This window comes from Pseudoalteromonas ostreae, from assembly GCF_018069805.1.
Lineage (GTDB): Bacteria > Pseudomonadota > Gammaproteobacteria > Enterobacterales > Alteromonadaceae > Pseudoalteromonas > Pseudoalteromonas ostreae.
This window is the reverse complement of record NZ_JAGPYN010000022.1, coordinates 1-57671: the sequence shown is the minus strand read 5'-3', so window position 1 is coordinate 57671 and position 57671 is coordinate 1. Positions and strand designations below refer to the sequence as shown.

The 57671-nt window shown below is 41.0% G+C and carries 34 protein-coding genes; 20 read left to right on the top strand and 14 right to left on the bottom strand.

From position 1 onward, the window contains the following. Positions 1-306: 306 nt before the first annotated feature. From J7338_RS16300 to J7338_RS16280, 5 genes are all read right to left on the bottom strand, one after another. Positions 307-756, bottom strand: coding sequence for a GyrI-like domain-containing protein (locus tag J7338_RS16300; RefSeq protein ID WP_210798025.1), 450 nt, complete (start codon positions 754-756; stop codon positions 307-309). A 342-nt stretch (positions 757-1098) separates the two neighbouring features. Then, entirely contained in the window at positions 1099-1833 is a 735-nt protein-coding gene (locus tag J7338_RS16295; RefSeq protein WP_210798024.1) for a HugZ family pyridoxamine 5'-phosphate oxidase, read from the bottom strand. Then, the gene (locus tag J7338_RS16290; RefSeq protein WP_228733012.1) at positions 1830-2621 is read right to left on the bottom strand and encodes a heme ABC transporter ATP-binding protein; all 792 of its coding nucleotides are present in this window, start codon (positions 2619-2621) and stop codon (positions 1830-1832) included. Before J7338_RS16290 ends, J7338_RS16295 begins: the two co-directional genes overlap by 4 nt. After that, positions 2621-3667, bottom strand: a complete 1047-nt coding sequence (locus tag J7338_RS16285) for a FecCD family ABC transporter permease (RefSeq protein WP_210798023.1) — start codon at positions 3665-3667, stop codon at positions 2621-2623. Before J7338_RS16285 ends, J7338_RS16290 begins: the two co-directional genes overlap by 1 nt. Beyond that, positions 3664-4473 carry a heme/hemin ABC transporter substrate-binding protein gene (locus tag J7338_RS16280; protein WP_210798022.1) on the bottom strand — a complete coding sequence of 270 codons (810 nt, stop codon included), beginning with the start codon at positions 4471-4473 and terminating at the stop codon, positions 3664-3666. The genes J7338_RS16285 and J7338_RS16280 overlap by 4 nt, the downstream gene beginning before the upstream one ends. Positions 4474-4615: 142 nt before the next feature. On the opposite strand from J7338_RS16280, the gene J7338_RS16275 reads away from it, so the two are divergent. From J7338_RS16275 to J7338_RS16250, 6 genes are all read left to right on the top strand, one after another. Then, on the top strand, positions 4616-6697 hold the full coding sequence (locus tag J7338_RS16275; protein ID WP_210798021.1) for a TonB-dependent hemoglobin/transferrin/lactoferrin family receptor: 2082 nt from the start codon (positions 4616-4618) through the stop codon (positions 6695-6697). 214 nt (positions 6698-6911) lie between these two features. Beyond that, positions 6912-7388, top strand: a complete 477-nt coding sequence (locus J7338_RS16270) for a MarR family winged helix-turn-helix transcriptional regulator (RefSeq protein WP_210798020.1) — start codon at positions 6912-6914, stop codon at positions 7386-7388. A gap of 3 nt (positions 7389-7391) precedes the next feature. Beyond that, positions 7392-8453, top strand: coding sequence for an HlyD family secretion protein (locus tag J7338_RS16265; protein ID WP_210798019.1), 1062 nt, complete (start codon positions 7392-7394; stop codon positions 8451-8453). 12 nt (positions 8454-8465) lie between these two features. Beyond that, a complete protein-coding gene (locus tag J7338_RS16260) occupies positions 8466-9509 on the top strand; it encodes a DUF2955 domain-containing protein (RefSeq protein ID WP_210798018.1) in 1044 nt (347 codons plus the stop codon). Positions 9510-9941: 432 nt separating this feature from the next. Further along, positions 9942-10646, top strand: coding sequence for a hypothetical protein (locus tag J7338_RS16255; RefSeq protein ID WP_210798017.1), 705 nt, complete (start codon positions 9942-9944; stop codon positions 10644-10646). Positions 10647-10704: 58 nt separating this feature from the next. Then, entirely contained in the window at positions 10705-11448 is a 744-nt protein-coding gene (locus J7338_RS16250) for a zinc-dependent metalloprotease family protein (RefSeq protein WP_210798016.1), read from the top strand. A gap of 111 nt (positions 11449-11559) precedes the next feature. On the opposite strand, the gene J7338_RS16245 is transcribed toward J7338_RS16250, so the two are convergent. Further along, positions 11560-12771: an alkaline phosphatase family protein gene (locus tag J7338_RS16245; protein ID WP_210798015.1), complete on the bottom strand. Its 1212-nt coding sequence runs from the start codon at positions 12769-12771 to the stop codon at positions 11560-11562. 195 nt (positions 12772-12966) lie between these two features. Between J7338_RS16245 and dgt the strand changes: the two genes are divergently transcribed. Next, positions 12967-14430: a dGTPase gene (gene dgt / locus J7338_RS16240; RefSeq protein WP_210798014.1), complete on the top strand. Its 1464-nt coding sequence runs from the start codon at positions 12967-12969 to the stop codon at positions 14428-14430. 157 nt (positions 14431-14587) lie between these two features. Further along, entirely contained in the window at positions 14588-15718 is a 1131-nt protein-coding gene (locus J7338_RS16235; RefSeq protein WP_210798013.1) for a hypothetical protein, read from the top strand. 96 nt (positions 15719-15814) lie between these two features. On the opposite strand, the gene J7338_RS16230 is transcribed toward J7338_RS16235, so the two are convergent. From J7338_RS16230 to J7338_RS16210, 5 genes are all read right to left on the bottom strand, one after another. Beyond that, positions 15815-16474 (bottom strand): hypothetical protein, encoded by a 660-nt coding sequence (locus tag J7338_RS16230; protein WP_210798012.1) that lies wholly within the window; start codon positions 16472-16474, stop codon positions 15815-15817. 236 nt (positions 16475-16710) lie between these two features. Next, positions 16711-17376: a class I SAM-dependent methyltransferase gene (locus tag J7338_RS16225; RefSeq protein WP_210798011.1), complete on the bottom strand. Its 666-nt coding sequence runs from the start codon at positions 17374-17376 to the stop codon at positions 16711-16713. A 9-nt stretch (positions 17377-17385) separates the two neighbouring features. Next, positions 17386-21027 carry an AAA family ATPase gene (locus J7338_RS16220; RefSeq protein ID WP_210798010.1) on the bottom strand — a complete coding sequence of 1214 codons (3642 nt, stop codon included), beginning with the start codon at positions 21025-21027 and terminating at the stop codon, positions 17386-17388. After that, entirely contained in the window at positions 21024-22268 is a 1245-nt protein-coding gene (locus tag J7338_RS16215; RefSeq protein ID WP_210798009.1) for an exonuclease SbcCD subunit D C-terminal domain-containing protein, read from the bottom strand. The genes J7338_RS16220 and J7338_RS16215 overlap by 4 nt, the downstream gene beginning before the upstream one ends. Before the next feature lie 76 nt (positions 22269-22344). Then, on the bottom strand, positions 22345-22584 hold the full coding sequence (locus J7338_RS16210; RefSeq protein WP_210798008.1) for a hypothetical protein: 240 nt from the start codon (positions 22582-22584) through the stop codon (positions 22345-22347). Between the two features lie 676 nt (positions 22585-23260). Between J7338_RS16210 and J7338_RS16205 the strand changes: the two genes are divergently transcribed. From J7338_RS16205 to J7338_RS16190, 4 genes are all read left to right on the top strand, one after another. Continuing rightward, on the top strand, positions 23261-25702 hold the full coding sequence (locus tag J7338_RS16205) for a M1 family metallopeptidase (protein WP_210798007.1): 2442 nt from the start codon (positions 23261-23263) through the stop codon (positions 25700-25702). Next, positions 25702-26220 carry a DUF6702 family protein gene (locus tag J7338_RS16200; RefSeq protein ID WP_210798006.1) on the top strand — a complete coding sequence of 173 codons (519 nt, stop codon included), beginning with the start codon at positions 25702-25704 and terminating at the stop codon, positions 26218-26220. The genes J7338_RS16205 and J7338_RS16200 overlap by 1 nt, the downstream gene beginning before the upstream one ends. Before the next feature lie 161 nt (positions 26221-26381). Next, a complete protein-coding gene (locus tag J7338_RS16195; protein WP_210798005.1) occupies positions 26382-27017 on the top strand; it encodes an HAD family hydrolase in 636 nt (211 codons plus the stop codon). A gap of 167 nt (positions 27018-27184) precedes the next feature. Next, complete coding sequence (locus J7338_RS16190) at positions 27185-27910, top strand: YebC/PmpR family DNA-binding transcriptional regulator (RefSeq protein WP_210798004.1); 726 nt, start codon at positions 27185-27187, stop codon at positions 27908-27910. Positions 27911-28117: 207 nt separating this feature from the next. On the opposite strand, the gene J7338_RS16185 is transcribed toward J7338_RS16190, so the two are convergent. Beyond that, positions 28118-30295, bottom strand: a complete 2178-nt coding sequence (locus tag J7338_RS16185; protein ID WP_210798003.1) for a malate synthase G — start codon at positions 30293-30295, stop codon at positions 28118-28120. A gap of 256 nt (positions 30296-30551) precedes the next feature. On the opposite strand from J7338_RS16185, the gene J7338_RS16180 reads away from it, so the two are divergent. Next, positions 30552-32153: an isocitrate lyase gene (locus J7338_RS16180; protein WP_210798002.1), complete on the top strand. Its 1602-nt coding sequence runs from the start codon at positions 30552-30554 to the stop codon at positions 32151-32153. A gap of 590 nt (positions 32154-32743) precedes the next feature. Here the strand turns inward: J7338_RS16180 and J7338_RS16175 are convergent. Both J7338_RS16175 and J7338_RS16170 read right to left on the bottom strand, forming a co-directional pair. Further along, positions 32744-34771, bottom strand: coding sequence for a S9 family peptidase (locus tag J7338_RS16175; RefSeq protein ID WP_210798001.1), 2028 nt, complete (start codon positions 34769-34771; stop codon positions 32744-32746). Between the two features lie 95 nt (positions 34772-34866). Continuing rightward, on the bottom strand, positions 34867-35376 hold the full coding sequence (locus tag J7338_RS16170) for an RNA polymerase sigma factor (protein WP_210798000.1): 510 nt from the start codon (positions 35374-35376) through the stop codon (positions 34867-34869). 197 nt (positions 35377-35573) lie between these two features. On the opposite strand from J7338_RS16170, the gene J7338_RS16165 reads away from it, so the two are divergent. From J7338_RS16165 to J7338_RS16135, 7 genes are all read left to right on the top strand, one after another. After that, a complete protein-coding gene (locus J7338_RS16165) occupies positions 35574-38006 on the top strand; it encodes a penicillin acylase family protein (protein ID WP_210797999.1) in 2433 nt (810 codons plus the stop codon). A 59-nt stretch (positions 38007-38065) separates the two neighbouring features. Continuing rightward, a complete protein-coding gene (locus J7338_RS16160) occupies positions 38066-38296 on the top strand; it encodes an MbtH family protein (RefSeq protein ID WP_210797998.1) in 231 nt (76 codons plus the stop codon). A gap of 25 nt (positions 38297-38321) precedes the next feature. Continuing rightward, positions 38322-43544 (top strand): non-ribosomal peptide synthetase, encoded by a 5223-nt coding sequence (locus J7338_RS16155; protein WP_210797997.1) that lies wholly within the window; start codon positions 38322-38324, stop codon positions 43542-43544. A gap of 2 nt (positions 43545-43546) precedes the next feature. Beyond that, entirely contained in the window at positions 43547-47977 is a 4431-nt protein-coding gene (locus tag J7338_RS16150) for a type I polyketide synthase (RefSeq protein WP_210797996.1), read from the top strand. Positions 47978-48093: 116 nt separating this feature from the next. After that, positions 48094-48945, top strand: coding sequence for a formyltransferase family protein (locus J7338_RS16145; RefSeq protein ID WP_210797995.1), 852 nt, complete (start codon positions 48094-48096; stop codon positions 48943-48945). A gap of 247 nt (positions 48946-49192) precedes the next feature. After that, complete coding sequence (locus J7338_RS16140; protein ID WP_210797994.1) at positions 49193-51274, top strand: TonB-dependent receptor; 2082 nt, start codon at positions 49193-49195, stop codon at positions 51272-51274. 182 nt (positions 51275-51456) lie between these two features. Beyond that, positions 51457-57671, top strand: a 6215-nt coding sequence (locus J7338_RS16135; protein ID WP_210797993.1) for a non-ribosomal peptide synthetase, incomplete at its 3' end; no start/stop codon positions are given.

The following is a 57671-nucleotide window of genomic DNA, read 5'->3' as shown; positions in this document are numbered from 1 at the left end:
CCGACGCAGAGCAGGATAACAGTAACTTAAACCATATAACAAGCTTTATTTACTTTTCTTTTTTAAAGCCAGGTTAATTTTGTGAACATATATTGATTAAATAAGAACAGTCGTAGCCATGCTTACCGTCTCTGCATTCGCTTTGTTAAAGTGAGCTTGGTGTGGAGTGTAGACTTATTTTTAGTGGGATTAAATTTAGTTGAATGAGATAATATCTTTAATTGGGGAAGTGCGAAATCCCACACTCCCACACGAAAAAGGAAAGAAGGAACTCCGTGCTCATTTGAATAGCGACAGGCTCCTTATTTATTCAGCAATTGCGATCGCTATTTCGACTTCAGTTAGGGTCTTATAGTATTCATAGTCGCTGATATAAGTACGAGTGTAACGACAATCATCTGAGCTAAAGTATTGCCAAATTTCACCCCATAAATCAATTATAGCGTCGGGCATTTCGCCTTCGCCACTAAAGACTAAATAACTCCCTGCGTGCGTTGTAACTGTTACTGAATCACGAAGGTTAGTTGATTGCTCATCGCTACAGGCAATGACATCAAAATCACCGGTCACATCGCTCTCGTAGTTAGTGTAAACCCCATAGACTTTACTGTCTTTTGTCAGTTTTGAGGTGTATTTTTCGCCAAATTTTTGCCAAAGCTCAGCTATCTTTGCTGTGCCAGCATTCATTTCATTGGCATTGCATGTTCTTACTTTTAAGCCGGTTAAGGTCTTACATGTTAGCTGTTTTACTTCCATTGAGACTATCCTTTAGCATTAATACTCTGTATTAACTTAGCAGAAAAAGCATTAAGTATTTAATAAATACGCTATGTAAGAGCAGGTTATTTTTTATTAGTGATTAAACCTTTGCTGCAATGACTTCATTTTTTTGCAAATAATAACAACCCAGCGTTGTGCATCGAGGTTTACAGCCACAGTTATGAGCTTATTTATAGCGCAGGTGCATACTAAATTAATTGGCCTCAATGTTAAATTGTAACAGCCGCAGCTTAGTTACTGCGGCTTCTGATGCCGAAAATGCACTACTGGGTTAGTAGTGCTAAGCGTTATAACCACACATGTGATTTATTAGTTTTCTTATGCTGACTCTTCTATGCTATTGCGAGCATGTGTGGTTAAGGCAACAAGCGCTTTTCGCACCGCTTGTGGTGTCTCGCACACGTTTTCAAAGCTAATAAAATAATTACGTTGTTGGCTTTGAATATAAAACCCCTGTGGCAGTATGCCACTCATAACCGGTGCATTATCTGATACGCAATAATGCTGAGCTAATATTAGAGCCATTGCATTTTGATGATCTTCATTCATGTGGGTGATCATGCTTTGTTCTTGATCTTCGTCCCAGCTTTTAGCAGCGCTTTGCCACTCATCTTTTTCAAGCCAAAATATTTTCCCAAAGCCGCCAATAAAGCGAACTCGCACAACATCTAATTGCCATAACTTAAAGTCGTGGGCGTTCCGATAACTGTCAGCTTCTGGGTATAACGCTATGTATTTGTTAAGCAGTATTTCGGCCTGAGGGCCCGCAACTTCACAACCATCGCCCACCAGTGTGACTCGGCCATGCTCGTTTTGGTCGCCACGGTCTGCGGCATCAAAAATAGTTAAGCTCATACGAGAATCGTGCTTTAAGTTTTTAGTGTGTTGGGCTATATCGCTAATAAAAAAGTAGATGCGGCCTTGCTCATCACACATATAAGGGGTTACCGAACCAAACGGATAACCTCTTAAGTTGTAAGAAATAGTCGACATAACACCAGCATGGGTTTTAAAAACCAGCTTTTGTGCATCGGTTAATGCTTGCTCTCTCATGAAAACTCCTGACGTTGAGAAAAAACCATGGGTGCATTGTTATATGGATGAGAATTAACATGCAGTTCCATGGCATACATTTGTTGTAAATTAGATTCTGTAAGTACTGTGTTTATTGGCCCACTATCGAGTACTTTTTGATCGTGTAATAAAATAGCGTCGGTTGCGTAAAGGCTGGCCAAATTTAAATCGTGAATGGCTATAATGGCACTGTTGCCCTGCTCTACAAATGCTTTAACACAACTCAATAGAGCATGTTGATGGCGCATATCTAGTGCTGATGTAGGTTCATCAAGCAGCATCAATTTAGGCTTGGTATGAGTAGAAAAAGCATCTAATTGAGCCAAAGTACGCGCCATATGAACGCGCTGTTGCTCACCGCCTGAAAGCTTACTGACACGGCGGGATAAGTACTGGGTTAAGTCCATGAGTGCGGCATACTTGTGGACTTTTTCAGCTTGCATTTTAACAGACTCGGCATAGGGGTAGCGTCCCATTGCAATGAGCTCAAATACACTAAAATCAAAGCCAACAAGATTGCTTTGCATCATTACTGCTCGTTGAGTGGCTAAGTGTGCTTGAGACAATGTACTCAGAGGATAATTGTTAAACCGTACTTCGCCTTTAAAGTCATAATGCCCGGCTAAAGCATGCAGCAGTGTTGATTTTCCTGCGCCATTTTCACCTATCAGCGCGACTAGTTGAGTTTTTGCTATGTGCCCACTTATGTTTTTTAAAACACTGTGATTGCCAAAACCAACACTTAGGTTATTAAAAGTAATCATCATTACCCTCGCTTAGTTTTAATGATCAGATAAATAAACAAAGGTGCGCCAAGTAGCGCGGTAATAATACCAATGGGTAACTCTGCAGGCATAACAACTAAACGTGCTAACCAGTCAGAAAGCAGCAGCACAACAACGCCTAATAACATGCACAGCGGTAACATTTTACGTAAATGTGGGCCAACCATTAAACGGGCAATGTGTGGCACAACTAAGCCAACAAAACCTATCAAGCCAGTAAGTGCTACAACGGCACCAACACCTAATGCCACGAGTATAATTACATACAGTTTAAGCTTGTCTGTGTTGACACCTAAATACTGTGCTTGAGACTCGCCAATCAATAGTAAGTTCATCGGTTCTTTGAGTCGCCACAGACCAAGCATACTCAGTAGCAATAATGGTGTTGCTTGAGTTATGGCATCCCAATTAGCACCACCTAATGAGCCCATCGTCCAGTAGTTAATTAATCTAAGCGCACTATCGTCAGCGAAATAGCTTAATAAGCCAATAACAGCAAAGGATAAAGAATTGATCGCAACTCCCACTAAAATTAGTGTGGTGATATTGACCTGCCTATGCTGCTTAGCAATTAAATACACTAAAGAGGTCACTAACAATGCCCCTAAAAATGCGGCATAAGGTAAATAGTATTGAGCATTAAAATTAAACTTGGCGCTAAATGCTATAAAGGCGACCGCGACCATGGCAGCGCCTGCGCTAATACCAATAATTGATGGATCAGCCAAAGGATTACGACACAAAGCTTGCGTTGCAGCGCCAGTTTGGGCAAGCACTAAGCCAACCAATACAGCTAGTACAAATCGAGGTAGACGTATTTGCGTGACCACATTGATTTGCAGCGCATCAAATTGATTAAAATACTCTGGGGCAATCCATGCGATGGCTAAACGCCAATCCCAGCCTGCGGGGCCATATCCGATGCTCAGTAGTGCTAGAGCAAAAATACACACAGTAATTAGCAGCATCCACTTTTGGTTTGCAGTTATAGAAACAGGCTTAAAACGGCTCAAAGTTAATGTGTTCATAAGGTCGCTTTATAGTCGCTTAATTCTTTAATACCCGTGGCTATGCGCGGCGACATTCCCAGTGATAGCAGGCTATCCATCACCAATAATCGGCACTGCTTTGCAGCTGTTAATAAGCGCAGTGTTGGTTGATTACAAAAAGCCTCTTTACCGCCAAGGCTATAAACAACATGGGCTGGTGCGATTAAAAAATCGGGCTGTTTTACGGCAAGTACTTCGTTATTTATTACTTTAAAACCTTTGTGCGTAGCGCCTAAATTAGTGACTCCAGCATAATCAAGTAATAAGTCAGCAACCGTGTCAGTGCCCGCAGCAACAAGCCCGCGCTCATTAGCTGAGAGTAAAAATAAAGCGCTGTGTGTTTCGTTGCTCGCTTTTGGAGGCAATGAATTTTTTATTTGGGCTACGAGCACTTGGGCTTTGTAGTTTGCATTTAAGTCTTTACCAAGGCGTTTAACAAGATTTAGTAAGTCATTAATTGAGTTGGGTTTTTTATAGTGGATAAGCTCTACACCAGTGGCTTCTATTTGTGCAAGCGCTTGTGCTCGTCCTGCTCCTTCAAGTGCTAAGAGTTTAGTTGGGCGCACCGAAAGTACACCTTCTGCGGCTAAATCACGGTAATAACCAATTTGGTCGAGCTGTGTCGCTTGTTTTGGATATAGGCTCGATTGATCCACCGCGACAAGGGTATTTTGCTTATCTAAGGCAAAAATAATTTCAGTTAATGTACCGCCAGCACTCACTATACGCTCCTGCGCGCTTAGGGGGTGAGCAGTCAATAAAATCAATATAAAAAGGTATCTCATAAAAAACTCCAATTATTATTTTCGATTATTATACTCAACTAAATGCAAATGAAAATGATTATCATAAATAATTGATCTTGTTTTTAGTTAGTTGTAACATCCCTTTCCTACTAAATAACAACAATTATCATTTGGAGTTAATGTGAATTTTCCTTCTTTTCAACTTACTGCTTTAGCAACGTTACTACTTGGTTCGGGCTCTGCCATTGCCGAGGAGACAATTGGTGAGCATATTGTTGTCAGCGGTTCTCGGTTTGAACAAAAACTTGAAGACGTAACAGGCTCTGTAACTGTGATTACAGAGCAAGACATAGAACGTAAATTGGCTGTTGATTTACAAACAATGTTTCGTTATGACCCCAGTATATCAAGCACGGGCAGTGGCTCTGCTGCTCAAACGCTTTCAATTAGAGGAGTCGGTGGTAACCGCGTGGTGTTTATTAAAGATGGCCGTCGAACTAACGATGGTTATGCTGGCGGAGACGGCTATTTGGTTGGTCGTAGCTACTTTGATGTCGCTGGAATAAAGCAAGTTGAAGTCGCCAAGGGAGCCGCGTCTTCATTGTATGGCTCAGATGCACTGGGTGGTATTGTGGTGATCACCACTAAAGATCCGAGCGATTATTTATTAAACGAAAATAGTTTTGCTCAAGTGGCGCTTGGATATCAAGGTCAGAGTAATCAAATGTCGGTAGATATTACTGCGGCTAAAAATTTGGGAGATTTAGGTGTTAGTGCCGTTTATAGCCACCGAGATAGCGAAGAAGTACAAAACTTTACTGAAAACCTACCTGGTTATGATGCTAAATCAGATTCGTTATTGGTTAAACTAGAGCAGCAACTTGATGAAAAGCGCACGTTAAAATACACCTTAGATTATTTTAATCAAACTACTGAACAAGTAATCACCAAAGCGAGCCAAGAAACTAAAGACGAAAATACTAATTGGTCGCTAGCACTGGATTACCACTCAAAAGCGGCCACAGCAGCGTTTGATCAATGGCATTGGCAAGTATCGTTTAGTCGTTATGAGCAGCAAAGTGATCAAATTAGTGCTACAGCAGCGCATACCGATTACAACGACTATGGCTTTGAACAAGATATTTTAGGGTTAAGGGCTGTATTTAATAAAAAAATAGCCTTACAAGATGCGACCCACAATTTTGTTTATGGTGCAGACGTAGATATATACGATACAACACGTCCACGTTATAAAACACGCTTATTGGCTGATGGAACAGTCGATTTTACAGATCAAAAACAAAAAGCTTTTCCTGGCGCTGATACCTCTTTAGTGGGCGTTTTTATGCAAGACAATATTAAATTTGCAAATAGCGCGTGGTCTTTGATTGCAGGTGTACGCTTTGATTATTATTCATTAGCAGCTAAACATGATGATCTTTATAGCGATGCTGAGCTTGATGACATTACCGAATCTGCGTTTTCACCAAAACTTGGGATGATTTATCAAGTTAATGATAATTTATCTTGGTATGGGCAATATGTACGTGGTTTTAAAATTCCCCCGCATGATCAAGCGTATCAAAGCCATGGTGTTGAACCATTTTATCAAATATTACCAAACGCAGATTTAGCACCCGAAAGCAGCGACTCATATGAGCTTGGCATGCGCTTTTCTGGTAATGATATCAACGTTACTTTAAGCGCATTTTACGCCGCTTATGATGACTTTATTGATGTTGCAATTGCAGGTGTTGAGCCAACGTTCATACCGAATGTAAACAAAACTTTTTACCAATACCAAAATATTAGTGAAACACAGATCAGCGGTGTTGAAGCGAGCGTGTTGATGCATGTAAGCGATAATGTTTTACTCGAAGCAAATGTTGCATATGTTGAAGGCGAAAACAAAGAAACAAACGAGCCGTTAACTAGTATCAGTCCATTAAACGGTTCAATACAGTTAACAACAGCACTTGGCGATATTGATTGGACCGCAGCATGGCGCTTTGCTAAATCACAGTCTGATGTAGTGCGAGATGCAAGTGGTGATAAAACAACGCAAGGATATGGTTACGGTATTGTGGATTTATACGCAAGTTATGAATGGCAAACATGGCAGCTAAATATTGGTGTAATTAACCTGCTAGATAAAAAATATGTACCCTTTGAACTGATTGCAGGGCAATCTCAGGGGGCTGATTTTAGCCAATATACCCAGCCCGGACGTAACTTTTCTGCCCGCGTAAGTGCAGCGTTTTAATTTTATTACTTATTACTTATTACTTATTATTTATTACTTATTATTCATTGCGCCCTGCCTAGATAATATTAAATAAGTCGTGGCTTTAAAGTCAATAAAGACTGTAAAGGGGGTTAACAGTTACTAAAATATCAGCTTAGAAGTCGTAGTGATATTTACTTAGCATGCTAAGTAATGTTAAACTAGTTAGCATGCTAACTAAATAGGTACTATTATGACTTCATCACTTCCTTTTCATGAAACGTTAGATTTAAGTTTATGCGGTAGTATGGGGCGCGTTTTTCGACTGTGTCGCGATGCCGTTACTCTTGCTGTTGAGCCTTTAGGGTTAACACAATCACGTTGGACTGCGATGATCCACATCCATCATTTAAAACAAGGTGTCACACAACAGGAATTGGCTAGCAGTTTGGGAATTGAAATGCCTTCACTAACGCGAACAGTTAAGCAGTTAGAGCAACAAGCGATTATTGTCCGTCGCGTTGACATCGATGATAAACGTAGTCGTAAAATCTATTTTACGGAGCAAGGACTTCTATTATTAGATGCGCTTAGAGACATTATGGCTGAGGTTAAAACACAACTTTATGCAGAACTTACAACGCAGCAGCTTGATACTATGGCCCATGGTTTAGTGCAAATGGAAGCCAATGCTCGACGTTGTATTAGCTATTTTTCTGGAGATAAATAATTCATGACACCTGATCAAAAATTTGCCCGCTATGTAAAAATATCATTAGTTGGGTTTATTTTACTGTTCGCTTACTTTGTCGTTGCTGATATGTTTTTACCGGTTACTCCGCAAGCGCGTGTATATCATCCTGTAGTGCAAGTAACGCCACAAGTGAGTGGCCATGTAAACCAAGTATTGGTGAATAATAATCAAGCTATTAAAACGGGTGAAGCGCTATTTCTAATAGAAGCGGCCCCTTTTAAATTAGCACTAGAACAAGCACAACTAGCTTATGCAGATGCGCAGTTGCAAAATCAGCGCTTAGATAGCAGTGTTAAAGCGATACAGGCCCAGCTAGCGGCTGGTAATGCCAAGCTGCATGAGCAACAGTTGTTATTTGATCGCAGTGAATCATTATTGCAAAAACGCTCTATTTCGGAGCAAGAGTACGAAAAAATTAGCGCTAATTACCAATCAAGCAAAGCGAATGTGACAGCTATTGAAGCACAGTTAACCGAGGCAAAACTGGCGCGAGGACAATTAGGCGAAGACAACCTAGCATTACGCCACGCCCAAAACCAACTGGCACAAGCGAGGCTAAACTTGTCTTACAGCACCGTTACAGCTGATGCTGATGGTAAAGTCGCAAACTTGCAAGTAAGCACAGGGACATTTGCTAATAAAGGTCAACCGATGTTAGCGATTGTGGCTAATAAAGCTGATTTAGTGGCTGATTTTCGTGAAAAGTCGTTAATTAATATCAAAGTGGGTAGCAAAGCAAAAGTAACATTTGATGCTTTGCCTGGCCAAATATTTGTAGCTACAGTGAGCTCGTTTGAAGCTGGCGTAAGTAAAGGGCAGCTCAATGCTAATGGCTTATTGAGCAGTACTGAAAGTAGTAATCGCTGGGTTCGTGATGCGCAGCGCCAACGTGTTCACATTGATTTAGAACAAGCACAGCTATTAAGTAAATTACCTAGTGGCGCGCGTGCAACAGTGCAGCTGTTGCCTGAGTCAACAATCGGGCAATGGTTTGCTGCCATGCAAATTCGCTTTATCAGTTTACTGCATTACATTTACTAATAAGGCTTTATTATGTCAGCATCAGTCCCTGTTAAATTAGATCAAAATGGCCTTCGGCAAGCGTTGCGTATTGCTGGCGGCAGCGCACTGGGGTTTAGTTTATGTAAATTAATGAATTGGCCAAATGGTATTTTCTTCACCGTTTATCCTATGTTGTTATTAGGATTAGTGCCGATTTTAAATGCACATATCATTCGTCAGTTTTTTGCCAGCGCAGCATTTAGTGGGTTGTTTGTATTAATAATACAGGGGTTATTTTCTCATTTACCTGTGGCGATGACCTTGCTGTGCTTTTTAGCGTTTGCATTTTTGTTTTATCAAATGAGCTGCGGTGCTAACTTTTTGTTTGGTGCTTTAAGTGTCGTTAGTTTATCTATTCAACTGCACTTTTCAAGTTATGTAGGTAATGGCATAAGTATTTATCCGTTGATCATCAGTAATGGTTTAGCGGTTGTTGTGACAGTGTTAGCGGCGGTATTAATGCACTTTGTATTTCCTGATGTTGCACCACGCCAAGGTCGGGTGATGCCAACAAAAGCTAGAGAGAGTATTCGTCATGAGGTACTGTTATGCGCTACGGTAGCTACACTGTCGTTTGTGATTTTTCAGCTGTTTGATTTACAAGATTCAATTTCAGCACAAGCAGCATCAATCTTAATTTTGTTTCCATTGTGCTGGAAAGCCGCTGGTATGGCCGGCTGGCAACGAGCAGTTGGCACATTAATTGGCTGTAATTTGGCGTTAGTATCGCAGTTGCTTTTGTATAATCACACCGACATTTTGATTTTTCCGGCGCTGACCTTGTGGATTTCGACCTTTATATTTAGCCGTTATCATATTTTAGGTGGTGGTATACCTGGTGTTGGATTTGGGGTTATTACCACGTTTGGCATTTTATTTGGTCAGTCTCTCGGACCTGGGCAAGACTTGATTTACAGTGCGCTTTATCGGTTTTCGTCTGTATCGGTTGCGATAATCGTGAGTTTATGTGCGGTGTATATTATGCATCATATTCTTAATCGGTTTGGTGTGACGCGTCATCATACTTTCGACTAATATAATAACCGTCTTAGTCAGTTCCTTATGCACTAGGGCGGTTATTACTTTGTTATACTAAGTATGTTTAAATAATGATCACTTTGGGCATGGGGTTATTGCGAGTGTTATTTTCGCAGGATCAACCGTAAAGTCAGCGTGCCTATCAATATCCTCAAAATGGCGAATAATTGCAGGTGTTTTTTTATTGCAATAAAGTTTGCAACTTAACAGTGTTAATTGATAATTAAATGTTAACTTAAAGTGTTGTGTTTTTAGGGGGGAAGTTATTTTTGAATAGCTTTTATATGCTGAAATCATTAACTACAAGATTAGTATGGTAAATATTTGAAGTGCCGTTTTTATTTTCGGTAACAAATTTGTGCTTGCGATTTTATTTACTTTGATGTAATAATAACAATATATTAACTTTTAATTCTAAAAGAGAGACAAATGAAAAGGGCTATTGCATTTATTATTGTTGTTCCGATCAGCGCTTTTTTACTATATGAGTTTGTTATCTACAAAGAAAGCAATCTAACCCATTCGATTTCTACAAGTGACGCTCAATTATCAGGTATAGCGCCTAAGAAACTAGCCGCTAAAGTATCAGCTGATATGTCGTTGCCGAGAGTGTCAGCTACGCAACAAGCCGAAGTAGATCAAACATATGATGAATTTGATGCTGTTAATCGCCTCTCAGATAAAGCAGAGCAAGTTCTCAGTGCCTCAGGGTTTTTGCCTACAGATTTACATAATGAGGCTTATATAGAGTTTGATTTAGTTACGCTGAAAAAATTAAAACAAGGTGATAATTTTGATCTAGCTATTCCGCAAACCGCTGAAACTTTTAGCGCTGAGGTGACCAATATTATTGCAGCAAGCAATGGTGATAAAAGTATTTTTGGCCGAGTGCTTGGTGCTGATGGGCGATTTCATACCACAGTAATGACTATTGGCGAAGACGCTATATATGGTCAATTAACTGCACCAAGTGGTAATTATGTATTTGAAAGTAAAGGGCAATATGGTTGGCTTGCAGCAAAGCGAGATCTTTACAAAAATCATATAGAAGATCAAATAACTAAACAACCAACTCCTCAACCAAGTAATGATGAAGATCCATTTGCACCAAAACCTGCGAATAATAATTTATAAAAATTTAGCAAAAAAAAAATTTTTATAAGGCAATAAACACAAGCAAAAAGGAACTAATATGAATAAACGACTAACTACCTTAGCTGCATTTTGTGCATTAGCTATGACAGCAACTAGCCAAGCCGCGACAATCGACATTGCGATTTTATATACAGATCAAGCGGCGGCTGCCACTGCAAACATTAATACTAAAATTAACCAGTATATTGCCTTTAGTAATCAGGTTTATAGTCAAAATGGTATTGATATTGCGCTGCGTTTAGTAGGTAGCGAAAACTTAGGTAATCATGCGATTACACCTTCAAGTAGCTGGTTAAACTCAGTCACTAACAGTAGTTATATTCAAGGCTTACGTAATAGCTGGGGGGCTGATATGGTCGCGGTACTTGGCACTGGTCAAAGTGCGGGCAGTAACTTAATTTCGTGTGGTATTGCATGGGTTGGTAATGGCAGTAATGGTAATTTATACAGCTCGTCAAACAACAGTATGTACAGTATTACAGCGGTAGATTGTGGAGCAACAACCTTTGTACATGAATTAGGCCACAATCAAGGCTTAGCACACTCTCGTAAGCAAGGTGATACATCAGGTGGTGTTTATGTTGATGGTATGGGCCATGGCGTACAAAATCAGTTTGCCAGTATTATGGCGTACCCTCATGTATTTGGTAGTGCCACGCAATACGATTACTTTTCTAACCCGAACTGGAGTGTTAATGGTATTCCTTACGGTGTAACAGGTGAGTCGTTTGCATGGCGTACAGTAAATGCCACTAAAGACAGTATTGCTAACTTTAAATAGCGTTTATTTTTAGTGAACATTTTTTCCCTTTTGAGCGCATTTGCGCTCTTTTTATTATTTAATTAAACCAAACCTAATTATGATAGATTTATTACCCAAAGATCAGCTTAGTTAGTTTAAAGCTGGCCAAAGTGTTGCACCATCGCCATCGATTGCATTGAGCACTTTAATTCCCAATACTTTGGCAATAAGTGGATATATATCTAAATTATTTACTTCATCGATTACCAATGAGTTTTTAAATGCCGGGCCATTGGCAATAAAGGTTGCCGCCATATCTTCGCTATACGCATAGCCATGGGTACCTAAATAGCTTACTTTATCGGTATCAGCAAAGCTTCTTGGTGCTGTGGTTTGTAAAATAATATCACCAGTTCGGCCATTGTTAGCATAGTGATAAAGCTTACGTTGTTCATCACTTAGCACGGTATAGCGCCCTTTTGCTGCTTTCGTTAAGTGTTGTTTATATGCTGTGATCTCAGCTTTTGTCGTGCCTTTATTAGCATAGAGCAATACTCTCGGTCCGGTATTTTTAACCATAAACTTGTCGTCTTTCGGTAAGCTGCTGATAGCAATACTTTGGTTTGGCTCAACGGTACTCATACCATGGTCGGAGACAATCACTAAGTTAACATTTTGCTCTAGTTCATTAAGGCGTTGCTGTAATTGTCCCATTAATGCATCTACTTCTTTTACCGCTTGCTTGGTTTGCTCCGCATCAGGCCCATATTCATGGCCCATACTATCTACCAGTGAAAAATAACTAACAACTAATTGCGGACGCTGTGCTGCTGGCAATGTTAGCCATTGAATAATTTGATCAATACGATTTTGATAATCACTGTGTTTTGAATAATGGTAAAAGTAATCCGGCAGCATGCCATTAAATCGCGCATCTGATTCGGGCCAAAAATAAGCGGCTGATTTTAATCCCTGCATCGACGCTAAATTCCACAGTGGAATGCCGTTGAACCATGTGCTGTCGTCTTTCCCTTTTCCCATGCTATAGCATTCATTTCTTTGTGTATCGCAAAAGCGGTTATCTACAACGCCATGATTAATTGGCAATAAACCAGTAATAATAGATATATGATTAGGAAACGTTTTAGTCGGATATACTGGGCGCATTTTAGTAGCGCGAACTCCCGATTTTGCTATTGAGGCTAAATTTTTAGCTCCGTGTTTTTCGATGTAGTCCCAGCGGAATCCATCAAGAGAAACAAGTACTACGGTATTACTTACAGAGTTTTTATCGTCTTTAGCGTGACTAAAAGAGTTATAAGTGAGTAATGCTAATAACAGAAAACTTAAAATAGGCTTCATTATATTACTACCTTTGTTGGGCATTATTGGTAATCAGAAAATAAGTTACGTTGTACTTGTGTTCAATATGCAGTGTAGCGCTATTGTATGATCGTGATAATTGTTAGTAGATAAATTTATGCGCGAACAGCAGTCATGGATATTAATTTTGTAAACAAGCTGTTAGATTAAAAGTAGACAATAAAAGGAGCGTCTATGATCGATTTCAGCAAAAAAATAACGTCAGCGCGTGAGCTGCGCTCAACCCCTAATTTACAGATGGCGTTAGAAAGCGATCGTGGCCGTATCATCAATAGTGCTGCAATTCGCCGCTTACAACAAAAAACGCAAGTGTTTCCGTTGGAGCGCAATGCTGCGGTACGCTCGCGGTTAACTCACTCCCTCGAAGTACAACAAGTTGGGCGTTTTATAGTGCAACGCATCTTTGCGAATTTAACGGCCAAACAACAAGCTGAATATGGCCTAACAGGGCTTGAGAGGCCGCTAGAAAGTCTGGTTGAAATGGCCTGCTTGATGCACGATATAGGTAATCCACCGTTTGGTCATTTTGGTGAAGCAGCGATTAACCATTGGTTTAACGCAAATTTAGCAACGCTTACCCCACAGCGCTGCGCCGATCCACACACGGGAATTGGCTTAATATTTAAACATTTAGCACAAGATATTTGTAATTTTGAAGGTAATGCGCAAGGTATTCGTATTGTACACTCGTTGTTATCACTTAATTTAACCTATAGTCAAACGGCTGGTATTTTAAAATACACGCGTCCGGCAAATATGGCCAAAGAAGATATACCACGAACTAAAAATTATTTGATGAAAAAAGTAGGCTTTTACTACAGTGAAAAAAACTTTGTTGAAAGATTGCAAAAAGAGCTATTCATAGAGCCACAATGCCGACACCCCGCCAGTTATATAATGGAAGCGGCTGATGATATTTCATATTGCTTAGCTGATATTGAAGATGCCGTGGAAAAGGGCATCATTACTGTTGAATTATTATGCGATAAACTCAAACAGCACTATCAAAAAATGTTAACTAATCTTACTATTGATGGTGCAGAACATCAGCAGGTGGTTGAAAAAGCAGTAAACTATGCCTTTGATAAGGCCACTCAGCAGCCTTATAACTTTAATAGCGAATTCTTTATTTATTTACGGGTAACTCTACTTCATCCGCTGGTTAATTATGCCGCCAAACGTTTTATAGATAATATTGCAGCGGTTTATCATGGTGATTTTAATCAAGCTTTGTTAGAAGATCGCAGTCATTTACACGCTATAACCAGCACTTTGAAACAAGTGGCATTTGAGTATGTGTTTTCACATAAGGAAGTCGGTAAACTTGAATTGCAGGGCTATCGTATTATTAATGGATTACTTGATTGTTATAAGCCATTACTGCTGCTAAGTCATGATGACTTTAAACGGGTGATCAAAGGGGATAGTCGCTTTTTAATTGAAACACGGTTGCTTAAAAAGCTTTCGAAAAAGCATTTAAACAGCTATTTACAAGCTATTGAAACAATGCAAGCAGAGCCCGATCATGTACTCGCTTATGAGTTTTATTATCGCTGTCGATTTATTCAAGATTTTATCAGCGGCATGACAGATCAATTTGCTTACGATGAATACCGTACCTTGATGGTAATAGAGTGACTTATTAAACGAAGCTAGATAAATTGCTGTAGTACTATTAAACTTAAATTATTGTGTTATTTTGCTTAATAGAACTATGGTTACTTATTTATTTCGGCTAAGCCTTTTTATCTTACTTACTTGCAGTTTCAATAGCTTTGCTAAATACAGTGAAGCTATGTGCATTTTATATAAACAACAAATGCAACAATACAGCGATAATACTAGTAGCCGTAGTTATCGAAATGCAGCAAAAGATTATAAAAACAACTGCAGTAACCCACCTCCAGCCACTCAAGCGCAACCAGTACCTGTAGTGGTTGCGCCAGAAACTCACGATGACGATAAAGTAAAATCTGTTTTAGAGACGCAAAGCTCGACTGTAAACCCCCTTGACAGTAATCCGTCAGTAGCCAAAAGTGACCCTGTAGAAGTTCAAAGGGAGGCGTCTGTAATTGTCGAAAATGTCGAAAATGTCGAAAGTACGCAAGTTGAGCAAAATAGTAACGCAGTAATTACAGTCGAGCAGCCGCTTGGGCAAAACAATGATGTAGTTGACGTTACACCTGAAGCAGTAATAACAAGCGAACCTGTAACGATAAAGGTAACAGCCCCAGAGCTAGTGCGTACTGAGCCGGTTTCGTTATTAATGCCAAGTTTATTGTTGTTAGTGGTTTTATTATTAGCTGCAATGTTGCTGCTGCGCTTACGGGCTAATAAAAAAGCAGCAGTTGAAACAGCGCCGATAATCCCTATAGCTGATGAAGCTTCAAGTACTGAAGCGGCTGTATCAAAACTAGGCTCAGTACGGGTTGGGGCCGCTGTAAGCGAACCTACAGTTACCCCAAAAAAAGCAGTTATAGCAGAGCAAGCAGTGATTGCAACTTCACAAACTGAAGTGATAAATTCAGACGATGTGAATGTAAAAGTTGAGCTAACGCAGCGGCTTTTTAAAAATGAGCATGATTTTAAAGAACCAGAAGTGCGTATTTTTGATCCTGATGCGCCATTACCTGGTCAAAAGCCACAACAGCTTAAAGAAGCAATACAGCCTGCGACACTAAATGCTGAAGCTGATCTTGCAACTAATTTAGAACCACAACAAACGACTACAGCAGTGCTTAATAGCGAAGCTGTAGCAGATTCAGCTCAGAGCATAGTTAACCCATTTGCTAATTTATCACTTGACCCCAGTTGGGATCCAAATTCAAAAGAAAAACCGACGATAGCTCCGAAAAAAACAGTACCAAAATCAGCCAAATTAATAGCAGCACAAGAGCGCGCAAAACAGTTAAAGACTGACGATTAATTTATCAATAGTCGCTGGAAATAGATTAATTACCCAAAGCCCAGACAATTTTGATCTTAACTCCCTTTACTGCTCGTAATAATCTATTTAGGGCTGTTATTCCCTGCCATAAATCGCTTTGTTTGCATAGCTCAATATTACTATCCGCTTTACTTTTTTAGCTTGTCGCCAACTAAAAAATAAAATCGCAACGGTAATAAACAAACAAATACACACAATCCCCATTAATGAAGATGCATGTTGTAATAAGCTTGTTTGAGTGAGTGACTTTACGTTTTGGGTAGCTAAACTAATTGATTGCATACCTTTTTTTGGTAGGGTAATTTCATAGATATGGTCATTAGGCTGTACTTCTGCACGTTGTAAGTTGCCAGCTGTTTGCCAATATAACTCAAACTGTTGGCGTTTTCCTCGTTGATGCTCAGTACACCATTGTGCATTAATGATGGCGTTTTTTTGAGTTTTGCAGCGCGCTGGTAATTTATAAAAATTGCGCCATGCGGTCTGTTTTGCCGTGTTATTATATGAATGTAGATAAAAGCCAGCAGTTATTGGCGGTTCAATAATGTTCGCTAAACTGTGTTTATTGATTGATGCTGTAATGTTTTCTCTGCGATTACAAAAATCAGCTAACCGAGTGAATAGTGTTGTGTCGGGTTGTTCTAATTGCGGTTGTCTTAAAGGAGAGTAAACTGCAGTTGCACTACATAGCGGGCTTAAACTGAGGGAGATTAACATAAAAATCCATTTTTTCATTAGTTACGTCCTGTAAAAGATGAATGTATAGCCTACCATTATTTTTTGTTATTGCAAACTTTATAGGTACAGATAAATAAGATGATAACCGCTAAAAGCGCATACTTAGCTTAAAAATCGTTGTTAGTTATAAATATTAAAACCGTAAACCAGTGTTGGGTAAACGGTTTTAAAAATTCCTTAATGCATGTCTAAGTAGTAATAGAGCATTGTGAAAGGTAAATTATTCGTTTCGTTTAGCGTTTTTGTGCCACATAACCACTAAAACCAAGTGTTTTAAAATACAACTTGCCACTATTGAAGCCTGTTTCATCAAGTAAATCGGCAAGGCGAATTCTATCCAGTGGGAAAAACTCATGCTCAAAATTATGCTGCATGCGCTCTACCCCTGTTTCCGTTAAGCCTAATTGTTTGCTGAGTATCAATTGGGCATCACGCTCAAACAGTGTTTCTGGACGCATTAAATCGGCTAAATATAATTGCCCATGCACTTTTAGCTGTGTGCTAATTGCTTGCAACATGGCTTTTTTATCGCCGTTATCTGCCACAAAGTGCATCACCAATAAGCATAATGCGGCATCCGCTTGCTGTTTCAGCTCAGATGGCGAGCCTAAGTGAAAAGTAACCCGCTCACTGATCCCAAGTTCAATAAATCGTTGCTTTGCTATATCGAGCATGTCCTGCGAGATATCTTGGGCAGTGAAATGCCATTTAGGCTGCAGGGCTGCAAGTTGTGCTATTTCTTTACCTGTACCAGCGCCTACCACCAAAATATGCGCTTCACCGCCGAGCGTTGCTTGTAGTTGCGCTGCGGTGCTGCTGTGCAGCAATTCATACCCCGGTACTAAACGAGGGATGCGAGAATCATACTGCGTTGCTTCGTCTTGTGTAAATGTTGGCATTACTATTCCTTAAATAATTGTAACAGTCGAATAGCCACCAGGTTTCTTGGCGACATGAACTTGGGTAGCAACCCGTTCTGTCATTTGAGATACATGGGAGATCACGCCCACTTTGCGCCCCTGCGCTTGTAATGAATCAAGTGCATCCATGGCAATGCTTAATGTTTCACTGTCTAACGTACCAAAGCCTTCGTCAATAAACAAAGAGTTAATACTTACTTTATTGGATGACAAAGATGCAAGGCCCAGCGCAAGTGCCAACGAAACTAAAAACGACTCGCCGCCGGATAAGGTATTAACTGAACGTTGCTCATCGGCCATGTCCTTATCAACAATGGCGATATCCAAGGTTTGCTCAATAGCAGTCAGTTCATAGCGTTTGTTTAACGTTCGCAAGTGGCTGTTTGCATAGTGTAATAATATTTTTAGCGTTTGCGTTTGTGCTAAGTTACGCATGGTTTTACCCGTTGCATCACCCAAGACTTTATTAAGTACATGCCATTGCTCGACGTGTTTTTGTAAGGTTGCCAATTCAGTTTGTTTGCCTTGCAGCGCCTGACGGTTTTGATTGTGCTGCTCAAGTACAGTATTGGTTGCAAGCTGTGCTTTGTGCTGCGCAGCTTGCTGATCGTTTAAATTGGCTAACTGTTGAATAAGCTCAGCATGGCTTTGCTTAGGTTTATCGCTGTTTTGATGCTGTAAGTAAGCGTGTTTGTGCTGCTTTAACGCGGCATTTTCATCTATTAAAGCTTGCGCTAATTGTTCATGTTGCTTTAAATGCGTTTTAATTTCATCGCTACTTAGTGTTAGTAAAATTGTGACCTGTTCGTGGCTTGCATCGCTGTAGCGGCTTTTAAATTCAGCAAACCATTGATTATAGCGAGTATCGAGGTCAGCTTGTTCTTGCGCATTTTCAAGTAGCCGTTGCTCGAGGCCTTGCAGCGTTATCGCGTGCTCGTCGCGTTGTTTTATCGCGTTATCGTGCGCTTTTTGGCTGTCCTGAAGCTGTGCTTGGCATTGCTCTTGTTGAGCAGCTAGCTTCGTTTGGTAGTCGTCAGCACTAATGTGTTCATTATTAAATAACGCTAAGCGCTCACATTGTGAGCTGCTATGTTGTTGCTGTGCTTTGGCTAAATCATCATTTAGGTTTTTTAAGATTTGCTCTGCATCATTGATCAGCGGTGTAAACTGCTGCATCTGTTGGTCAGCGCTATCGAGTTGTTTTTGCGCTTGATCAAGCTGCTCTTGGTTGTGCTGATATTGTTTAACTTGCTGGTTTAACACAGTTAAATCAAGCGTATTATTTTGCAGTTGTTGCCAAAATTGAGCCTCTTGAAATTGTGAATCAAGGGTCGCTGTTAGCTCATTAATTTGTGTGCTTAGCTCACTTAGCTTGCTATTGAGCTGGCTTTGTTGATTGCTTAGTTCAAGGTGGCGTGTATGTAACTGTTGTTGAGCTTGCTGCTCATTTTTAAAGGTACTTTGCAGTTGGTTTACCTGCTCTTGCAAGTTGCGCTGTTGTTTTTGTGTTGCATAATACTGTGTTTTTTGTTCATTGAGCGCAATGTAACTGGCCTCCAATTGCTCTGAGGTTAAGTCATTAAGTTCAGTACGGGCCGCTTGCATGGTCTGTTTTATTTCAAGCTGTTTAGTCTGTGCAGTCTGTACCGCTTGGCTGTGTTGTGTGTGTTCAGCAACGAGCACTGCATGCTGAGTTTGATGCGAGTGAAGCTCTGCTAGGGCATTTTCGTAGTGCTGTTTTGCAGTTTTATAGTCATTTTCAAAAGCAGCGATTAAGTTAGTTAATTGCTGATCTGCGAATGGGTGTTCGGTTGCCCCACATACCACACAAGGTTCATTTGGCGTAAGTTGAGCACGTAAATGTTCGACACTTTCGCTGGCACGCAAGCGAGCTTGATTTAGTGCGTATTCACTGTGTTTAAGCGTTTGTTCTCGCATTACAAGGTTCTGGGTTAGCGTTGTTTGTGTTTGCTCGCCCTGACTTAGCTTGGTTGCAATAACACTTTGTTGTTGCGTGCTTTGCTTTAGCTCTTGATTAAACTGTTTGTAACGCTCGCGTTGCTCTTTTAAGTAATCGATACTTTTAAGTTTGGCATCACATTGCTCAATATTAAACTGACCGTGTTGCTTGTTGAGTTGATCAAGTTTTTGTTGTTCGCTTAAAAGCGTTTGTTCGCTTAGCGTCAGTTTTTTAGTTTGTGTTTCCAGCTGCTCGTTTTGCCGTATAAGCTCAGCTGCTAACTGTGTACTTTGCTCAGTCATTGTTGCAAATTGCTGCTTAGCGTGCAAAAACTGATTAAAGCTATGCTGATAGTAATTCCAATCACTCGCTAGTTGCTTAAGTTGACTGTGCTGGTTCAGCCATTGCAGATGTTGCTCGGAATGTTTTTTTGCTTGTTGATGACTTGCTTGGCTTTGTTTAAATTGCTGCTGTAAATGAGTAAGTTGTTTTTGCTCTTTTTCATTTTGCCTTGTAATGCTGGTTATTGTTTGTGTTTGCATCGCAAGTTGATTGTCGAGCTCACGCGCTTTAGCAATGATTGGTTCTGCGCTTTTTTGTTGTTGTTTCGCTGTTTGCAAGCTCTTGTTGTGCTTTTCAAGTGCGCTGGCAAGATCAGTAATGAGTGCCGCGTGATCGATACTCTTTAAATCATTTACCTTGGTATTTAATTCATTATTTTGCGCCGTTAAGCTTTTAAAACGATTGCGATTGTCTTTAATTTCCAGTGCACTTTGCGCTTGTTTAGCCTGTTCACTTTGTGTTGCAATGGCTTTAAGCGCTGTACTGGCTTGTTGTTGATTTTGTTGTGCTAGATTCAGTGCTTGCTCTAAGTTATTGGCTTGCTTATACCAGTTTATATCCTGCTCGATGCCAGCTAAGGTGTTTGTAGTATCTTCAATTTGCTGTTTTAAATCATCAAGTAGTTGAGTTTTCGCGGCAAGTTCTTCGTCAGTGAGTAAGGTATAACTGGCTAAACTGGCTTTGAGCAATTCGAGTTTATTTAGCTGTTCTTTATGGCGCTCAAAAATACGTTTACCAATCAAGCTAAATTTATCTGTGCCAGTTAAGCATTCTAAAAGCTGAGCTCGTTCATCACCCGTGGCCTTTAAAAATGCCGCAAACTCATGTTGCGCTAGTAATACCGCCCGCGAGAATTGTTCAAAGTTGAGCCCTATTTTACTTTCGACTTCTTTTATGGTGTTGCTTTTATCAGCTATTAGCGTTTCGTCTGGCAAAGTATAGAGGCTGTGCTCTGCTACTTTTAACTTGCCAGTTACTTTTTTATGAGTTCGTTGAATGGTATAGCGCGTGCGATAGAGCTGTTTATCTTGGCCTAAAAAATCGACCTCGGCAAAACCTTCCCATTTTCCTTTACGTAATAAGTTACGTGGATCATTTAACTTTATACTGTCGCCATTAAAATCTATTAAGTTACCTTTATCACCTCTCAAACGAGCTGTTTTAGTATAAAGAGCTAAGCAAATCGCATCTAAAAAAGTACTTTTTCCTGCACCGGTGTCGCCCGTTATGGCAAATAAACCAGCATCTCTTAACGGTGCTTTGGTAAAGTCGATTTCGGCGTCAACAATCGAGGCTAAGTTATGGATGCGCACTGCGGTTATTTTCATAGTTGTTCTTGCTCCGCAAGTTCGCTTATTACATCGTTTAAAAGGGTTTTTAGCTCATCCGGGACAGCTTGCCCCGTCATATCTTTGTTATTGGCAAATGCTTGCTCTAATAACATTTGCGGGTTGAGCATTTCAACTTGGCTTAAATCTTCAAATACAGTTAAACGCTGCTCTTTATTTTGCTGACGAACGCGCTCGATGCCGCAAAAGCGCACATCTTTGTTGTCTAGCGCTTTTTCAATTTGCTCTCGAAAAGTTGTATCGGTATCCCCCGCACTGAGCTTTACTCTTAGATAGGGAGCTTGGCTATTTTGGCTTAGGTCTAGGCTCGATAGTTGTTGGCATAATTGTTCAAGAGGTACGCACTCTCCTTCAGGTAATAAAATCACTTCTGCTGGGCGAGGAATGTAAAGGGGGTTTACAGTCACTGCAATCGTATCATCAGTGCTGGTTGTAAACTCAGCAACACATACTTGGTGTTTATAGTTGCGCTCTGAAAACGACATCGGCATTGGCGTACCGCTATAGCGGATTGTCTCGGACTTTGCGACTATTTGCGCTTTATGCAAATGGCCCAGCGCAACGTAATCAGCATGATTGCTAAACACGTTTGCTGTGACTGATTCTTCTCCGCCAATTATCAAATTTCGCTCAGAATCACTGGAGATATCACCGCCCTTGGCATGTAAGTGCCCCATCACTATCAATGGCGTTGTGGTAGGCTTATCAATGAGCGCATGCTCAATACTTAGCTGGTACGCCTTAGCTATTCCTTGAGCGTAATCGTGACCGTTTTCAGTGTGACAAAGTGAACTAATATCACTGGCACGTAAAAATGGCATTGCAACGATATGAGCTGTTACAGAGTTGCTGTTTAAACGCAGTACCACATCTGCGGGGCTGTTCGAATCAAAACGGCCTACGACCTGAGTATCAAACTGAGCAAGCAGCGGCTGGGCGGCCATTATGCGATTTGCAGAATCATGATTACCGGCAATAAGCACTATTTGTAATGCAGGGCAGTGCTTTTTGGCATCTTTTATAAATTGGTAGAGTTGATTTTCACTGCTAGCAGGCGGGGTAGCTGTGTGATAAATATCACCAGCGACTAACAGCAGATCTATTTGTTGTGTGACGAGCGTGTCTATCAGCCAACTGAAAAACACCTGATGCTCTTGGCAGCGATTGTGTTCGTAAAATTGTTGGCCTAAATGCCAATCGGAGGTATGTAAGACTTTCATGTCACGCTCTTAAGAAACAGTTAAGAGCGTCAATATACCCAAGCTAAATTAAGATGCAAGGGTGCAGGCTGAATCTTTAACTTGTTAGGTTATACCAAGCAAAGGTCACGATGGGTAAAGCTAACAATGCCAGAACTAATGGTATTTTTAGTGCTTTGGCTTGTTTGGCCTGTAGTACTTTTAACGCATTCGTTTCGTTACAGGCAGCTACTTTATCGATATAAAAATAACCCGAATTTAAATACTGTTTACAACTTTGTTCATCTGCTGGAATTGCAATTACTTCTTGTTGTTTTTTTAGGATATAAAAATCCATATGCCCACCGCATTTTACTAGTATGTTGAAACACTTTTGAGGAGAAAAGCGACGCTTTTAACTCCCTCAAATCAAAAAAGTGGGCGATTTTAAATACAAATGACTATAAAGGTCAACTAAAGAATTCATTATTTAGTCATTAATACAAAAATAGCCGAAATTAAGCTAAAAGTTATGCTTATAACCACCAAACTACTGCATAAAACAAGCCACTTTTACATTTTTAATTTTGTTTTTGAAAGCGATTGCATGCGTCGTTTTTATCGCAAGCCACGACTATTTCAACAAACTCAAAGCCACAGTTTTAATACTTATTTAGTTGCTCAGTTTATGCTGGAATTGCCGCAACCTAGATCTTTTTTGCAATGTAAAGTTTCATAGTAACCCTCGTATATAGTTAACTTACTCAGCACTATGGTTAAGAGGTTCATTATCCATAGTTTAGGTTACATGTTCACTAACTGTAAAGCTAACTGTAATAGAATAGCATTAATTAAGTCTGAATTTCGTACAAAAGTTGCTGTAAACCCCCTTTACAATGATTGCCGTGTTGTTAATGACAGTATTTAAGAATTAGTTATTTTTACCCCATAAATGCGGCGGTTTATCGCTATTTTATTGAATATGTCCCACAGTTTTGACAAAGTATGCTTACGAAAAATTAACAGGATTAATTATGAAGAAAGCAGTTGTAACTTTAGGGGCTATATTTTTACCGTTAGCTTTCTCAAGTACTGTTATGGCTTCTGCAGTTGAGCAAACAAAAGGCAGTTATGTTGATAAGTTTCGCCAACTTGATGAAGTGCTGCCTACACCGAATGTTTATCGCAGTGCAGCAGGTGAACCTGGTGAAAAATACTGGCAGCAGCATGTTAATTACGACATCGATGCAAAGCTTGATGAAAAAGCACGTCGCTTAACTGCAAGTCAAACCATAGAGTATAAAAATAATTCACCGCACACACTCAAGTATTTATGGTTGCAACTCGATCAAAATATTTTTAAAAGCGACTCTATTGCAGAACGTACTGCTACATTTAACGGCTCTGCCCTACAGGGAGATCCACAACCAAAAGCAACTAAATTAAGTTTAAGCCAGCTACGTCGTCAACAATTTATGAGTGACAATGAACTTGGCTTTACGATTGCTAATATTAAAGATGATAACGGTAAAGAATTAAAAGTCACCGTTGTTGATACGCTAATGCGTATTGACTTAAATGAACCACTGAAACCAGGTAAAGACACCGAATTCAGTATGGACTTTGCTTTTAACATCGTAGAAGAAGATGCCGTTGGCGCTCGTTCTGGTTATGAGCACTTTGAAAAAGATGGCAACGATATATTCTTACTTGCTCAATGGTTTCCGCGTCTAGCTGCTTATACAGATTACGAAGCATGGACTAATAAAGCCTTCTTAGGCAGTGGTGAGTTTACGCTAGAATTTGGTGACTATGATGTTGAGATCACGGTTCCTGCCGATCATATCGTTTCAGCAACAGGTAAGCTTGATAATGCTAGTAGTGTGCTGACCCGTACTCAGCGAAACCGTTTAGAACAGGCCAAAAATACAAAGCGTCCAGTATTTATCGTTACTGAAGATGAAGCCTTAGAAAATGAAAAAGAAGGCACAGACAAGACCAAAACATGGCACTTTAAAGCTGAAAATGTGCGTGACTTTGCATGGGCGTCTTCGCGTAAATTTATGTGGGATGCAAAAGGTTACCAACAAGGCGGTAATGATCAGCCATTAGTGATGGCTATGTCATTTTTCCCCAAAGAAGGTGGCGATCTATGGAAGAAGTATTCGACCGAAGCAATCGTGCATACAATGGAAGTTTATTCGCGCTTTTCATTTGATTATCCATACCCTGTTGCGCAGTCAGTCAATGGTCCTGTAGGCGGTATGGAATACCCAATGATCACCTTTAATGGCCCACGAACTGAGTTACAGGATGACGGTTCGCGTACTTATTCACAAGCTGAAAAGCGCTTTTTAATTGGCGTGGTGATCCACGAGGTTGGTCATATTTACTTTCCTATGGTGGTGAACTCAGACGAGCGCCAATGGACTTGGATGGATGAAGGTTTAAACAGCTTTTTAGATGGTGTTGCTGGGCGTGAATGGGATCCAACTATTCCATGGGGGGTTGAACCACGTGACGTTGTTGCCTACATGAAGTCTGAAAATCAAGTGCCGGTAATGACTCAGTCAGACAGCGTACTGCGTTTAGGGCCTAATGCTTATACCAAACCTGCGGCCGCATTGAATATTTTGCGTGAAGTGATTTTAGGCCGTGAGCTGTTTGATTTTGCGTTTAAAGAGTACGCCCAGCGTTGGAAGTACAAGCGCCCTACCCCTGCTGATTTTTTCCGTACCATGGAAGAAGCATCAGGTGTTGATTTAGATTGGTTCTGGCGTGGCTGGTTCTATAGCACTGATCATGTTGATATCTCGCTCGATAAAGTCTATCAATTACGTTTAGATACCAAAAACCCTGATATAGATTTTAATCGCCTACGTGATATTGAAGCGGCTAAACCTATGCCACTATTTGTTAAACGCAATAAGGCTGAAGCTAAAAAGCTATGGGTTGAAGAAAACTCCGACGTAACTGATTTCTACGATGAAAACGACCGCTTCACTGTTACTAACAAAGAGCGCAACTCGTATAATAAATTCTTAAAAGGCTTAGAGCCATGGGAGCGTAAAGTACTCGATCGCGCAGTTGCAGAAGATAAAAACTATTACGTGCTTGAATTTTCGAATTTAGGTGGCCTAGTAATGCCAATTTTACTTGAGCTTAGCTATGAAGATGGTACTAAAGAAGATCGTATGATCCCTGCCGAAATTTGGCGTCGCAACCACAAACATGTGCAAAAACTTATTATTACTGATAAGAACAAGCCTTTGGTATCAGTAACGGTTGATCCTCGTTGGGAAACTGCGGACGTAGATGTTGAAAATAATAACTACCCTCGTCGTATTATCCCTTCACGTATTGAAGTGTATAAAAAAGAGCAAAGTAAAGCCAAAGTCAGCCGCGATATCATGCACGATAGTAAAACTGAGCTAAAAACAGGTGACGAAAAAGACAGCGATAAGGAGCAAGAATAATGCGTTTTATGCTTATTGTTTTTGCTTTTATAGGTGCTATGCCAGCGATGGCGCATCAACTTAAAGCATCAGTAACTACAGTTTTATTTAATAAACGTACTAGTAATATTGAGCTAATGCATCGTTTTTATTTACATGATACCGAGCATGCTGTGGAGCATTTATTTGCCGGTGGTGCAGATATTATTAGTAATAAAGAAGATCAACAACGCTTTGTAGATTACATAGAATCACATGTTGCTTTACAAACACTCGGCGGTGAGCCGCTAGTGCTAAAGGATGTGGGTGCGCAAGTTGATGGTAAGTTTTTTTGGGTTTACCAAGAAGCGCCAATCCCTAAGGACATTAAAGGGATCCGCATGAGTCACGGTGCGCTGCGTGATTTATGGCCTGCGCAAGTGAATATGGTTAATGTTGAAGGTAAAGGCAAAGTGAAAACATTGCACTTTACCCAAGATGACACTTGGCTAGAAGCGCGCTTTGAACCAGCTAATACTGGGGTAGAGCAAACAAAGTAGGCAAATTTAAAAGCCCCCCAACCGACGCGTACAGTAGTTTTGTGCGCGTTTTTTATTAATTTTTATATTAAATACGAATATGTCCCTTTTCATATCTAATTGCGTAAACTATCTTAAAGTAAGTAATTTGGATGAAAATCAAATCATATACAAGGAGTGGTATGAATACGTATCAAAGTACAGTAGCTGGGGTTATTTTTGATTTAGATGGCACCTTAGTATCATCTGAACTTGATTTTACTCTCATCAAAGCTCAAGTCGGTTGCCCAGACGAGCATGATCTACTTAGTTTTATTGAGGGGCTTCCTTCGCCTTATATGCGTGAGGAAGCAATGAATATTGTCCATCAGCATGAGCTTATTGATGCTCAACATGCAACGTTGTTACCCGGTGTAGCGCACGCTATCGCGCGTTTAAAAGAGCAAGCAATACCAATGGCAATCGTGACACGTAATTACGACCGCGCTACTACGTTGAAACTAAAAAATAACCCGTTACCAATTCAAACTGTGCTCACGCGAAGTGATGCGCCCCCTAAACCAGATCCGAGTGCTTTGAATGCAATCGCAACATTATGGGGAATAGATCAGCAACACATACTTTATGTTGGTGATTACCTTTATGATATTCAGGCTGCTCATAATGCCAATATGCGTGCCTGTTTATATGCACCAAGTGATGTTCCTGCATATGCAGATCAAGCGGATTATATTCTGCATCATTTTTCTGAATTGCCTAAGTTAATAAATAATTTAGGACAAACACAACAATCTCGACTTTCAAATGCTTCCGTTTAGCTGACTTTGTTGTGTTATGTTAAATAGCGTGTTGTTTAACTTTTATAAATGTTAGTGCTGTAAAATGGAATGTCATTATTGTGATTTTGCAGCCATTTAATCACTAGCCCAATACAGTGCGAATTGTTAAAATGTCGCCAATATCGAGTTTCCAATAGAGGCATAAGATGGGCAGAGCATTTGAAGTACGTAAAAGCTCCATGGCGAAAACAGCCAATGCTAAAACCAAAGTTAATTCTAAATACGGTAAAGAAATTTACGTAGCAGCAAAAAATGGTGAACCTGATCCAGAAGTAAACCAGTCGCTAAAACGCTTAATCGAACGTGCAAAGCGAGATCAAGTACCAGCACATGTTATCGAAAAAGCGATAGAAAAAGCTGCTGGCGGAGCTGGTGAAGATTATGCAACAGCCCGTTACGAAGGCTATGGCCCAGGTAATTGTATGGTGATTGTTGACTGTTTAACAGATAACCCAAATCGTACTATTAAAGATGTTCGCTTACCGTTCACTAAAACTGACTCAAAAATAGGTACGCCAGGCTGTGTAGCTCATATGTTTGATCATTTGGCTGTACTTGGCTTTAGTGGTGACGATGATGAAGTGATACTTGAAGCATTAATGATGGCTGATGTTGATGTAACCGATGTTGAAGTTGAAGACGGCAAAGTATCGGTTTTTGCTCCCCATACCGAATATTACAAAGCCAAAACAGCATTAGAAGAGGCGTTTGAAGGTATTAATTTTGAAGTTGACGAAATTACCTTTGTGCCACAAGTACATATAGAAATTACTGATGCCGATGTTATCGCTAATTTTGATAAATTTATTGCAATGTTGGAAGATTGTGACGACGTACAAAACGTTTATCATAACGCCATTGTAGTAAATTAGGCTGAAGCTATAAAGTTAACGAGAGTACAGTTAGTAGTCTCGAGATGATATAAAGCGCATTTCATTGCTGGAATGTGCTTTTTTGTTGGTAATAGCTTATTTTTCTGAATGCTGGTTATTCAGGAGAATTATGGCTAAAGGATAATTTAAGCAAAAAAAAACCAGCCCAAGGGCTGGCAATATGACACTAACAAACTCGAAGGGGAGTTATTGTTGCGCTTTGTATTTTATACGAAACGCATGCAATAATGGTTCAGTATAACCACTGGGTTGTTTAACTCCTTCTAATACAAGGGCTAATGCCGCTTGATATGCAATACTTTGTGCTAAGCTTTGCACTGAATCAGCCATATTAACATAAGCCGGATCCCCTTCATTTTGGCCATCCACTACTTTTGCCATTTTCGCCATAGTCGTTGCTATTTGTGCCTGCGTGCATACCCCATGCTGCAACCAGTTAGCCATATGTTGGCTTGAAATACGCAGTGTAGCCCTATCTTCCATTAATCCTATATGGTTAATGTCAGGCACTTTAGAACAGCCTACACCTTGATCAATCCAACGTACAACATAACCTAAAATACCTTGAGCATTGTTATCCAGCTCTGCCTGAATATCTTCTTTGCTCAAACAATTAGGATCAACCATCAAAGGCGGAGTTAATAGTTCTGTTAAACTAGCGTGTTGACGCTGGGCAATCGCTTTTTGACAGGCAAACACATCAACATAATGATAGTGCATAGCATGTAAGGTGGCTGCAGTAGGGGAGGGCACCCAAGCAGTATTAGCACCTGATTGCGGATGGGCAATTTTTTGCTCCATCATCAATGCCATTTTATCGGGCATTGGCCACATACCTTTGCCTATTTGTGCGCGACCACTTAACCCAGTTTGTAAACCAATATCGACATTTCTGTCTTCATAAGCATTGATCCAAGCTTGTTGCTTAATGGCTGCTTTTGGTAATACTACACCTGCTTGCATTGAGGTATGAATTTCATCACCTGTACGGTCTAAAAAGCCAGTATTGATAAATACCACACGTTGTTTAGCAGCATTAATACAGGCTTTTAGGTTCACCGATGTACGGCGCTCTTCATCCATAATGCCCATTTTGATGGTGTTTTTCGGTAACTGTAAAAGCTGTTCAATACGACTAAATAATGTATTGGTAAAAGCAACTTCTTCAGGACCATGCATTTTCGGTTTGACAATATTGATACTGGCTGCAGTTGAATTTTTTACCGGGCTATTGCCATTTAAGTCATGCAGTGCGGCAGTGACCGTGATCATGGCATCCATGATACCTTCAAATACGTCGCGGCCTTGGCTATCTTGAATCGCAGGGTTTGTCATTAAATGGCCAACATTACGCACAAACATCATACTACGCCCTTTTAGACTTAGCGGTTTGCCATCAATACCTGAATAACTGCGGTCTTTGGCGAGTGTACGCTCAATCGTTTTGCCACCTTTTGTGAATGACTCAGCGAGCGTGCCTTTCATTAAACCTAACCAATTTTGATAAACTTGCACTTTGTCTTCGCCATCAACGGCGGCAACGGAGTCTTCACAATCCATGATGGTGGTAAGTGCAGCTTCGAGAACGACGTCTTTTAAGCCCGCTTTGTCGGCTGCACCAATGCTATGATTATGATCTATTTGTAACTCTATATGGAGGCCATGACTGAGTAATAAAATTGCACTGGGATTTTGTGCTTCACCTTGAAAGCCAACAAGTTGCGCTGGTTGTTTTAAGGTGGTTTGTGAGCTATCACGTAGGGTAATAATAAGTTGCCCGTTCACTACAGAGTAGTTAGTGCTTTCAATATGTGAGCCATTTTCAAGTGGTAACGCTTTATCTAAAAACTGCCTTGCGTAGGCCATTACTTTAAAACCGCGAACCGGATTATATGTACTGCCTTTTTCCGCACCATCTTCTTCACTAAGTACATCAGTACCGTATAAGGCATCGTATAACGACCCCCAGCGTGCGTTAGCGGCATTAAGTGCAAAGCGTGCATTACTTACTGGCACAACCAGCTGAGGGCCAGCTGTGCGGGCTATTTCAGGCTCAACATTTTCTGTCTCAATGCAAAAATTATCGGGCTCAGGAACTAAATAACCAATGTCAGTTAAAAACTGTTGGTATTGTGCTGCATCCCAGTGTTTGTGGGCAACGTGATAGCTATCAATCTGGTGTTGTAGGTCTTCACGCTTAATAAGCAGCTGACGGTTAATAGGGCTTAAATCATCAATAATTTCAGCAAATCCTTGCCAAAAGTGTTGTTCGCTAATACCTGTACCGGGTAGCAGTTGCTGGTTAACAAAATTGGCTAATTGGTTATCTACGGTTAATCCAAATTGGCTGTGAGAGAGTGTCATAATCGATATCCTTTTAAACGGTCGCGGTGCAATTGACTGCATGTAGCAATCTTTTGTTAACCATAACCTAAAAATACGCAATAGGTGTTCTTTTAGCCATTCACTAAATATATAGCCAGCATAACAACTATAAATTTACTAAATCAAACAAATCGGCCTAATGTTGATTTAAGCGCTACGGAGCATTAACTCCTAAGCCTCTCACACAACCATATAAATAAAATTTAGTTTTAACCCGTTCAGAGGATTTTTTATTATGACTACTTATCAACGTGAAACCGATACTTTAGCTACACTTTGTCAAGCACAAGGTAAAACATGGCAAGCAATTAGTCCTGAATATGCAAGCCGTATGCGTTTACAAAATCGTTTTCGTACGGGATTAGATATCGCCCAGTTTACAGCTGACATTATGCGTGAAGACATGGCTGCATATGATGCTGATACCAGCCAATACACACAATCGCTTGGTTGCTGGCATGGTTTTACTGCCCAACAAATGATGATGGCGATTAAACGTCACCAAAAAACCACTAAGCGTAGCTACGTATACCTAAGCGGTTGGATGGTTGCTGCACTGCGCTCAGAGTTCGGCCCACTGCCGGATCAAAGTATGCACGAAAAAACCTCAGTACCGGCGTTGATTGAAGAAATTTATACTTTCCTAAAACAAGCTGATGCCCGTGAACTTGACCATTTATTTAAAGACTTAGATAACGCCAAAGCAACTGGTGGTGATGTACAAGCGGTACTTGATAAAATAGATAACTTTGAAAGTCATGTGGTGCCGATCATCGCAGATATTGATGCTGGTTTTGGTAATGAAGAAGCAACCTATCTACTCGCTAAAAAAATGATTGAAGCGGGGGCATGTGCTATCCAAATCGAAAACCAAGTTTCAGACGCGAAGCAATGTGGTCACCAAGCCGGTAAAGTAACTGTGCCACACGAAGACTTTTTAGCAAAAATTAACGCCGTGCGTTATGCTTTTTTAGAACTGGGTATTGATAACGGTATTATTGTCGCACGTACTGACTCACTTGGTGCTAGCTTGACCCAAAAAGTGCCAGTATCACAAACACCTGGCGACCTCGCTAGTCAGTACAATGCGTTTTTAGAAACCACACCAATTAACGGTGTTGAAGATTTAAATGAAGGTGATACGGCAATGAAGCTGAACGGCCAATTATGTAAGCCGACTCGCCTTGATAATGGTTTATACCAATTCCGCGAAGGCACAGAAAAAGACCGTGTTGTACTAGATTGTATTACCAGCTTGCAGTCGGGTGCTGATTTACTGTGGATTGAAACTGAAAAACCACATGTAAAACAAATTGCTGAACTGGTTAATCGGGTTAAAGAGCAAGTTCCTGACGCTAAACTGGTTTATAACAATTCACCTTCGTTCAACTGGACATTGAAATTCCGCGAACAAGTTTATCAACAGTGGTTAGACGAAGGCAAAGACCTATCTGCTTATCCAAGTATTGATGATAATAAGGCGCTAATGGCACCAGAGATGGATGAAACTGAACTTGCAGTCGCAGCTGATGAGTTAGTACAAAACTTCCAACGTGATGGGGCACGCGAAGCTGGTATTTTCCACCACTTAATTACGCTACCGACCTATCACACGGCTGCATTGAGCACTGATATTCTGTCAGAAGGCTACTTTGGTGATTTAGGTATGCTAGCTTATGTACGTGATGTGCAGCGTCAAGAAATTCGCCGCGAACAAGCATCCGTTAAGCATCAAGATTTAGCCGGTTCTAACATGGGAGATACCCATAAAGAGTACTTCTCAGGTGAGAATGCGCTTAAAGCTGGCGGCGAAGCAAACACTATGAACCAGTTCTAACATAACAGTCCAACTCAATAATATTACAAAGGGCCGCAAGGCCCTTTTTTTGATGCTAGCAATTACAGAGGATATACAGCATCAAACATACTAACTTTGCCGCTCAGATCAGATTTTAACTAAGGCTTGGATCAGTATTTAACTAGCATCAGATTTATTTTCAATTTTTGGATCAGAGTTTAATCAAGTCAATTTTTTGGTGGTTTTTCTTATCAATTTAGCGATTTAATCAGCTTTTAGCTCTTTGGAAAGGGGGGATTTTGATAAAAATGGCCGTTATTAGCCATTAATCAGAAAATATAAACCGATTTTTTACCAACTCTAACCGACTACAAACCACTTTTTTACCAACTTAAACGCCATAAACAGTGACTCAAACCGATTTTTTACTAACTCAATGACCAAAAACGTCATAAACCGAAATTTTACTAACTCGATTTTTTACAAAGTCCGATATTTGTGTAAACTTTAGAATATGTGAATGAGCACTCACTTTTTGTAAAGGGGGTTTACAAAAAGTGATCGAGAGTAAAGTTAGCGAGGGGAAATTAGGCTAACTGATCTAACTTTTTAAGCTCGCTAACTCCCTTCTATTTACTATGTTTATCAAACCACCATTGAATATAAGCTACTTTAGCCATCAAGTTTGACGGCCGTTTTGTTATGCCATGTGATGCATCGGGAATACGTACCATTGCAGTATCAACTCCTTGTAGCTTTAATGCTTGATAGAATTGCTCGGTCTCAGAAATAGGAGTGCGGTGATCCGCTTCACCAGTGAGTAGCATGGTTGGTGTTTTAACATTATCAACATAGCTAATTGGCGAGCGTTTCATATAATGCTCAATATGATCCCATGGCTTACCTGGGAACCAGTAATCGGCAAAGAATGGGTAGAAGTCAGCAGTTAGTACAAAGCTGATCCAATTGATCACCGGCTTGGCAACAACAGCGGCGGCAAATCTGTCGGTATGGCCAACAATCCACGCCGTAAGTACACCGCCACCTGAGCCACCGGTTACAAACAGTTTTGACTGATCAATAAAACCTTTGCCAATAAGCGCATCAACGCCAGTCATTAAGTCATCAAAATCGTTACTAGGATAATTGTGATGAATAGTTTGCGCGAACTCCTTCCCATATGAATCACTACCACGCGGGTTCATATATAAAACCACATTACCTTTAGCGGCAAATAATTGTATTTCAGCGCTAAAGTGTGGACCGTAGTTAGCGACAGGGCCGCCGTGTATTTCTAAAATAAGGGGATATTTTTTACTACTATCAAACCCAGGAGGGTAGGCGACCCAACCTTGAATAGGTAAGTCGTCATAACTTGATTTCAGCCAAATTTCTTCTACTTTTGCCAGCTGTTTATTGCCAAGCGCGTCGTCATTTAATTTTGTTAAACGTTGTGTTTTACCATTTTTAACTATTGCTATATCAGCAGGGCGTTGGGTATCAGCAAGCGTGATTGCCACATCTCCATCGTCGCTTATATCAAAGTCACCACCAGAATAAGGGCGACCGAATGAAACACTTCCTATTTTTTGTGTGATCACTTTTCGTTTGCCGCTACGTGGTTGATAAGCGAGTGCGGTTTGGCCTTCACTGGCGTAACTAAAATAAAGCCCTCTAGAATTATCAGCCCATTTAATTTGCTCGACACTGCGGTCAAAATCAGCGGTTAAACTTGTGGTATCACCCGATTTTAAATCGCGAATATATAGCTGGGTATTTTCATAATTGGTACGTTTATCATCATAACCGGTATAGGCAAGATAATGCCCATCTGGTGATATTTGCGGTTGCTGATCTGGACCTTCTCGGTCGGTAAGCGCTGTTATTTGTAGATCATTTAATGTCAGCTGATATATTTCAGAATTTGTTGGTTTGAGTTTAAAGTTAGTGTGGCGATTAGCCGAAAAATAAAGGCTGTTACTATCTTCAGAAAAGCTAACTGGCCCGCCATGATCAAAATCGCCAGAGGTTAACTGACGGGCATTACCGCCATTGGCATCAATAGTAAACAAATGACGAAAACCAGGCTTGGTATAACCGCCGCCATCGGCACGATAATACACGTCATCAATAAATTTAGCTGGCTCTGCCCAGCTGGCACCTTCAGGCTTGCCTGGTAAATTAATAGGGGGAGTAACTTTACTCGGTACAAATTGGCTAAACAGTAATTGCCGACCATTCGGTGACCACTGCAAACTTGCAGGGCTTTGAGTAAGATTACTAATTTTTGCAACCGCGCCTGTTTTTAGCCATTTTACATAAATTTGGCTACTGCCATCGCGCGTTGAAATAAACGCTAAGCGTGATTCATCAGGAGAGAGGACTGGTGAATAATCCATATGCACACCGGATGTAAGTGGCTGTAACTGTTTAGAACTACTATCGACAGACCAAATATTACTGACTTTACTATCGCTTTTAATGTCCATGCGATTACGAACAAAGTAGATGGTTTTACCGTCGTTAGTCATTTCAATTTGATTGGCATATTCAAGGTCGAATACATTTTCAAGCTGGAAAGTTTGTTCGGCTTGGCTTGCAAAAGTAGTAAAACTGGTTGTTATCAAAAGTGCAGCGATAGGGGCAATCAACTTCATTTTTATTCCTTGTTATTAAACAGTATGAGCTCTGTTATAAAGTAGGAATGGTTAAAAATATAGTGACTTGCGATGAATGCACATTGCACAATGTGTTAATGTATGAGCTCCACTTGACAAGAATGTATGACTTCTTTAATCATAAAATTAACAAGGGTTGGGGAAATTTTATAAACATTGGCGATTTCTTTTTGTTTGAAACGTCCGTCACGGTAAAAACTTATAATGTTTTGATGTCGAGTCGATAATTTTTTCATGGTATTGTTGATAGATTCAGATAGTTGCTTATGCGAATAATGTTCTTCTATATCAGAGTAGGAGTCGTGTAGCTCATCTAGTGGGATCCCTTCAATATCAATCAAAGCATCTCTTTTCTTCTTTCTAAGCATATCAATCGCAATATTCCGCGCAACTTGGTAAGTAAAGCTAGTGGTATTTTTTACGTCACTATTTTGTTGTTTACTCATGGTTGCTAATCGTAAAAAGGTCTCTTGTAATGCATCTTCAGATAAGTAAGGGCAATGCAAAATAGAGTTTAAAAACATCAGTAATTTTGTTTTATTTTGAGAAATAACTTCTGACCATTGAACTGCAAATACTGACACTGCCAACTTCCTTTGTATATTGAATAGATCCGCAACTGCGAATGTGAATAGTTATCAGTTGCTATTATTGTTTGGGTGCAGGTCAGTTGTCAATATAAAGTTGTAAAATATTAGTGAAATTTAATTGTTATTTTATTGCTTACTCATTCGTCTCTTTAAATAAGTTTTTTAGTTCCAATAAGTTAAGCGAGAAATAAATGAATTTTAAGTGTAAACACATAGCACTCATTGTTGTCATGGTTATGCAGTTGTTAATGGGGTGCTACCAAGGTGATGTTGGTGTATCAACTCAAGAGGCGTTGCCTTCTGAGCAGGTAATTATCAAACGTAGTCAATTTGGTATCGCGCATATCAAAGCAGATAGTCTTTATGGGTTAGGGTATGGTAATGCTTACGCACAAGCACAAGATCATGCATGTATTTTGGCTGATGGTTATCTGCGTATACAGGGACAGAGGGCAAAATATTTAGGGGCAGATAAACAACCTGATGACAATTACTATGTAATCTCTGATTTTGGATACAGGATTTTAGATGTACATGGCAGAACTGAACGGGCATATGCTGGTTTATCTGAGCAAACAAAGGCTTTAGCTGCGGGCTTTGCTGCGGGATATAATGCATATTTAGCTGCTGTAGAACGCGGGGATGAATCATTAGCAAGTGAGTGTGCAGGAGAAGAGTGGGTAAAGCCCATCACTGCTGTTGATGTTGTCGCGAATATATTAATGTTGGGGGTGCAAAGCAGTGCTGGGCGTTTTATGCCTGCAATGGTGAGAGCTCATCCTGGTACAGAGCAAGAATGGCTGCCAAAGTTAGTTACCAATGAACAGCAATCCTGGCCACTTGCAATGATGAAATTAAATTTAGATCAATCGCTACAAACTCAAGGTTCAAATGGATGGGCACTGGGCAAAGAAAAAACTCGAAATGGTAAAGGAATTTTATTAGCTAATCCGCATTTTCCGTTTAGTGGAAATTTTAGGTTTTGGGCGCATCAAGCCGAGCTTTCTGGGAAAATGAATGTAATGGGGGCATCGGTTGTTGGCTTCCCTGGTGTTGTTAATATTGGTTTTAATAATGAACTTGCATGGACACATACTTTCTCGGCCGCTAAGCATGCTGTTATCTATCGCCTTTCGCTTGATCCAAAAAACCCATTACGTTATCAAATTGATGGACAATGGCAAGAAATTGAGCCGCAGGAAGTTGAATTAGAAGTAAAAACAGCATCAGGCCCTATTCGCTTAGTGAAAACGATTTATCGCACCGATGTGGGGATTGTAATTGAGGATGCCCAGCGTTTCCCTTGGGATAATGAATTTGCTTATGTCATCAAAGAAACTAATTTAGATAGTTTTGATGCTATTGATCACTGGCTTGCGCTGAATCAGGCTGACTCAATGGCCGAGTTTAAAGCTACATTTAAACATTTTGATGGAATGTTATTTAATAATACCCTTGCGGTAGATAAGTTAGGTAGTGCATTTTATATTGATGACTCTAATGTTCCTGCACTTTCTACTGCTGCTTTACAATTATTGAGTTCACATCCACAAATTTCGCAAATATTTAAAAAGACAGGTATGCCTGTACTACCTGGGGATAAAAGTGAGCTCATTTATTCTCAAGAGGTTGACTTTGAAAACGCTCCGCAACTTGAGCGAACTGATTATGTGCAAAATGCGAATGATTCGTACTGGTTAACTAATGGGAAGTCCCCTTTGCATGGATATTCTCCATTATATGGGAAAGTTAATAGCCAGCAGTCCTTGCGGACTCGACAAAGCTTAGCGATGCTAGAAGCTGCGGATACTGACGGCTTATTTAATGGCTCTGAAGTAGAAATAGCATTATTAAATAACGAAACGTATTTTGAACGGTTTATGCCTGATCTTTTGCGACTGTGTGCTGATAATGCAGGTCAAAAAATGCACCTTAAGGAAGATGTTGTTAGTGTCGACCCAGCTTGTAATGCAGTAAAATTATGGGATGGAACATTTAATTTAACAGCTAGATCGGCTCATTTAATTTTAGAGTTTGCTGAACAGTTAGATTTCAAAGCTGATTTCTCTATTCCTTTTGACCCTATACAGCCGCAAATAACACCTCGTGTATTACGTCAAACTGAAACTGTTTTGCGCAAGCTATTAATTGCAGCAAAAAATGTTGAAACTGCTGGGTTTTCTTTAACCGAAGAATTGAGCAAAGTACAGTTTGTACAAAAAGGTGAACAACAAATTCCTTGGCCAGGTGCGGCACATAGAGTAGGGGGGTTTAATGTGTTCTCAACATCAACTCATATGGATTTAACCAGTTTCTCTACCAGCATTGAAACACCAATTGCAGACTTCATATCGGGACGTCCAACCTATTCGGGCTTAAGTAAGCGTGGTTTTGATATTAATTTTGGCTCTAGCTGGATGATGGTTGTTGAATTTACGGATAACGGCCCTCAAGCACGGGGGTTATTAAGTTTTTCACAATCAGCAAATAGTCATTCGGCCCACTTTGCAGATCAAAGTCATTACTACAGCAACAATGCGCACTTAATTGACTTACCTTTTACTGCCGATGCGCTGGCTACTCAAATAACAAAAGAGCAGCATTTGATTATTGAAAAAGACTAAAAATTTTTCACCGCTATACGTCACACCATCAATAACAAACAATGATCAGAGGACAGCACATGAGTTTTGATAACGAAGACGGTGTTTTTAAAGTATTAATTAATCATGAAGAACAGTATTCCCTATGGCCTGCTTATAAAACAGTACCGGGTGGTTGGACTGATGTGGGTATCGAAGGAAATAAAGCCCTATGCTTAGATTATATAAACCAACATTGGACGGATATGCGCCCTTTAAGTTTAAGAAAAGCAATGGCAGAGCAAGCTGCTCAGGGTCATGATGAAGTCTGACGTGCTAACTTTAATGGAGTAAATCATGACAGCTATTACCATCATGGATTATTTGTATGTCCATGTCGAGCAACAATCAGAGCAGTGTGCGCTGATCTGTGTCGACCGTAAAAATAAAATCACCTATAGCTATAAAGCACTTTATGCACAAAGCTTGCTTGTTGCCAGTCATATTGCGCCATTAGTTGCAGCAAAAGAACGTGTATTAATTCTTATGGATACAGGAATTGATTATGTTACTAGCTTTTTAGCATGTCAGTATTTGGGGGTTACAGCGATCCCCAGCTTTGCGCCAGAGTCAACTAAAGCGCAACATATTGCACGTACAGTAGGTATTGCTGAAGATTCACAAGCGACGTTGGTACTTACTAGTCGTCGTTTCGCAGATACCGTAAGTATAATGTGTGAGCAGCTTACGAATAGCCAAATGTTAGTAATTGATGAACTTAATGATTGTTACGAAACACCAGCTCGTTATGACGCGAAGCCAAACGACATTGCATTTTTGCAATATACATCAGGCTCTACAGCAAAACCCAAAGGCGTAATGATTAGCCATGGTAATTTAATAGCGAATGAGCGGGTGATCAGCCAGAAAATGCAAACAACCGAAAACGATATTATGGTGAGTTGGTTGCCACTTTTTCATGATATGGGCTTGATTGGTGGGTTATTACAACCTCTGTTTGTAGGTTTCCCATTGGTGTTGGCATCCCCTCGATACTTTATGGAGCGGCCAGCACGCTGGTTGCAACTTATTAGTGATTATAAAGGCACTATTTCTGGCGGACCTGATTTTTCTTTTCGACTTTGCTTAGATCGAATTAAAGCAGCTCAACTGAGTCAGTTCGATTTGAGTCATTGGCGAGTTGCCTACTCTGGCGCCGAACCTATTCGACATGACACTTTACTCGAGTTTGCGGATAAGTTTGCTGGATCTGGCTTTAAAGAATCTGCAATTTATCCTTGTTATGGTTTGGCTGAAGGCACCTTAATGGTCACGGGGAGTGAAGCTTTCAAAGGTGCGTATATACGTGCTTTTGATAATAACCAACTCGCGAAAGGAAAAGCAAAGAGTGTAAGGGCAAAAGATAGTCGCAATACGGATAGTTATAGCCATCAGGTTGGGTGTGGTTTGGTGGGAGCTGATCATACATTACGGATCTCGTGCCCTACGACGTTTGCAGCCAAAGCGGCTGGCGAAATAGGTGAGATCTGGTGTGCAGGTCCGAGTATCGCTTTGGGTTATTGGCAAAATGAGGTTGCTACAGTAGAGACGTTTGTTGAACTTGATGGTAAACGTTGGTTGCGCACCGGTGATGTCGGTTATATTTATAACGAGCAGTTGTTTATTTCAGGTCGACAAAAAGATTTGATCATTATCAATGGTCATAATTTGTATCCGCAAGATCTTGAGCGCAGTATTGAGGCCCAATTGAGCTTTGTACGCCAAGGAAGAGTGTCGGCATTCCCTATTCCTAGCAAAGAATCTGGTGAAGGGATTGGTTTAGCAATTGAAACGAGTAACCAGTATCGTAACCAAACTCCAGCTACACAAACAGCAATTATCATTCGTGACTTTATTCTTTCTGAATTTGGGCATTGTCCAGAACTTATCATTCTTTTAGACCAAGGGGGGTTACCTAAAACCTCTAGCGGTAAATTACAACGTAGCGCGTGCTTGAAATTATATACAGCAAATAAGCTCGCTGTTTACGGGGGATTTAGTCGTGAAGAGCTACAGCAATTAATACTGCAAAATTCAACAGATCATACACAGTGGAACAAATTTGAAAATGACATGGCCGCATTGTGGCAAGCTGTTTTACATTATCCAGTACGTGGCGATCAGGATGATTTTTTTGCGTTAGGCGGCAGCTCAATTAAAGCGGTGCAATTACTTACAAAAGTACAAAAAAAGTTTAATTGCTATTTAGATACAACGAGTATTTTTAGCGCTCACCGATTCGTTGATTTTTGTGTTTTAGTTAAACAAGTTCAAACTAAAAAAAACACCTCGATAATTATCGAAAAACAAGACTTAGTTGAGGCACCATTGAGTGCGCAACAACTCAGGCAAGTATTTTTATGGCAATTGCAACCGCATAGTAATGCAAATCACATAGGTGCGCAGCTCACGTTAAATGGCGTCGTAAATAAGGATGCTTTACAGGTAGCGTGTCAACAAGTGCTAAACGAACAAGCTATTTTGCGACAACGGTACTTTAAGAACAACCACGGACAGTGGCGACAAAGTACTGTAACGCAAACCCTTGATTGGCAGTTCGCAGATCTACGAGCGCAAAAAGAGAATGAGCAAGAAAGTGCTGCTTGGATAGCAGACTTTAGTCGTCAAACATTTGCTTTAGATCAAGGTGAAAACTTTAGGATTGGTTTAATTCGCAGTGCAGATAAGCGCTATACTTGGTTACTCTCAATGCATCATATTGCTTCTGATGCGTGGACATTTGAGTTATTGATTGAGGCAATAAGCAAGTATTACCACTGCCTTTGTCTTGGACAACCGTTACCAACAAACCAGCCAGAAATAAGTTACAGTGATTATGCTGCTTGGCAACAAGACTGGTTGCTATCAGAGCAAGCTAGTGCGCAATTAGCATACTGGCAAGCACAATTGCAAGGCGCTGGAGATGAAGTGCTTTTAGCGCCGCAACATCATCGACAACTCGATGTAGTGCCATTAGCTACAACCATGTTGACAGTTAATTATCAACAGGTACAAAGTCTTCAGGCAGTGGCACACCAGCAACATGCTAGTTTATTTATGCTGCTATTAAGCAGTTTACAAGTATTGTTTTATCGCATAGCAGGCAGAGCAAAACCACGGATCGCAATTGCAACAGCGAATAGACAAAATGCGCAAGTGCAGTCTTTAGCTGGTTTTTTTATAAATACCCAAGTGATCACGGCAGATATTTCCCCGCAGCAAAGCTTTGAAAGTGTATTGGATGTTTGTAAAGAAAAAGTAATGATGGCGCAGGAAAATCAGGACTACCCGTTTGAAAAATTGGTTGAAATATTAAACCCTGAACGCCTTTTAGGGCAAACACCTTTGTTCCAAGTTATGTTTAATCACGTTGAGTATGATTTTAATGGCTTAGCGTCACTGCCTGAATTGACGTGTGCACAGATCCAATCATTGCCCCATGAAGCGCAATTTGATTTTAGTGTAGATTCACGGTTATTTGCTGATGGCGAGCTGGCTCTTGAGCTACAATATAACAGCGCATTATTCGACAGTGATTATGTAGCAAAAATAAAGGCTTGTTGGCACACACTACTGACACAAATTATCCAACAGCCACAACTAGCAATTGGTAACTTAGTACCGACCCAAAACACAAAGCAGTGGTTACAGTTAGGACAAGGGAAATGTAGCCAGTTACCTAAAACTAATTGGTTAACGTCGGTATCGCAACACGCGCCAGATAGCACTGCAATTATCTATCAAAATACGCATTACAGCTATGGTTGGTTAGAACAAACAGCGAATTGTTTAGCGCGGGGGTTAATAGCCTCAGAACTTGGCTGTAACCCTGTTGTTGGGGTGATGCTACCAAGAACTCCTATTATGCTTGCTTGTATATTGGCGTGTATAAAAGCGCGTGTTGCTTATTTACCCCTTGATATGAGCCTCCCTAAGCAAAAGTTGCAACACATGCTACAAGATAGCGCTTGCCAAGGAATCTTTGCTGATCAATCACAAGACATTACCGATTTTTCTGGTGCATGGTTATTGCCAAATACGTTACTGGGTAAGCCACACCAAGGCACTGACGTACCTTTTGTTTTTAGTCACGTTGAGCAGGTTGCTTATTTAAATTATACCTCTGGCTCAACCGGTCAAGCCAAGGGGGTCGCTATTAGCCATGGCGCATTAGCACTTTATATAGAATCAGCCAAAGAATTTATTGGGCTTAGTAAAGAAGATGTTGTACTGCAATTTGCTACTGCCAACTTTGACGCCTTTGTGGAACAACTTTTTCCAACGTGGGCTATTGGAGCGAGCATCGTATTACGTGATGATAACTTATGGGATGCGCAAACGCTCTACCAGCAAGCTTTACAACACAATATATCAGTAATGGATTTAAGCGCAGCGTATTGGCGAAGTATTGCTGCAAGCTGGGCTAAACAGCACACACCTATTGTTTTGCCTCATTTACGCCAAGTTCACTCCGGCGGTGAAGCAATGTCGGTTAATGGGATTGCTGATTGGCATGCCGCTGGTCTTGGGCATGTTCGGCTGTTAAACACATATGGGCCCACTGAGATAGTAGTGGAAGCAGCAATTTACGACTGCCAATCATTAGCAGCTAATAGATCTGTCCCATTGGGGACACCTTTACAGGGGCGTCGTTTGTATGTGCTTGATGATAACTTAACGCTTGTTGATGAAAATCAAATTGGTGAACTTTATGTTGGTGGTGATATTTTAGCCCGTGAGTATTGTCATCAACCAGTACAGACGGCGCAGAGGTTTATAGCGGACCCATTTATAGATAGTGGCGCGCGTATGTATGCAACGGGAGATTTAGTTCGTTGGCAAGGTGGACAATTACATTATGTTGGTCGACGTGATCATCAAGTTAAAATACGGGGCTTTAGGGTTGAATTAAGTGAAATAGAGCAGCACTTATGTCAATTATCTCATGTAAACACCGCCGTAGTAGTAACACAAGATGCTAAACATGGTTTAGAGCTTATTGCGTATGTTGAAAGTAGTGCAGAGCAATCATTAACCAGCGCTAATTTAAAGCGGGCGCTTATTGAGCAATTACCCCATTACATGATACCGAAACACCTAGTTATTGTGCCTAAATTACAAGTGAATAATAACGGCAAATTAGATCGCCATAACTTACCTGCAATTGCAGATACTGCTACAGACGCCCCAATAGAAATAGCGAGTAATGAAATTGAACAGCTTATTAGCTTAGCTTGGCAGCAACATCTTAAGCTTGGTTTGATTGACCGTCAGGCTAACTTTTTTGATGTGGGTGGGCATTCATTATTATTAATGGCGGTACATGAAACATTACAAAGTCATTTTCCTAAATTACAGCTTACTGAGTTATTTACTTATCCGAGTGTGGCGAGTTTAGCTGCGTATTTATCGGGTTGTGCGGTAGGCGATCTGTCTGCACCAAATACTCCCTCAGCCGACAAACAAAAGCGTGGCATGAATGCATTGGCTGCTCGTCGTAAAAAAGCAAGAGAATCTTAATTATGTCAAACAGAGAATATAGTGAATTAGACATCGCGGTCGTTGGTATGGCTGGGCGTTTTCCTGATGCAAATAACGTCGAAGAGCTTTGGCAAAATATCGCGAAGCAACATTGCAGTATCACACCATATAATGATGAACAACTGCGTGGCGCTGGGGTAGACAGTGACACGTTAGCGGATCCTGACTATGTTAAAGCAGGGATCCCGTTCTCAGGGATTAAAGCGTTTGATGCTGGCTTTTTTGGCTATAGCCCCAAAGAGGCTGAGCAACTTGACCCTCAACAGCGTATTTTTTTACAGACGTGTTGGCATGCATTGGAAGATGCAGGCATCACACCATGTGCTAATAATTTAACAGGCGTCTTTGCTGGGTGTGGAGTACCGAGTTACTTACTGCAAAATCTGTTATCAAATAACACGCAAAATGACATAACGAGCTTGTTAGCTTTAACAAACGGTAATGATAAAGATTCTTTAGCGACGCGGGTGAGCTATGGGCTCAATCTTAAAGGCCCGTCGGTCACCGTACAAACAGCCTGTTCAACCTCGTTGGTTGCCGTTCATATGGCATGCCGTTCACTGCAAAACTTTGAAAGTGATGCAGCACTCGCTGGCGGTGTATGGCTAAATTTGGCATTCGAACAGGGGTATCATGCACCCGCAGGGGGGAGTTTATCTCCCACTGGACAGTTAAGTGCCTTTTCAGAAAATGCCGATGGTATCTTAATTGGTAGCGGAAGTGCAGCAGTGGTATTGAAGCGTGTTGAAGATGCCCGCAATGCTGGCGATAGTATTTTGGCTGTGATCCGAGGTTCAGCGGTTAATAACGATGGTAAAGATAAAATTGGGTATACGGCACCGAGTGTAACAGGCCAAGCCAATGCGGTGACTGCTGCACTTGAATTTGCTGACGTGGACCCGAGCTCAATTGGATATATTGAAACACATGGTACAGGTACTAAACTGGGTGACCCGATCGAAATTGCTGCTCTTAGCCAAGCCTATCAATCTGATAAAAAACAGTATTGTGCCATTGGCTCGATTAAAGCCAATATTGGGCATTTAGACTCAGCTGCGGGTGTCACAGGTTTGATCAAAGCCGTTCAAGCTTTGCGATATAAGCAATTGCCCCCAAGCATTCATGCCAAGCCGTTAAACCCAGCAATCGACTTCTCGACGAGCCCATTTTATGTCAATGACACATTAAAAGCATGGGAAACTGATACACCTCGCAGGGCGGCTGTTAGTTCGTTAGGGATGGGGGGCACCAATGCGCATGTTATTTTAGAAGAATATGTTCTGCAGGAGCAACCGGAACCAGCAGAGTTAACACGCCGAGCGCCCTGGTATATCTTACCTGTGAGTGGAGCGACTAAAAATGGGCTGAATGATCAGGTTGCTGCGCTTCAGAATATGTTGGTTGCACAGCCACACACTGTTCCAGAAGCTGCCGCGCAATTACAACAAAAGCGTGCCGCACTCGCCTATAGAAAAGCATTTGTGGTCAAAGATCACGAGCAAGCCGTCGCGATGTTAAGCCGTGACGTTGTGGCAATGAAAACGACGGATGTGCGTATTGGCTTGTTGTTTTCGGGACAGGGCTCTCAGTATGTAACTATGGCTCAGCCATTGCTCAAATATAACGCGTATTTTAAATCTGTGTTTAATGAAGCGCTAAGTCATTTTTCTGAGCAATTACAACAGCAACTTACTACGGTATTTTCACCTGAAGATGATCAAGTTCTGATAGCGAACCAACTTCTGAACCAAACGCGAGTGACGCAGCCGGCATTATTTATTGTGGGTTATGCGATGGCGCGCACATATCAGGCATTAGGTGTAACGATCACTGGCATGTTGGGACACAGCATTGGTGAGTATGTCGCGGCATGTTTGGCAAATGTGATGTCATTAGAAACAGCGGTTACCTTGGTGACGGCCAGAGGAGAAGCGCTTCAAGGTATGGCACCTGGTACGATGTTATCTGTCGTGGCTGATGAGCAAAGTCTTGCCCCTTATTTAACTGCTGAGCTGGATATTGCCGCGTTAAATAGTCCGACTAATACCGTGGTTGCTGGGACAAAAGAGGCGATAAGTGCATTACAAACACAACTAAAAGCCGAACAGATAAGTTGTACAAGGCTCCATGTATCTCATGCATTTCATAGCCATTTAACTGAGACGGTTTTACCGGAGTTTAAAGTCGCTTTAGAGAAAGTCCACCTAAGCGCGCCTGATATTGCGTTTGTGAGCAATGTCACCGGACAGTTGATCACAAATGCACAAGCAACATCGGTGCAATACTGGTTAGATCACATTCGTCAGCCAGTAAAATTTGCAGAAGGGGTGCACACGTTATCTGAGCGTTGTGATGTGCTTATTGAAGCAGGGCCAGGTGATACGCTGCAGAAATTGGTGCAGCAAGTGGGCATACCGAAAGAGCTGACGGTGTTAAACTCTATTGCCCATGTACGCGATATGAAAGGCGTCATCGCGCCTTTTGCTAAAACGGCTGCAACGTTATGGCAGTTAGGGTTAAATATTGATTGGCAATATGTTGGAGAGTTGACTCCGAGTACATCTAAAGTACTGCCTGAATACCAGTTTAGCCAGGAAGAATATTGGGTTGAGGTAAATCAAGACCGAACTGTGTCAGCGACACGTGAAGCTGAGTCATCCAGTTTACAGCCGCAATTATTGCAACCTATTTGGCAGCAACAGCCGTTGCATGTTAAGCGTCAAGATTTGAGCGCAGAGCACTTTTTATTATTGGCTTCAGACTCTCATGTATGCAGCGCACTAAGTACGGCGCTTATTGAACGTGGCGCTCAATTAACCATGTTATGGGCAGTACAAAGAGGTGATGCAGAGTTTACGATTCAAGAGAATGGCCACATTAATTTTGATCACACAAACCTCACTCATTGGGAAAAGCTACATGCTTATTTAGCGGATGATACACAGGTAACACATTTTGTAGATACGCGCTTTTTTGTGCCGGCACAATCGGATGATGTCATTGGTTATGAGGCATTACTGCCACTGGTACAGCACTTAGTTGCGACCTTTAATGTGCGATTAAGTGTGTTAGCTACCCAGTTGTTCTCAGTATTGGGCGATGAAAGTTTATCACCAGAAAAGGCCACGCTTTTGGGTCTAACCCGTGGGTTGCCTCTAGAGCACAATACGGTCACACGTGTGATTGAATTTAAAGATGCAGATATTGCCTTCAATGAAGATGTATTGACTAAATTGGTGACTGATTTAGTGGAAGATAAGCCAGAACATAATGAAATAGCTTATCGTGGTAAGCAACGTTTTGTGCTTAGTCAGCAAGCCATTCCTACGAGTGCTGATACATCGATTGAGTCGGGTGTAACGTTAATTACCGGTGGTTTGGGTGGTGTAGGGTTACATCTGGCTAAATACCTAGGTGAGCAAGGTCACAAACTTATTTTGCAAACTCGTGGTCAGTTTGCACCTGAGTCTCAGTGGCAAGCATTACAACAAGCCAGTGATACTGATGACAAGCTGCGTAAGCAGGTAACAGGGTTATTATCACTGCAGGCGAAAAATGTTGATGTAATGGTGATCACTGCTGACGTATTGGACGTCGTACAGCTTGGGCAGTCTGTAAAGTCAGCTGAGCAGCTATTTGGTACGATCACGCATGTTGTACATAGTGCCGGGCTACCAGGTGGTGGTTTCATTGCTGGAATGTCAATGGAGCACGCTAGTGTGACCTTATCGAGCAAGATTCAAGGTACACAGAACTTATTACAGGTATTTAAAGAGCATGCTTTACAGCAGTTCGCTGTGTGTTCTTCTTTGGCCTCCGTATTGGGCGCATATGGGCAAAGTGATTATTGTGCGGCCAACGTGTATTTAGATACATTGGCTCAACAACCGTATAACTTCCCTGTTGTCAGTATTAACTGGGATGCTTGGGCTCAAACCGGGATGGCCGCTAAGTTTGACTTGCCTGAGGGATTAGGACTACAAGGTGATATTGGCGCTGCCATGCTGGCTGATATTTTTGCAAGTGGTCAGCCGCAAGTGTATGCCGCTAGCATGAGTTGGTCACAACTAGTACACGTAACACGTGAGGCGGAGCGGGCGATTTTAAACCCTAAAACGAAGCCAACGGGACATGGACGCCCAGACTTAGACACCGAATATGAAGCACCTGAGAGTGAACTTGAACATAAGCTAGTAGCTGTTTGGCGCGAGTTTCTTGGCTTTGATGAAATAGGGGTATTTGATAGTTTATTTGCCTTGGGCGGTGACTCATTGATAGCCATTCAAATGTTGGCGAAGGTAAAGCAGCAGTTCTCTATTGAATTAGAGCCTGCGGAGTTTTTTGAAGATCCGAGTATTGATAACTTGGCTTATATTATTGAAGGAAAGCTCATAGAGCAGCTTTCATCATAGAAGAAAATGCTAGCCCAAATCTGCATAGATTTGGGCTTTTAACGTCTAGAGGTGGTATAGCATAGTCCGTTACAGGAGTTATGATTTAGCAACTACATGAAACAGGGTAATAAAATATGGAAAAACTAAAATTGGTATATGTCTGCTCTTTGCGTAATGCAGCGGCAGATATGGCAGGTAGAATGGTTGAATATAAAGGGGGGACCCGTTATATGGAGTCACCGTTAGAGCATTTAGTTAAGCAACTTAACAAGAGTGAATTGGGTGATAAGTATGAGCTGCAAGCTGTTATTTTTGATGATGATTTAACGCATACATTGGATCGTGAAAAATTAAAAGGTTATGGCACTTCACGGATTGGGTGCTACGGCGAGTGGATTTATCCGCAGACATTAAAAGTAGGTAATAGGGATGTTGATGAGCTCTTATGTTGTATTCCTTCAAGTTATAGAAAATTATCACGAGGCTCACAAGCTTGGCGAGAAGGTAAGCTGAACTTTGAACAACGTTTAGAGAAGAAGTTGGATGAACTAGGAGCTGATGTCGTGTTATTAGATGGACTCATTGTGATCTTAGATCAACTTGCTAGTGAGGATAGCGCATATGCTAAGCGTATCGTCAATATTCACCCAGGGATCACAAGGGAAGGTTCACTTTATCAGCGTAGAGGCGCAACAGCGACACTTGATGCTTTATATGGTGCGCAAGGTAAGCAGGTTACAAATTGGAAAACAATGGATATGATTGACACGGATGTGGTCGATAAAACGGGTGCTTCACTGCACTATATCGATCAAGGAATAGATTCAGGTCCTGTTATTCACGATGTATTAAATACCCCAATTACACCTACAGATACTATTTTTGAATTGCGATGGAATAATTTTCAGCAGAGTTTATTTCCAGCCATGACCCAAGGGCTATATGAGTTAGCTCAAATAGACAGATTCGAAACAGAAAAAATGTAACGTCATTCACGCGCTAATTTAAACAATATCGCCATCATTTGGAATACAGTTTATTGTTGATTTTACATTACAGCGGTGGGGTGGTGTTTTTATGTCTTTTTGAGGTTAAATTTTTACAGGTGTGGCTGGCTTTTTTATCTCGTTGTCTATTGAATTATAATAATAAAATTAATTACTATTTGTATTAAATTTCTTTCTATTTAGTTCGTCTGTCGTTCGATTAACTACTATAATTTAGGATGAAATAATGAATAAACTAGCATTTTGTATGTTTCCGGTTGCCTTAGCTGTGTCGGCAGCTGTTTCAGCAGATGAAAAAGAACAACTTACGTCGATTGAGAATATCGTTGTTTATGGTGATAAAGCGGGTCGCTCGTTAAAAGATACTACCTCTTCGGTTGCGGTAATAACGAGTGAAGAGCTAGCCAATGGGCAATCAGATTCATACGTCGATATTTTGTCGGATATTGCAAATGTGGTTTTTTCAGATAGTTTACCAAGCATCCGCGGTATTAAAGGAGAAGGTATTGCAACGGGATCATACTCTTTCACTTCAGGTGCTAAAGCGCGTGTTGCAGTGATAACCGATGGCGTTTCAGAACCATTTGTCGCAACATTAACGGGTGATCTTGGTTTATGGGATGTACAGCAAATCGAAGTATTACGTGGGCCACAATCATCTAATAGTGGCCGAAATAGCATGGGGGGGAACGTTTATATCACCACAAACACACCTTCTATGGATAGACTGGAAGCAGCTGTAAGAGCGGGGTACGCCAGCAAAACGAATAGTAAAGAGCTTTCAGCTATGGTGTCCGCACCTATTATTGATAATGAACTCGCGTATCGCTTTACTGTACAAAATGTTGACAGAGAGCACCACTCACAGTTTCAGTTAGCTGACGGTGATTCATACCCTTTTGATCCAAAGCCAATTAGTATGACGCGTATTAATGCTAAGTTACAATGGACACCATCACAAGTTGATGGGTTGGACATGTTATTGAGTTATGTTGATTCGCAAGAAGAAGGATTCCGCTATTGGGGTTTAGGCGGACCAGACCTGTCTAAACGTATTATTTCATCACCGAGGAAAACCGACACGTCATATGCACGTGATAAAGAAGTAAATAGTGAACATACTTATTTAAAAGCATCTTATGAGATAAGTGACAATTTTGACATTGAATTATTGGTGTCAGATGTTGATTATAGCTACGAGTTTCATCAATACCCACTTGTCTGGCATGTACGTATGGATGATGAAAACCAAACTATCGATGGTAAATTTAGCTTTGCTTTTGATGATGGCTTAAGTGGGCACTTTGGTGTGTATAAATATGATCGTGAACAAGCTTTCTTTAATAAAGGAGTTTATGAAGGGGATGATGAGTCTTCATCAGATGCTATTTATGGTGAAGTAACGGTGAGTGTTTCTGAACAAGGCCAAATTATTGCAGGTGGCCGAATTGAAAAAGAGAAGCAACATCGTGAACTTAGACCGGCATTCGGAGCATCATTTATTATTGCCAATGATGAGACGCTTTATTTACCAAAAATCGCTTACTTACATACTGTTGATGAAGAGCTAACGCTTGGTCTTAGCTTCCGCAAAGGGTATAACTCAGGTGGTGGTGATTTTAGTTGGATTTCTTTTTCAGTATACAGCTATGACCCCGAGTATGTTGATACGTATGAGTTCAGTGTGCGCAAATCATGGGGTGAGACATTAAATCTCGCAACGAATATTTTCTATAATAACTACTCGGATTATCAAGTTATAGGAATCGGTGCATCAGGTCGACCAGATGATACAATTATCCACAATGTTGAAGATGTAAAAAGTTATGGGTTTGAAGCGGAATTAACTTATGCGGCGACAGATTCACTGACATTATCAGGTAGCTTTGGCTCATTACATACTAGTATTGAAAAAGCCAATAGCAATAATCAGCACCTTTTAGGCCAAGAGTTACCGATGGCACCAAGCGCGACGGCAAGTATTGGCGCTGATTATTGGTTGACAGATAATGTTCAATTTAGTTTGAATACTCGCTATACAAGTGCTTATCAAAGCAGGATCCTAGGAAAGGATTCTGCAGAAGCACAAAATAGTCAGTCAGATTTATATCAAACGGATAGTTACACTGAAACACGTTTTTCAGTCGCTTATATTGCCGACAATTGGCGAGCAGATGCGTATGTTAATAACGCATTTGACCAAGTGAATGAAACGAAAATTGAGCGTGCGTCAGTGACGGGTGTAATTACCTCTGGTCAATTAACAGAGCCTCGAACAGTTGGTTTTTCTGTGACATATAATCTGTAATTCTTTATTATTAATGTACGCTGTGAGAAAAATAACCACAGCGTACATCTTACGTTCTAACATGCTCCTCTTTTGTCTCTGTTACACAATAAAATAAAGCACCACAATGCTTGATTTTTCAGGTTTCTATTCGTCTAGCTCACATATTAAATTCGAACCAATTTATGTTGAGTGGAGCCAGAATGTTACGGCAAAGACGTACCAGAAAAAACAGACAACTTTCTTCTTTATCGGAAGCTGATAAAAATAAACTACAGCAGATGATCAGCGGTGCAAACTCTGGCGTCGCCCCACATATTTCAGAGCATATCGCAGATGGTGAGTTAGTTCCTTTAACACCAGCTCAAAAAATTCTTTGGTATGCTTGGAAGTTAGATCCTGAAAATACAACATATAACTTGGGTGGAGCATTACATTTTGAAGGTTTACTTGATAGCAGTCGTGTAAACAGTGCGTTTAAAACGTTGTGTCAGAAACATGATGCTTTGCGTATTAAATTTGTAGAAGGTGAGCTGCAGGATGTTTGGCAAATTGATGGGGGTGATCAGACTTTCACTTTTTTTGAAATAACTGCGACTGATTTAGCGCAACGAAATGCACAATTAAGGCAAGTCGTTGTCCAGCCATTTGACTTGGTTGAAGGACCATTGTTACGAGTTGGTGTGGTCAACCAAGGTAATGATAGTAGTTTGCTGGTCACGCTACACCATATTATTGCTGATGGTACTTCAATGCAGCAGCTACTGGATGAATTCGTCGCTATTTACGTAGCCTTGAGTGAAGGGACTGCGCTGAGTGAAACGGATGAAAAAGTGGGTTATCTGGGCTTTGCAAAGTGGTTAAACAAGCAAGACCAACAAGATTTATATGCGAAACAGTTAACGATTTGGCAGGAGTTATTGCAAGCCGATGAGCCGCTACGATTACCTGCCAATAATCAAGCGCGCCATGCTGGGCAATATAGTGTTAAAACCGAGATCCAAGTATTGGATGAACCGGTATGGCATAAGGTTTCAATACTTGCTAAAGCAAACAATGTGACGCCATATCTGGTGTTACTGACTGCTTGGCAAGTGCTCTTATCACGTTTTGCTAATGCAACTCGTGTTCAAGTCGGGGTGCCAGTGGCTAATCGTCACCTAAGTGAAACATTTAATCTTGTTGGCTTTTTTGTTAATACCCAAGCTATCCCATTGACTATTGAGCATCATGAGAGCTTTAGTTCGTTGCTTGATCAAGCATCGCATATTGCAAAAATAGCACAGGGTAATCAGGATTTACCCTTTGAACATTTACTAAAGGCGTTAAAACCCGAGCGTCAAACGGGTGTTCATCCTATTTTTCAAGTGATGTTCAACTATCTGCGTCGTAATAAAAAGAGTTTGCAACAACTGGGTGGTGTAGCACTGCAGGACTTTGAGTTTTACCGTTTTGGTATGCCATTTGATTTGCAGTTAGATGTCATTGAAGAAGTAGGTCAAGAAACGACGTTAAATTTGATGTATGCAAATGAGTTGTATAGTCCTGAATTTGCGCAGCAGTGTTTACATACATTTCATGTGGTGTTAAGTGAGGTATTAGCGCATATTCATGAACCTATGTCGCAATTACCTTTGTTGGCTGAGCAAGAGCTACAGCAACTTGCTGCTTTGCATATGGGCCGTGAAAGCCATCCATTTAGCACCTCAATACAGCAAATCATACATGAACAAAGTCAACGAGTTCCCACCGCAATAGCGGTGAGCTTTGAAGGGAAGACACTTACTTACGAGCAGTTAGATACGCGAGCAAATCGCTTGGCTCATTGTCTGTTAGCAAAAGGTGTCAGTGCCGAAGACAAAGTGGGCGTATTGTTTGAGCGCAGCGTGGATATGGTTGTGAGTTTATTGGCAGTGTTAAAAGCGGGGGCGGCGTATGTACCCGTTGACCCTACGCTACCAATAGAGCGTATTGAGTATATAGCGAAGAATAGTGGCTTGGCATTATTTCTCACAGATAACTCGGATAAGAAATTTCCCAAGCTTGCTGATATTGCCCCGATGTTGTCAGTTGAAACAGGTGCGCTAGAGCAATATGAGGTAGCAGTACCTATTTTGACCACGCATGCTGCCCAATTGGCATACGTGATCTATACATCTGGCTCAACGGGTAACCCTAAGGGCGTAGGGAACACACATGAAGCAATTTACAATCGAATTGCTTGGCAGCAGTCAGTGTACCCCTTATCAGTAGATGATGTGGTATTACAAAAAACCCCATTTGGTTTTGATGTTTCTGTATGGGAGTTTTTCTGGCCATTGATGTTTGGTGCTAAATTGGTTGTAGCGAAACCTGAAGCACATAAAGATAGTACCCAATTACTCGATGTGATTATATCTGAACAAGTGACGACCATACATTTTGTGCCTTCAATGTTACAGGCATTTATTAGCCATGAAGAAGTTAGCAGCGCAACGAGTATCAAACGTATTTTATGTAGTGGTGAAGCGCTGCCAAGTGAAGTGCAGGCAAAGGCGTTACAGCTGTTACCAAATACTGAGATCTATAATCTATATGGCCCGACAGAAGCGGCGGTTGATGTGAGTCATTTCAGCTGTCATGGAGATGCAAGCTTGTCTGTTCCTATTGGCAAGCCGATTGATGGTATAGAGTTACTAGTACTAGATAGTGCATTGCGATTGAGCCCTATTGGCATTGCCGGTGAACTGTATATTGGCGGTATTGGTTTGGCTCGTGGCTATTTACATCGATCCGATTTGACTGCAGAGCGTTTTATCGCAAACCCGTTTTCTAATGATGGTGCGAGACTATATCGCACTGGAGACTTAGTGTATTGGAATGAGCAAGGTCAACTAGAATATTTAGGCAGAACGGATCACCAAGTAAAGATCCGTGGCTTCCGTATTGAATTAGGTGAGATAGAAGCCCAGTTAAGAAAACTAGCAGGTGTGAATGAAGCTGTGGTGATAGCGGACGATACATCATCAGGCAAACGTTTGGTTGGATATCTATCTGGACATGGTGAGTGTTTGGCTGATGTGGAGGCGTTGAAAACAACGTTAGCGACGCAGTTACCAAATTATATGGTACCGAGTGTCTTAGTGGTATTGCCGGAGCTGCCAACGAATAGTAACGGTAAGATTGACAGAAAGGCGTTACCTAAAACAGAGCTACACAATCAAGTAGCTTATGCAGCACCCGAAGGTGCGCGAGAAACATTACTTGCTCAGATATGGAGCGAAGTGTTAGAGATAGAGCAAGTGGGGCGTCTTGATAACTTCTTTTCCTTAGGCGGAGATTCAATCAGCAGCTTACGTTTAATTGCTTTAGCAAAAAAACATGATATTACATTAAGTGTTCAAGATATTTTTGACAGCACCGATTTACATGCCCTTGCACAGCTGAGTCTCACGTCAAATGGAAGCGCCATCTCACCGTTACTTAGGGCTGAAAGTGCGCATCAAACGCTCTCTTATGCACAAGAGCGTCAATGGTTCTTGTGGAAGTTAGCACCAGAGAGTGATGCTTATCACATTACTGGTGGTTTGATTTTAGAGGGGATGTTGGATTTTACTGCGCTGCAAAATGCACTCGATTACATTCTTGAAAAACATGACGCATTACGTACCCGATTTGTTGAACACCAAGATGCAAGTGTTACGCAAGTTATTGAGCATGATGTTAAAGCAGATATTCAACGTTTAGATTGTGCCAGTCCTAATGCCGATCCAGAAGCCTTCAAATCAGGCTTAGTGAGAACACCTTTTGATTTAACTGCGGATCAATTATTGCGTGTTGGCTTAGTGACATATGCAAACGACAAGCATGAATTAGTGGTTGTGATGCATCATATTGCTTCTGATGGCTGGTCGGTAAACCTTATCATTGCGGACTTTGTAGCCGCTTACTCAGCAACGATAAAAGGACACGTATTAGAAGTAGAAGTGCAACCTCGTTACAGCGACTATGCTCATTGGCAAAAACAATGGCTGGAAGAAGGAGAAAATGCGCGACAGTTAGCATATTGGAAAGCTAATTTAGGTGATTCACATCCTGTCCTAGAATTACCTGCCGACTTACAGAGTAACCAGCAGGAATATAGCAATGGTATAGCGGTTCACGCTATACCAGTGACATTAAAAGCGCAGTTAAATAATTATGCGAAAAGCCAAGGGAGTACCTTGTTTGCCGTATTGATGAGTGCATGGCATATTTTACTGCACCGCTATAGTGGTCAATCCGATATCCGTGTGGGTATGCCTATTGCGAATCGACAGCATACTGAAAGTCAGGGCATTGTTGGCTTTTTTGTCAATACGCAGGTGATCCGTAGTGAGTTATCAGCGGCTATGACATTGGCACAAGTTGTTAAAGTGATTACAACGAGTCTTCAAGGTGCTCAAGCACATCAAGATTTACCATTTGAAAAGCTAGTTGATGGGCTGGGTTTAGAGCGCAACCTTAACCGTTCACCTTTGTTTCAGGTGATGCTCAACTACCAAAGAAGAGAGGAAAATCAATTATCACAACTGTCTGAATTGACCATTAGTGAAGCCACATTGCCAACTAATAGTGCACAGTTTGATTTAGTACTCGAGGCCATTGAAAACGCTGAAGGTGACGTGACCTTATATTTAAATTATGCCGTTGAACTATATAGTGAAACTAGGGTTCAAGCGCTGGTTGATGGGTTAATGTCGATACTCACTGAGATTGCGTTACACCCTGATAAAACGGTAAGCGATGTGGCTGTGTTAAAGCGCGATGTGGTAGATAAGGTGATCACGCTTGGACGCGGTAATGAATGTGAGCAACCTAAAGCGTTGTTACATGACAATGTACACTATCATAGTGCTCATAATCCGAATAAAGTCGCACTTAGATTTAGGGATGAAGTTGTCACCTATGGGCAGCTAGTACATCAAGTAAATAGACTCAGTGCTTACTTACAGGCTCAAAATATTGTTCCAGAAGATCGCGTTGGTGTTATTTTTAGTCGAAATGTCGATATGGTTGTGAGTTTACTCGCGATTCACCAAGCGGGTGCGGCGTATGTGCCTATTGATCCTAATTTGCCAAGTGATCGCGTAGAATATATTGTTAAAAGCAGTGCTTTAAAGTTGATCTTATCTGATGGTTCTGCGGCAAAGTTTGCTGAGTCAGCGCAGCTGCTGAATGTACATGTGTTACAGGACATAACATATGCTTCAGACAATGTGTGTCAACGTCCATATATTGCTCAAGATAACTTAGCTTATGTTATTTACACGTCGGGCTCCACTGGTCAGCCCAAAGGGGTTGCAGTAACTCATCAAGGATTATCTAACTATTTATCTTACGCTCAGAAATCCTATTTACCAAATGTATCATCAAGTCTAGTGAGCTCTACGCTCTCTTTTGATGCGACGGTAACGAGTTTATTAGTGCCGCTGTATAGTGGTGATACAGTGACTTTATTGCCGTCAGGAGATGAAGAGTTAAATAATCTCATTAAGCATTTACAACACAATACAGAGGCAACGTTATATAAAATAACACCCGCTCATATCGATGCCATTATTGCTAGTGAATTACTCACTCCATCAGAGCAAGCACATTGCTTTGTTGTGGGGGGGGATAAGCTATTGGGCGCAACAGTTGCTCAATTAAGAACAATGTTTCCACAAGCTCAGATCATTAATGAATATGGGCCAACCGAGACCGTTGTTGGGTGCTCAATATTTAATATTGAGGGCAACTCGAGTGAGCATAGAGATGTTATGCCGATCACGGATGCAATTGATAATACGCAGTTATATGTGTTGAGTGATGCATTAACTTTGATGCCAATAGGTGTACCTGGTGAATTATACATCGCAGGTGAAGGGCTCGCGAGGGGATATTTAAGTCAAGGGACATTGACTGCTGAACGATTCATTGCTAATCCATTTAGCGATGAGGGAACGCGTTTATATCGAACCGGAGACTTAGCCCGTTGGAGCTTTGATGGAGAGCTTGAGTATTTGGGGCGCACAGACCATCAAGTGAAAGTGCGAGGCTTTAGAATTGAATTAGGTGAGATAGAGGCCAATTTATGTAATATCGACATGGTGCATGAAGCGGTTGTAATCGCAGATCAGACAGAATTAGGCACTCAATTGGTTGCTTATATTGTCGCGGATGATGAAGTCGAGTATGACGTATTAAAAGAGATATTACGTGATCATTTACCGAGTTACATGATCCCAGATGTATTTGTCACACTTACACATTTGCCATTGACACATAACGGTAAAGTTAATCGAGATGCCTTACCTAATGTTGAACGAAATATGGACACTACGTTTGTTGCCCCTGAAGGTGAGCAAGAGAGTATGTTGGCCGCTATTTGGTGTTCAACGCTCGGGCTAGATCAAGT

Excerpts from the sequence above, each read along its gene's own strand:
- J7338_RS16300 (WP_210798025.1), bottom strand. The coding sequence starts at position 756 with ATGGAAGTAAAACAGCTAACATGTAAGACCTTAACCGGCTTAAAAGTA.
- J7338_RS16295 (WP_210798024.1), bottom strand. The coding sequence starts at position 1,833 with ATGAGAGAGCAAGCATTAACCGATGCACAAAAGCTGGTTTTTAAAACC.
- J7338_RS16290 (WP_228733012.1), bottom strand. The coding sequence starts at position 2,621 with ATGATGATTACTTTTAATAACCTAAGTGTTGGTTTTGGCAATCACAGT.
- J7338_RS16285 (WP_210798023.1), bottom strand. The coding sequence starts at position 3,667 with ATGAACACATTAACTTTGAGCCGTTTTAAGCCTGTTTCTATAACTGCA.
- J7338_RS16280 (WP_210798022.1), bottom strand. The coding sequence starts at position 4,473 with ATGAGATACCTTTTTATATTGATTTTATTGACTGCTCACCCCCTAAGC.
- J7338_RS16270 (WP_210798020.1), top strand. The coding sequence starts at position 6,912 with ATGACTTCATCACTTCCTTTTCATGAAACGTTAGATTTAAGTTTATGC.
- J7338_RS16265 (WP_210798019.1), top strand. The coding sequence starts at position 7,392 with ATGACACCTGATCAAAAATTTGCCCGCTATGTAAAAATATCATTAGTT.
- J7338_RS16260 (WP_210798018.1), top strand. The coding sequence starts at position 8,466 with ATGTCAGCATCAGTCCCTGTTAAATTAGATCAAAATGGCCTTCGGCAA.
- J7338_RS16255 (WP_210798017.1), top strand. The coding sequence starts at position 9,942 with ATGAAAAGGGCTATTGCATTTATTATTGTTGTTCCGATCAGCGCTTTT.
- J7338_RS16250 (WP_210798016.1), top strand. The coding sequence starts at position 10,705 with ATGAATAAACGACTAACTACCTTAGCTGCATTTTGTGCATTAGCTATG.
- J7338_RS16245 (WP_210798015.1), bottom strand. The coding sequence starts at position 12,771 with ATGAAGCCTATTTTAAGTTTTCTGTTATTAGCATTACTCACTTATAAC.
- dgt (WP_210798014.1), top strand. The coding sequence starts at position 12,967 with ATGATCGATTTCAGCAAAAAAATAACGTCAGCGCGTGAGCTGCGCTCA.
- J7338_RS16235 (WP_210798013.1), top strand. The coding sequence starts at position 14,588 with ATGTGCATTTTATATAAACAACAAATGCAACAATACAGCGATAATACT.
- J7338_RS16230 (WP_210798012.1), bottom strand. The coding sequence starts at position 16,474 with ATGAAAAAATGGATTTTTATGTTAATCTCCCTCAGTTTAAGCCCGCTA.
- J7338_RS16225 (WP_210798011.1), bottom strand. The coding sequence starts at position 17,376 with ATGCCAACATTTACACAAGACGAAGCAACGCAGTATGATTCTCGCATC.
- J7338_RS16220 (WP_210798010.1), bottom strand. The coding sequence starts at position 21,027 with ATGAAAATAACCGCAGTGCGCATCCATAACTTAGCCTCGATTGTTGAC.
- J7338_RS16215 (WP_210798009.1), bottom strand. The coding sequence starts at position 22,268 with ATGAAAGTCTTACATACCTCCGATTGGCATTTAGGCCAACAATTTTAC.
- J7338_RS16210 (WP_210798008.1), bottom strand. The coding sequence starts at position 22,584 with ATGGATTTTTATATCCTAAAAAAACAACAAGAAGTAATTGCAATTCCA.
- J7338_RS16205 (WP_210798007.1), top strand. The coding sequence starts at position 23,261 with ATGAAGAAAGCAGTTGTAACTTTAGGGGCTATATTTTTACCGTTAGCT.
- J7338_RS16200 (WP_210798006.1), top strand. The coding sequence starts at position 25,702 with ATGCGTTTTATGCTTATTGTTTTTGCTTTTATAGGTGCTATGCCAGCG.
- J7338_RS16195 (WP_210798005.1), top strand. The coding sequence starts at position 26,382 with ATGAATACGTATCAAAGTACAGTAGCTGGGGTTATTTTTGATTTAGAT.
- J7338_RS16190 (WP_210798004.1), top strand. The coding sequence starts at position 27,185 with ATGGGCAGAGCATTTGAAGTACGTAAAAGCTCCATGGCGAAAACAGCC.
- J7338_RS16185 (WP_210798003.1), bottom strand. The coding sequence starts at position 30,295 with ATGACACTCTCTCACAGCCAATTTGGATTAACCGTAGATAACCAATTA.
- J7338_RS16180 (WP_210798002.1), top strand. The coding sequence starts at position 30,552 with ATGACTACTTATCAACGTGAAACCGATACTTTAGCTACACTTTGTCAA.
- J7338_RS16175 (WP_210798001.1), bottom strand. The coding sequence starts at position 34,771 with ATGAAGTTGATTGCCCCTATCGCTGCACTTTTGATAACAACCAGTTTT.
- J7338_RS16165 (WP_210797999.1), top strand. The coding sequence starts at position 35,574 with ATGAATTTTAAGTGTAAACACATAGCACTCATTGTTGTCATGGTTATG.
- J7338_RS16160 (WP_210797998.1), top strand. The coding sequence starts at position 38,066 with ATGAGTTTTGATAACGAAGACGGTGTTTTTAAAGTATTAATTAATCAT.
- J7338_RS16155 (WP_210797997.1), top strand. The coding sequence starts at position 38,322 with ATGACAGCTATTACCATCATGGATTATTTGTATGTCCATGTCGAGCAA.
- J7338_RS16150 (WP_210797996.1), top strand. The coding sequence starts at position 43,547 with ATGTCAAACAGAGAATATAGTGAATTAGACATCGCGGTCGTTGGTATG.
- J7338_RS16145 (WP_210797995.1), top strand. The coding sequence starts at position 48,094 with ATGGAAAAACTAAAATTGGTATATGTCTGCTCTTTGCGTAATGCAGCG.
- J7338_RS16140 (WP_210797994.1), top strand. The coding sequence starts at position 49,193 with ATGAATAAACTAGCATTTTGTATGTTTCCGGTTGCCTTAGCTGTGTCG.